Origin of the sequence: Flavobacterium polysaccharolyticum (assembly GCF_038739875.1) — a bacterium.
GTDB lineage: Bacteria > Bacteroidota > Bacteroidia > Flavobacteriales > Flavobacteriaceae > Flavobacterium > Flavobacterium polysaccharolyticum.
The window spans coordinates 1-57,671 of record NZ_JBCGDP010000017.1 but is presented as its reverse complement, the minus strand read 5'-3'; the positions used below and the strand labels follow the sequence as shown (position 1 = coordinate 57,671).

Below are 57,671 nucleotides of genomic sequence, written 5' to 3'. Positions count from 1 at the left end.
ATACCCCAAATTTTGATATTTGGATTTTTCTCTTTCAAATATTTTGCAACGCCAGAAATAGTTCCACCGGTTCCAACTCCAACCACAAAATGCGTAATTTTTCCATCGGTTTGTTCCCAAATTTCTGGACCAGTTTGCTCATAATGCGCTATAGCATTCGATGGGTTATCATATTGGTTTACATACCAAGAATTAGGCGTTTCTTCGGCCAAACGTTTGGAAACGGAATAATAAGAACGTGGATCTGTTGGTTCTACATCTGTAGGACACACGACCACTTTGGCACCAACGGCACGAAGAATATCCATCTTCTCTTTGGACTGTTTATCTGAAATTACACAGATTAGCTTGTAGCCTTTTACAATCGCTACTAAGGCTAATCCCATACCTGTATTTCCAGATGTCCCTTCAATGATTGTACCTCCAGGTTGCAAACGACCATCGGCTTCGGCATCTTCAATCATTTTTATAGCCATTCTGTCTTTAACAGAATTTCCAGGATTGAAAGTTTCCACTTTGGCCAAAACCAAAGCATCAACTCCGTTAACAATCTTGTTCAATTTCACTAATGGGGTATTACCAATAGTGCCTAATATGTTTTGTGAAAACTTCATTTGTAAAAAAATTAATTAAAGAAATTCCAAACCAAACCAAAACGAACCGTAAAATCTCTATATGGCGTATTGGGAGCTGAAAAATAATTATTTGAAGAAAAAAGGGCATTAAAATGCTCTGCTTTTAAATAGATACGAGTTCGTTGAATTTTGGCATTTACAAAAAAGTCAAACAACGGAAAGTTACCGATTTTCTTGTCGTTTTGTACAAAAAATTCCCCAACAACTGGATTGTAGTCATTAGCAAAATACGATGTAAAATAGTTCAACACAATTCCCGTTTGTAAATGCAACGCTTTGTTCTTAAAATAAGCATCTGAAAAATAAAAGGCACTTCTCAGCGTAAAATCGGGTACGTTCAAAATTGCGTCAGATTGAGTTACTTTTTGATATAAAAAGGTATTATCAAAACCAAATTTTCCAAAATTGAATTCTCGACTTGCTTTTACTGATAAATAATTAATTGTTTTATCATACTGATTAGGCGCAACAATCTGCTGTCTCTCTAATTTTTGAGCAGCAGTCGTTATATCTTCAAAAAATAAAAAATCTTTTAAGATGGTGTACTGAGCAGAAAAATTAACCCATTTGGTAGTAGCATTAGCTAAAATGCTATTTATTTTTTCATTTTTAAAATTGTTCGACCAATTGTAGTTCACAAAACTTGATTGATACAAATTATAGTTATTATTGGCTAATTTATTTTTGTTTTGGTATTCAAAAGAAAACTGATTATCCTCGTCTAAGTCAAAAACCATTTTAGCTTCAAGATTAGACAAGGATTGATTAGTAATAGAGCGGGAATACAAAAATTTACCGTTCCATTTGCCTTTGGTGTAATTGTATTGGGCACCAAAACTATTAATCTTTTCACTTATCAAACTTGGAATTACTTTTGAACCTAAAATTAAAATTTGATTATAATAATAGTTACTTCTAAAATCATCAATAAAAAAATTAAACTTACCAAGTGTAGTATTCTCATAAGCTACGCCAACTCGATTATACATTTTATTAAAATGAGTTTGGTCGTTGATATTGCTCGAAGAATAAGAATCACCAAATCTCAAAACAGAAGAATTTCCTACTGTAGATTCGACAGTGGCTTGATTGTATTCAAAGAACTTATTTTCGTAATTGAATTGATGGTTTACCAATAAATTATTGGCTCCCTTTTTTTTGTTGATTCTAAATTCGTGATCTAAAAACAAACGTCTTCCTTTCAAAAAAGATTTTGCATCGGTTAAAAAAACTTCTAAACGAGCTCGATTATCATAGTTTGGATCTTCACCTTCGAAATCAGAAACGGTTGTAATACCTCCATTTTCACCATTTAAAATATCTTGGTACGTAAAATGTCCGTTGGCTATATATCTAAAATCCTTAGTATGATAACTGGTAGTGAATCTGAAATTGCCTGAACTAGATAATTGGTTGATGTATCTTCCTAAAGATCGCAATCCACGATAAGCAATAGAGAAGTTAAGATTTTCATTCACATTAACGGCAAAATAAGAATCTAAAGATTGTCCTTGCTGAATAGTCGTCTTAAAGTAAATCTCTGTTATAGGAGTAGCCACAGAAGCATATCGAATTTGATTGGCCTCCATAAAATTGAAATGCTTGGCTTTGAACCCCATCTCTGGAAAAATATCATTTTTGACCAAACCATAATTAAGGGTATTATAAGTTTGCCCTTCATTTGGAAAGGCTAAAAGCCCAAAATTATCTTTTCTTAAATAATTATGCGAATACTCTTTTCTGATTGTCAAAGAGGTATCAATATAAGTAGTATCTCTATCCAAAGTAATGATACGATACAAATCGATTGGGGCTATTTTATTCTTCGTGGTGACAATGGGGGCTTTACTCTCATTCTCAGAAAGAGTTCTTCCTTGTTTTTGAGAATATAAGCACAGAGGAAATAAAACAATTAATATTAAGAATTTATTTTTCATTTATTATTCTATGTATCTATAAATTTTGAACAAAGGTAGATTAATAAACTATAAAAAAAAATAAACTCCAATTAGCAATAAAAAAACCGTCTCAATAGAGACGGTCTGTAAAAATAATAAATTTAATTACCAACCCGGATTTTGCTGTCCTTTTAAAGTTGGATTATTATTAGTTTCTTGCAGTGGAATAGGCCATAAAAATCTTCTATCAGTAGATGGAATTGGAGCTGTCAATGTTCCTGTAAATGGAGTACCTAAAGTATAAGAACCTAAGGCAGGAAAACCATTTCTAAATTTTGCAGGAATACCTGTAGTAGGTGCTATATCATCATTTAATAACCTATGAATATCGCCCCATCTTTTTCCTTCACAAATAAACTCAATTCTTCTTTCTTTTAATATAGCACGAACTAAATCAGCAGAAGTAGCAAAAGATGTACCAGTGTATGCTTGAGTCAAAGGATCTGCAAGAGCACGATTACGTACACTGTTTAATTGTGTTAAAGCAACTCCCGTGTTACCAAGTCTAGCATTTGCCTCTGCAGCAGCAAGAACCATTTCAGAATAACGAATTAAAGGAGAACCATCAGAATAATTTGTCACATCTTTATACTTTCTTGTAAACACAACGTTATCAACAACTTCAGTTTCCAACCTTCTTTTATCATCAACTAACCATTGAGGATCTCTCCATATAATAGGCGAGATAGCAATCAAGTTACGTCTGTTAAATTGAGAAGCAAGAGCTCCATTTACACCTGGATTAGTGTTAGCTGTATTATAAATAGAGAAAATTGATTCATTATTACCATAATTATTTGCAAATACAGCCATTGGATTTGCTTCTAATGTATACTGAGTAGGAAGTTTTGCAAACTCTGTAAGAACAGATGGCCACATTCTCATGTTTTGATACATCATCATCTTAACAGCAATTGCAGCTCCTTTAGTAACTTTTACAATTTTTTCAATACCAGCTCTCTGAGCCTTTGTCGGAGCATTTTGTTCTGCAAAATTCAAATCCTCAAGTGCTAAAGCATAACATTCAGCAACAGTATTTCTTCCTTTCGTAAGGTTAGCATCAACATCTTCTGGTGTAATTATAGCTTCGGTTCTATATGGAACACCTGGATGTGAAGCGTTAGCAGTGTGGAAATAAGGCATTGAAAAATGCTTTAACAATTCTAAATGAGTGTAAGCTCTCCAAAATCTAACCTCTGCACGATATCCATTTGCAACAGCTTCAGTGATTGTCCCTTTAGCTACAGCTCCATCAAGTCCTTTCAATACAACATTTGATTTATTGATTAGTTGATAAGCGTCTGACCAGTAAAAAACATTGTTAGCTGTTGTTGCATCATAATTTGCTTCATATGTAATTTGATAAAAAGCCTGAGTATTAACAACATCCTCGCCACGCGCCTCATTCTGTTGAAAATACGCTGCACCAAAAACATAACCCCTTGGGGCAGGAGCAGCTTCCGTACCATTAAATACCCCCATTTGAGCAGCGTTATAAACCCCATTTACAGCAGCGAGTACTAAAGTAGGACTTGAAAAAGCAGTCTCAGATTTAACAGTCCCAAACGGATCAATATTAACAATTTCTTCCGAACAAGAATTCAAAAAGAATCCTGAAAAAATTGCCAATGTTACTAAAAATTTATTTCTATTTTTCATTTTTTTTTAATTTATAGTCCAACATTTAATCCCACTGAAAATACTCTTGAACGAGGTACAACATTGTAATCTACACCACCAATCTCCATTTCAGGATCTTGACCTGAGTACTTAGTAATGATTATAGCATTTTGAGCTAGAACATACAATCTAAATGATTTAATATTTAATATATCTGTAAAACTTGAAGGAAAATTATAACCAATTGATATATTATCAAATTTAATAAAATCACCATTTTCAATAAATCTTGAGTTAGCAACTGTAGGTCCATTTACTATTGGATCTGAAGCAGATCGCAATCTAGGTGTCCATCCATCACCAGGATTGTCAACACTCTGCCATCTACCTAAAATTTCAGTTGAGTTGTTATTAAAATTCTGACTCAACATTTCTAATCTTGTAACGTTCATGATTTTATTACCACCACTAAAACGAACTAATGTACCAAAATCAAAATTATGATATCTTAACTTAAGGTCAAAGGCACCAAAATAAGTAGGTAAAGTATTTCCAAGTTCCATCAAGTCAGGAGTCCTAGCAACAGTAGCTATGTCTGAAGGATTTGATGGATTAAATACACGGTAATTGTTAGTTGCTAAATTTCCTTGAACTAAAGAACCATCATTTTGTACATAAACAGGATTTCCATTTGCAGGATTAACTCCCCAATACTTAACTCCATATAAAGCGTTTAATGAACTTCCTTGTCTTATAATGTTGTAAGTAGATATTTGGTCAATGCCTTTTGATAAAGAGATCACCTCATTTTTATTCAAAGAAAGGTTGGCATTGATATCTAAAGTTAAATCTTTTTTATTGATAACATTGTAATCTACACTAAATTCCCATCCAGAATTTCTAATATTTCCAACGTTTGCTGTGTACTGATTATTTGGTACCCCTAAAGACATAGGTGTTTGAAATCTTTCAACAAGTTTGTCAGCATCATTCACGTAATAGTCAACAACAAACTTAATTTTATTATTTAAAATTCCAAAATCAACACCAATATTACGTTTCTCAATTACTTCCCATGTCAAATTAAGATTTTCCATATTAGTAAAAGCTACTCCATTAAAATCACCATATTTTCTTGGTCTGTATGTTCCTAAATAAGGAAAATCTCCACCTAGAACACTAAAATTACCTGTTTTACCCCATGATGCACGAAATTTGAAATCATTAACATAATTATTAATAGTTTCAAAAAATTTCTCATTTGAAGCCGTCCAGCCTAGTGAAACTCCAGGGAAAATTTCAGATCTTAGCTCTGGAGCAAACTTTGACATAATATCTTTACGTAATGAAGCTTGTATGTAATATCTTTTGTCAAAATTATAACTTGCTCTTCCTAAGTAAGAAACAATAGCATTTGCAGATTTATATCCACTAGAAATAGGTGTTCCATAAGATCCTGTAATTACATTACTTTGAAAAAAAGAATCTGCCAAATCTGTACCTCCTGCAATATATCCATTAACATCTGTTTTCTGGTATTCATTTACAGCAGAAAGTCCAATACTATGTTTGTCAAAATCTTTATTAAATGACAACACATTTTGCCAGTTGTAAGATTGCGTGATATCAGTACTATTTTCTATTCTACCTTTTGTACTTACTCCATCACCATGAAATGGATCCCAATAACGCAAACCTGAAGCGTTTGATCTATCTACACTCGCTTGAGATCTTAAAGTAAGCCAAGGTTTAATAGCTATTTCACCATAAACATTAGCAAGGATTCTATTATTATCCGTGTTTTGAATATTCTTATCTAACACATATCTAATATTCGGTAAGTTATTCGCAATAAACTCTGTATTTTGACCACGCCCTACAATTGTATTTGCACCTACGATAGCTATGTTATATCCTTGTGGACCAGAAGGATCGAATACTGTAGTATTAGGTAATTGACGTATAACATTAAACATAGCACCAGAAAGTGAGTTTGAACCAGTGTTAAGACCATTAGTAAAAGTTTTAGATAAAGCTACATTAGAACCTACTTTAATAGTTTTTCCTATTTTTTGATCCACATTAAATTTAGCAGTAAAACGCTCTAAATCATTAGCTCTTATAATACCGTCTTGCTTTGCATATCCAACAGAAGCATAGTAAGAACCATTTCCCAAACCACCAGACATATTAAAGTTATGTTCTAATTGTAATGCATCACGCAAAACAGCATCTTGCCAGTCTGTATTAACACTATTACCGACTGCCCAAGGAGCTAGTCCTCTATTTGTCCTTTTTTCATTATTGATAGTAATAAAATCATCTGTTTTCAATAAATCTAACTTCTCGGCTACCTGAGATACACCAACGTAAGTACTGAATTCAAAAGTTGTTTTACCTTCTTTTCCTTTTTTTGTTGTAATTAATATAACACCATTTGAAGCTCTTGAACCGTATACAGCCGAGGCTGCACCATCTTTTAAAATTTCAAAAGATTGAATATCATTTGGATTAATATCTGCAAGAGCATTATTTGCAGCAAATCCACCTAAATCACCAGTTGAAATGGGAAGACCATCAACAACAATTAAAGGGTAAGTACTAGAATTGATAGAGTTAATACCTCTAATCCTGATTCTTGGCGCAGCACCTAAAACCCCAGAATTTTGAGTTATTTGAACTCCAGATGCTCTACCGGCCAATTGCTGATCAAAACTTTGAGTAACCAAACCTTTGATAGATTCACCTTTTATTTGCGAAATAGAACCAGTTAACTCTCTTTTCTTTTGAACACCATACCCAACAACAACAACTTCTTCTAATTTTTGTGCACTTGTGTTTTTCATCTTAACATCAATAACTGATGAAGCACCAACAGTCATTTTCATAGTATCCATCCCTAAAAAAGAGAACACAAGAACATCTCCTTGTTTAGCTTTGATGGAATACTTACCGTCAAAACCTGTTTGTGTACCATTTTTAGCACCATTAACTACTATGTTAACTCCTGGTACAGCTCCAGTCTCGTCGGTAACAATACCAGTAATAGTCTTCTGTTGTGCGAAGACAAATTGCATTGACAGCGCCAATAGCAAAGAAAAAATCCATTTGAATTTTGATCTCATATTATTATTGTTTTGAATTAGTTATGCAACAAAAATCACAATAAATTCTTAATATACCAAACAAATAAGAAAATAAATCCATTAAGAAATGTTTAGAAAACAATAGCTATATGTGAAAATTTTAAATAATTCTCAACAAAAAAGTCTATAAACGAAAAATAATAACGAATAAAATAATATTTTTGCCAAAAACAATTTAATGCTAAAACCTTTTTTTTTAACGCAAAATTTAGAATGTGGCTGTGATGAAGCCGGAAGAGGTTGTTTGGCTGGTCCAGTAACAGCTTCTTCTGTAATACTTCCTTTATATTTTAACAATTCTTTACTTAATGATAGCAAACAATTAACAGAGAAAACGCGAGAAAAACTTAGAATTGTTATAGAAAATGAAGCCATATCCTATAGCATTACTCATATAGAGCCTCTTGAAATTGATGAAATCAATATTCTAAATGCATCAATAAAAGCCATGCAAGAATGTGTGGTAAAATTGAATCCAAAACCATCCGCAGTAATAATAGATGGTAATGCTCCTTTTATACCTAAAAGAGGAATTATCAAAAAAGGGATTAAAATATTTACTAAAGAAGAAATTCGTTTTTTAAGCACACTTCCAAATGCAAGCATCATAAAAGGAGATGGAAAATACCTAAGTATAGCTGCTGCATCTGTTTTAGCTAAAACATACAGAGACGAATATATGAATCGTATTCATGAAGAGTTCCCTATGTATAATTGGAAAAAAAACAAAGGCTATCCAACTCAAGAACATCGCGAAGCCATAAAAAAATATGGCGTAACCAAATACCACAGAATGAGCTTCAGATTATTACCTGAACAACTCAGCTTGGATTTATAAACTTAGAATGATGCTTTTTTTAATACTGTTCCGAAAACTCACATTCGAATAATGCAGCAAAGTGCTTTAGGATTTTTGCTTTCACTTCATTCTCATCTATAACTTCTACACCAAGTTCTACATTCAAAGAAGTAACCGCTTTACCTCGAATGCCACATGGAATGATGTTATCAAAATAGCCTAAATCAACATTTACATTTAAAGCAAAACCATGCATAGTCACCCAACGGGAAGCACGAACACCCATGGCGCAAATTTTTCTTGCAAAAGGAGTACCAACACCCAGCCAAACACCGGTTTCACCCTCGCTTCTACCACATTCCAAACCATACTCTTGTAACGTAAGAATAATAGCTTCTTCGAGAAAACGCAAATATTTATGTATATCTGAAAAAAAGTTTTCTAAATCTAAAATAGGATATCCCACAATTTGCCCTGGGCCATGATACGTAATATCTCCCCCACGATTGATTTTGTAAAAAGTAGCACCCTTTGCTTCTAATTGTTCTTGATTTAAAAGCAAATTAGTCATATCACCACTTTTACCTAAAGTATAGACATGAGGATGTTCTACAAAAAGCAAATAATTAGGTGTAGAAAAATTTGTTTCCTCTCTCCTATTTTGAATTTTCAAATCAACAATTCCCTTAAACAATTCTTCTTGGTATTCCCAAGTTGTCTTATAATCTTTGCTGCCTAAATCTTGAAGTTGGATATTTTTATTCATTATCTATTTTCTAAAATTCTACTTCAATATTCATTTTTTCAGGAGCGTCCATATATTCTGAAAAGGGGTATTGAATGGTAATGGTTTTTCTGTCCTCGCTAAACATTGCAGCAGTATTAGAAACTTTCTTAACAGGTTTTGCAAAATGATATTTCACTATATAATTGGAAGAAGCAAAAATCATTTTATTCATTTCGGCAGTTTCCTCATTTGGTACTACTTTTTTCGAGGCATTCAAAGTAGCTGTTCGTTTAAATTTATTTCCTTTAAAACTATAAGATACAACTGCATTGTTATTCGCAAAACCATCCGCAGGAATACCCGAACTAAACTCATTAGTTTTATTGACTTTGTTTTGAAGTGAACTCATAGCGTTAATAGCTACCATTGCATCTTGTAATTCTGAGACGCTCTTGAAATTAGTTTGCAACGAAAACAAAAACTGCTTTTGCTCTTGATTCATTTGCATACGCATATTGAAATTTTCTAATTTTTTCAGTTGCTGTTGCTCCGAAATTGGCAATTTTGCAATACTGTCCTTATTATCCGCTAAAAGTTGTTTAAAGGTAAAAATCGAATCAATGCTCTTCTCGTTTTTCAAAGAATCTTTTGGCATCATAGCCATCAAACTTGAACCATCTAAATCAACATTGAATTTTCCTGAACCATCAGCTTCTACATAAATATTTTCTGTAACTGTACAACTCGTTAATAGCAACGTCACACCCAAGATTAAAAACATTATCGATTTCATATGTACTATTTTTATGTGAATTTGGTAAAAAGTATGCCACCTTAATATATATAGGCATGCATTTCCTACCAATCTTTTTATCTGTGCCAAAGATACTAAAACCCGAGTCATACTTTATAGAAGAAAAAATCTTTATTGATCCATCCTATTATTCTTCAAAAACAATTACAATTGATGTACTAATAGGATCAAATAAACTTTCGAGCAAACCAAAAGTTATTTCAACTGATTTCTTATCAGCACTGATTTTGGCATTAGGAATTGAAACTGATTTAATTTTTTTTGTAAAATGGTAACTAAGCGTTACTCTTTGATGTATTTTCTTGTCACCAAGCTGCTTCTTGTAGTTGTTGATTGTTTCTTGTTCCTTTTTTAACTGCTCTTCATCTATTATGGTTACAATTCTTTTGAACTCATTTGACGACAACTGAAAAGCAACTTTATAATAATGTTCTTCGGCACTTAGCGCGTAATTATGAACAATATCACTAACATATTCTTGTGTTTTATATAAATCGGCGATTTGATTTGCTTGAAGAAAATTTTGCGTAAAAGTGGTTCTAAATTCCTTTTCAAAAGAATTCTTCTTAATGTGCACTTTCACGCCTTTGTATGCATTAAAAACAGCTTTATCTTCAGGCGTTAGCTTAGAAAAAGTCTCTGAATGTTTTGAAATGTAATCATCAAAAACATAAGTGGTGTCTTCAAAAACTTCATTTTTATTATACTCCTCTCCTGCCAATTGCTGATAACTCTGCTCTATTCGCAGCATTTCGACGGCGATAGTTCCACTACCGTCTTCATTGAAATGAATGGTTTCGGTTACTTGGCAGCTAGTGCAAAAAAGCAATCCAAAAAAGCACAATAAAAAAAACTTAAATCGACTCATATTTCAAAAATAAGACTCAAATATAAAGAAAAATCTTATACTAAACATTCCCATTCATTTAAAATTATAATTCATTAACAAGTCCAATAAGGATAAAATTTATTAATTAAAAGCACTTCAGTTGGAAGAAATGATAAAAGAAAAAATAAATTTGTAAACCCTTAATATTAAACCTAACCTATGAATCCAATTTTAAAAAATGCAAAGTATTGCATCTCGCTAATGGCTGTTTTGTCATTATTTACGAATTGCGAAACCGAAGTAAACTACAAAAACTACCAGCCCAATTATTTATCAAGTATTGATGCTACCAATTTACCTGCTGGCAATAAACCTATGACACTTTTTGAAGACAACGAAGATCCAGCACTAATGTATAATAAAAAGGATCGTTGGTTTCGAGTTAACGAACCACTTCAAGTTATACTAAAAGGAAAGGATTCTGTTCAAGTTTCTCTGTATTCACCCGTGGCTTTGACAGACGTAAATGTCTATGCTAAACTCCCAAATTACGAAAACAAATTCGTCCTCTTTCACTTTAGCAAAATTCCTGCGTTTCATCGCTCAGTACATCAAATTCCTTTGGTAGTTGGCAAAAATGACTATTTGTTAGAAAATGGTAAAACGTTAACCATTGATAAAATAGAAGGATTTTCATCGGGATCCATTGAATTTTCTGTTACTTCAACAGATCCTTTATTTGCTAAATTCAAAAAAATAAAATCCAATCATTTAGTGCAATTTCACGATGGCTATCACATCAACGAATATGGTAAATATCTTCCAATGAATCCTGTTTTGGCCAAAGAAGCCATCACAATGATTATAAATTATTCCTATGCCTTAAGTCATCCTTTATACTATCAAACCTTTACCAATTTTGACAAATACAAACAAGAACAATCGACATTAGCAGGAACAGCAATAAATGGCGCTTTAAATTGGCACGGTAATACAGACGATTTAAACGGCGTTTATGATTATTACACCAAAGAAGAAATAGAAAAAATTTACTGGAATTACTTAGATTCTAGGACCGTTTACCTAGCAATGGTAGGAGGCGGAAGTGCTTGGGGAGGAGGACCTTTGGCTTCTCAATGGGAATCAGACTACATCACTGGACATTGGCTAGGTGAAATGTCTATTTGGTCTCACGAATATTCTCATCATATTGGATTTAGCCATAGTAGCAATTTAGCCAATAGTGGTGAAGGTGGAGGACAACAAGAAATGCTCACTCACTTTTATAAATATTTGATTTATCTAAACGACCTTCCGTTTATCGATCCTGAAATACTAAAAGGATGGACAAAAACAGCCTACTTAAACAAAAAAGACTACAAAAAACCCGTTTTCAAAATCAGCCCTAACAACCCTTTCTTGCTTAAATACAAAGGAGAAGGAAAATGGAATTAATACCACTTACCACTATGAGAAATTTTTTATTTATAGCCATATTATTTGTTTTTGCTTGTTGTAGTAAAGACTCTGACGCTGTTTACGAGCCAACCAATTATCAATATTATTACTTAAGTAACGAAACCACTATCAAAGCCAATCAAATTATTGGAGGAAAAGGTACTTTAGAAGCTAACGCCATCACTATCGCCAACAACAAATTATACATTTGCAATGGCGATGTTCTTGAAATATTTGACGCCACAACTTTATCTTATCTTTCAAGTCTCAAAAGCTATACAAAAGGAACTACCACAATTCCGTTCACAAAATTATCCTCGATTTCTATTGACAATGACCGCATTTACCTTGGCAGCATTGATTCTAGAGTTTTTGTTTTGGATGAAAAAACATTATCTGGCATCAACACGATTGGAAATGGACAATGGTGGCAAACTTTTGTTCACGTATTTGGACTAAAAGCAAAAGATGGTTTCCTTTTTGTTAAAGAAAAAGAAAATTCAATTAAGGTATTCCAAACAGCACAAATTACAGAAACTAGCAAATGGAACTTAGCTCCAATCGCTAAATTAAACACCCTAAAAGGCTACACAGAAATATATTCGATGGATATCGCCAATGGAAATTTAATCGTTGCTGGACAAAATGCCAACGGCTTTTTGCATTACAATCTAAAAGACATTGAAAAAAACGCAACCAACTCGTTGACTGTTCCAATTTTACCTAATACTAAAACACAAACTGATAACGTTCCATTATCTGTGGTTTTTAGCGATGAATGGGCTATAACAACTGAAAAAATAAAAGGGACCAACTATATTCGTTTGTATCCAAAAAACGTTTTTTTAGATCAAAATTACACGCCAACCATCAACAATTCTGATATTATGGGAGAAAATGCGTTTAACGCTATTACCAATTGTGCTTTGCTAAAAGATCGTTTGTTTGTAGCCGACAACACCAATCAAGTGATAAGAGTTTTAAAAGTAAACAAAGCAACTATTGCGGAACAAAAATAAAATGTCTTGATTTTTTCAATATGTTTTATTTATAAAAACCTTCGTTTTAAAATAACAGAAAGACAAATAGCTGTTCCAAAAAATCTAAAATCTAAAATCTGAAGTCTGCATTCTTTTCTTATCTTTGCGGACTTAAAATTCAGAACATAATGGCCTTATCAGAACAAGAAATAATCCGAAGAGAAAAACTACAAAGCCTACGTAATTTAGGAATTAACCCTTACCCTGCACAACTTTTTCCTGTAAATCATACCTCAAAGCAAGTAAAAGAAAGTTTTGAAGAAGGCAAGAAAGTTATTGTTGCAGGACGTTTAATGAGCGTTAGAGACCAAGGAAAAGCTTGTTTTGCTGAATTACAAGATAGTGAAGGACGTATACAATTGTACGTAAATCGCGATGTTTTATGTCCAGAAGAAGACAAAACATTATACAATCAAGTTTTTAAAAAATTAACCGATTTAGGTGATTTTATTGGTATTGAAGGAGAATTGTTTACAACCAAAGTGGGTGCACAATGTATCCGTGTGGATGAATTTACCTTTTTAAGCAAAACCTTGCGTCCTTTACCCTTACCAAAAATCGACGAAGACGGAAAAATTCACGATGCGTTCAACGACGCCGAGTTGCGTTACAGAATGCGTTATGTAGATTTGACCGTAAACCAACACGTAAAAGAAACCTTCATCAAGAGAACGAAATTGTTCACAGCGATGCGAACCTTCTTTAATGACGCTGGTTACTTAGAAGTTGAAACTCCTGTTTTGCAATCCATTCCTGGTGGTGCAGCAGCGAGACCATTTATAACGCATCACAACTCCTTAGACATTCCATTATATATGCGAATTGCCAATGAATTGTATTTGAAAAGACTAATCGTTGGTGGTTTTGATGGTGTGTACGAATTCTCAAAAAATTTCCGAAATGAAGGTATGGACAGAACCCATAATCCTGAATTTACCGCTATGGAAATTTATGTAGCCTACAAAGACTACAACTGGATGATGGAATTTACAGAGCAATTATTGGAATATTGTGCAACGGCTGTAAACGGAACTAGCGAAGTGACTTTTGGCGAGCACACTATCAATTTCAAAGCGCCTTATGCTCGTGTAACAATGACCGATGCTATTAAACACTTTACAGGTTTTGATATTTCTGGAAAAAGCGAAGCTGAATTGTTTGAAGCAGCCAAAGGAATGGGTATTGAAGTGGATGAAACTATGGGTAAAGGGAAATTGATTGATGAAATTTTTGGCGCAAAATGCGAAGGAAATTATATTCAGCCAACATTTATCACTGATTATCCAAAAGAAATGTCGCCATTGTGTAAAGAACATCGCGATAATCCAGAATTGACTGAACGTTTCGAATTGATGGTTTGCGGAAAAGAAATCGCCAATGCCTACTCAGAATTGAACGATCCAATTGACCAAAGAGAACGTTTTGAAGACCAAATGCGTTTGGCTGAAAAAGGAGATGATGAGGCAAACGGAACTATTGACGAAGATTTCTTGAGAGCATTAGAATACGGAATGCCACCAACCTCTGGATTAGGAATTGGAATGGACCGTTTGATGATGTTCTTGACCAATAACGCGTCTATTCAAGAAGTGCTTTTGTTCCCACAAATGCGACCAGAAAAGAAACAAACGATTGAATTGTCTGGAGAAAGAAAATTGATATGGGATTTATTACAATCTACTGGAGGAACATCAGAATTAAAAAAATTAAAAAACAACTCTGGATTGAGTGGAAAAAAATGGGATCTTGCAATAAAAGATTTAGTAAATCATGGGTTAGTAAAAATTAGTTTAGATACAGAAAGTGGAGATAAGTTTGTTACTTTAGATGGTGAGATTAAATTTTAAAAATATTAAATTAAAGAAAAAGGAGTTTCTATTTTGAAACTCCTTTTTCATGCTCTTTGATTTTCTAAAAACAACACTAATTCATCAACATTAGTATATGGGTTTAAATTAAAAATAGCAACACCATAATTATTTTCAATAACAGATAATCTAATATTTTCAGCATTTGATTTAGCAATGTGCAATTTATCTTTTAATATCGAATAATGTTTGAAATCATTCTTTTCATAATTTTCCATTCCTGTACATTTCTTCAACTCTTTTTCCAAAACTTCTTCTGAAGCAAATGCCTTAGTAGAGTTTTTATAATGGAACAAAAACCAAGATTCAAAACAAATACTTGAAAAAACTACTTTTATCTTTTTACCCAAAGCTAACTTAAAAGCCTCATCCCTTTTGGCTTGATTATCGTGATCGAAAACAACAAATATTTCTTGAAACCCTTCACGTTTGGCTTTCTTTATTGCTTCCTCTACAACTCCTTTACAATCTACTTTATTACTTTGAAAAACTTCTACACCAATAGTTTTAGGCAAACGAAAATCCTCCTTCATTGCATTGAAATAATTCTTCTCTGTCAAGCCTTCACATAGAATCAAAACTTTAGATTTAAAAACTCTAGATTTAAAGGTATTATTAGGTCTTTTAGCCATATTTATGAGTTTATAAAATCAATCAATTCCTGCCTAAAAGTTTCTCTGGCAATAGTTGGAACTGCTCCTAATCTTCCTTCCAAATACCATTTTTCATAATTTCCCTCTCGAATTCCTTTTATATCCGAAACTGCAAACATTTCTGTCTCACCTTTTTCATTTTTCTCAACCAAATTAATTTGGTCTCTTCTCATATTGTTTTCGGGACTTAATAAAGTAGTATCGTGGGTAGCAAATATAAACTGAGCACCTTTTGTATTTACTTCAGGATCATTAAAAAAACCTAAAATATATTGGGCAATTTCAGGATGTAAACTCCTTTCAAATTCATCAACGACTAATACTTCCCCATATTTTAAAGCCATCAGTACTAACGGAATAAATGAAATAATTCTTTGTGTTCCTGAAGACTCGTCTTCAAATTCAAATTCAATTTTATCATTTTTATCATTTAAATGAAATGTTTTAATTCCTCCTTCTGCCTGTTTGAAATCGACAATTTGAGTATCTAATTTTTGAATCAACGACTTTATTAATACAATTCCATTTTCATTAAACTGAAATGTCATATCACTAAAATGTTCATTAAAAGTGTTTCCGTGAAATACCTCGGTAGTAAAAATATTTATTTCCCTTATTTTATTGTAGACATTTTTAGCAAACACTACATTCTCAGTAGCCGATTTACTTAAAAACAATTGATTTTCTGTTGTTCTTTGTTTAATTGTCTCAAAAACACCTTCATAGCCGTTTCCTTTTTCAATTCTCTGACCTTTACGTTCAAAAATCTTAACTTTTATACCTTTTGGATAGAAAAAAAGTGATTCAGCAACAATTTCCTTTTGATTAACCTCAATCGAATATTCATATAAAATTTTTGATATCAACAAATCAATTGAAAAACTACATGGCTTTTTTAAATTAGCATTAATTAACTTGAAAGGATTGTATAGGTTTAAAATATCATTTGGTTTATTATTCGTTGAATTACTTACAAAATCTAAAAAATCATCTAAGGCTCTTATGATATTACTTTTCCCACTTGCATTTGGTCCATATATGGCAGCAGAAGTTAATCCGTAATAATCTTTATTTTTAGTAGCATTTGGATTTGTCTTTATAATTCTGTTGACTGGATTTTTCAAATCACTAGGAATCATAGACAATTCAACTGTTTCGTTGATTGACCTAAAATTTGTTATTCTGAAGTTTAACAACATCACTCAAGGGTTTTATTTGTAAATATATTACAAATATACACTTTAATTAAACCTTTAACACCTAAATGAGTTAAAATCGCATCTATAATATCTAGCCTAAGATCAAATCTAAAATAAGTGGTAAAAAATGGGACAAAGCAATGAAAAACCTTTCTGCTCTTGGAATGACCGAAGTTGTGGTTGATGGCGATGTAAAAGCTTGTCGATTGAAAGAGTAATCTTTTCTTAATCATAAAAACAAACCCGATAATATGACCTATTATCGAGTTTGTTGTTTCTATACAAATTACTTTTTTACTACTTCTTTAATATGCTTTGAGTGTAGCTTGTTGTCTTTTGCATATTTTGCCAATTGTGCTCCCGCTTCTTTACTTCTATCAGAGGATAAAACAGTAGCTCCGTTCGCAATTAATTGATAATACAAACCCTCACTATTTACAGCAGCGCTTTTGTCAATATTGCCCATAGTCCCTAAAATACAAGCGATTGAACGACTATGCAAATAGGAATATACTTCTGGTTTAGGGTCCGAAGTTCCTACAAAGGCGACCATTTTTTCTGCTTTTACGCCCAAAGCTTCCATACGTTCTACGTCGTCTTTTCCTCTTGCTGAAACAGAAATCATCAAATCGGGAGCCAAACGAGCTACTTCTGCTGCTTGATTGGCATTGTAGGTTATGATTACGGAATACGCTTCTGCCTTATTGCGACGCACCGCATCGATTACTTTTTGCATAGGAACTCCTCGTTTTACATCCAACGTGTAAATTACTTTTCCCTTCCCCCATTGCAATACTTCATCCAAGGTCTCTATTTTGTAAGGAGTTGGATTGCCTTGAGTATCTTCTAGATAAAAATCTTGCAATTCTTTGTACGTGTAATTGCCAATCAATCCTGTTCCTGTAGTGGTTCTATCTAATTTATCATCGTGCATCATCACTAAAACCGAATCTTTGGATAATGCAATATCGGTTTCGATTATTGCTGGATTATACTGAATGGTATTAGCAAATGTTGGGGTGCAGTTTTCTGGAAAACCAACTGTTGGCCCTCCTCTATGCGCGCTTACCAAAGGATAGGATTTTTTAGAATACGTCAAAAACTTTTGCAATTCTTTTCCACTTTTAAATTCCATTCGGTATTCCTTAGTTTGAGCAAAAACTCCATTTAAGGATAGCAAAAACAAAAAAACTAGTATAACATTCTTCTTCATTGTATAGATTTTGAATCAACAAAAATACCTATTCTTATTCGTTGCCGTGGCTCTTTTTTTTAAACTTAATGAAAGAATAACAAAGTAACTTATCAACAATCCACCTCAAAAAACAACTAAAAAGACAGCAAAACAAGACTTCAGGACGGTTAATAAAAGAGCATAAAAAAACTCCAAATATGATAAATATCAGGTCGGTATTTTGCATTAAGACGTAAAATAGTAGTACCAAACACAAATTCCACAACACACATAAACAGCTGATTTTAATTTGTTTATAGCAAAAAATAAAATTGGTTTACTATCTCAGAATTAAACTTCTGAAATCTAACTGTTTATTAAAACACTTATTCATTTATAACAACAAACGCAAACTTAAACTTTCAAAAACTATGGAAAAATATGTAATCAAACGAAACGGAGAATACCGACCTTTTGAGGAATTCAAAATCAAAGATGCCATTGAAAAGAGTTTTAAAAGTGTTCAATTGGCAATAGACGAGAAAGTAGTAAGTAGTGTTTTCGAACAACTTCAATCTAAAACTACTTGGGCCGTTGAAGAAATTCAGGATTGCATAGAAAAAACCCTTTTTGAAAAACAGTATTTTGATGTGATGCGTTCGTTTATGCTCTTTCGACATACCAGAAAGTTACAACGCGAACACATCAACGGACTTAACGAAGACACCACCTATGTAGACAGCACGCAAACTATTGAAGAATACATCGAACAAACCGATTGGAGAATCAATGCCAATGCCAACACCTCCTACTCCAATGCTGGTTTGGTAAACAACGTAGCTGGAAAAATAATTGCCAACTATTGGCTTGACAAAGTCTACAGCAAACAAGAAGGATACGCGCACCGAAATGGCGATATTCACATACACGATTTGGATTGCCTTACGGGTTATTGTGCTGGTTGGAGTTTGAGGGTCTTACTCAACGAAGGATTCAATGGCGTTCGCGGACGTGTAGAAAGCAGACCACCCTCGCATTTTAGAGAAGCTCTGGGACAAATGGCTAATTTTCTAGGCATTCTTCAAAGCGAATGGGCCGGCGCACAAGCCTTCAGCTCCTTCGATACCTATTTAGCGCCTTATGTGTTCAAAGACAATTTATCCTTTGATGATGTGCTGAAAGCCGTTCGCAGTTTTGTCTATAACTTAAACGTGCCAGCGCGTTGGGGACAATCGCCTTTTACCAATATTACCTTGGACTGGGTCGTTCCCGAAGATTTGAAAACTCAAATTCCAACCCGAAAAGACATTCATTTCTTTCAAAACATCAACAACGAAGAACTATTACTTCGTGCACAAGCGCGTGGAGTGAAAACGTTAACCGAGTTGCGCTATGAACATTTCCAACCCGAAATGAACCTCATCAATAAAGCGTATTATACCGTAATGACCGAGGGCGATGCCAACGGACAACCTTTCACTTTTCCAATTCCAACCGTAAACATCACCGAAGAATTTGATTGGAATGGAGAAAACACCGATTTACTATTCGAAAATACCGCCAAAATTGGGTCGTCCTATTTCCAAAATTTCATTGGAAGCCAATACATTCTTGACGAAAACGGCAACAAAGAAGAAAACCCCAATGCCTACAAACCCAACGCCGTTCGTAGTATGTGCTGTCGCCTCCAACTCGATTTACGCGAATTACTAAAACGCGGTAATGGCCTTTTTGGAAGTGCCGAAATGACCGGAAGCATTGGAGTTGTGACCATCAATATGGCGCGATTGGGCTATTTGTATCAAGGAAACAAAACCGCTTTACTAGAACAATTAGACCATCTTTTATACCTTTCCAAATCAACTTTAGAGAAAAAAAGAGTCTTTATTCAAGAAATGTACGACCGCGGTTTGTACCCTTATACCAAACGCTATTTGTCACATTTCAGAAATCATTTTTCTACCATTGGTGTCAACGGAATCAACGAAATGATTGTCAATTTCACTCAAAATCAAGACCAAATCACCTCTAGAACAGGAATCGAACTGGCAGCCGAAATTTTGGAACACATCCGAAACCGTATGAAAGAATTCCAAGAAAGCACCGGAAACCTTTACAATCTCGAAGCCACACCAGCCGAAGGAACCACCTATCGCTTTGCCAAAGAAGACAAAAAACGTTTTGCTAACATCTATCAGGCGGGCGAAGGAGACAATATTTATTACACCAACAGCTCACAAATTCCAGCCGATTTTACCGAAGACCCATTCGAAGCCCTTTGCCTGCAAGACGAATTGCAATGCAAATACACCGGTGGCACCGTATTACACCTTTATATGAGCGAAAAAATCAGCTCATCCAAAGCCTGCAAACAATTTGTCAAAAAAGTAATTTCAAATTTCAAATTGCCCTATGTCACCGTGACTCCCGTATTCAGCGTTTGCCCCGTACACGGCTACCTAAACGGCGAACACGAATACTGCCCAAAATGCGATGAAGCCCTAATTCTCGAAAAAGAATTAATGGTTTAAAGGTTTAAAGTTGTTTAACGTCCAAACAACTTTAAACAACTTTAAACAACTTTAAACAACTTTAAACAACTTTAAACAACTTTAAACAACTTTAAACAACTTTAAACAACTTTAAACAACTTTAAACAACTTTAAACAACTTTAAACAATCTAAAACCCTTAAATAATGAAAACACATCCCATTCTAGAACAACATCCAGAACGCAGAACCAAATGTTTAGTCTACACTCGTGTGATGGGCTATCATCGTCCCGTAGAAAGCTTCAACATTGGAAAAAAAGGAGAACACAAGCAACGCACCCATTTCAATGAATGTAAGTGCTAGCACGCCCATTTACAGCATAACGCCGTTTACTTTGCTTGATTATCCGCATCAGTCGGCCTGCATTCTTTGGTTTGCGGGCTGCAATATGCGGTGCTTGTATTGCTACAACCCAGAAATAGTTTTAGGAAAAGGAAAACTCACCTTCCAAGACGCCTTGGATTTTCTCCACACCCGAAAAAACCTCCTAGATGCGGTTGTTTTCAGTGGTGGCGAATGCTTATTGCATAAAAACTGCCTTGAATTCATTGCAACCGTCAAGAAAATGGGCTTTCTAGTAAAAATAGACACCAACGGTTCAAAACCCAAAGTACTTCAAACCCTACTCTATCAAAAAACAATCGATTATATTGCCTTAGATTTTAAATCCCTACCAAACACTTTCGAAAAAATCACCCAATCCAATCTGTTTGTTTCTTTTGAGCAATCCCTCGAATTATTGCTTTCCAATTCTGTCCCTTTTGAAGTGCGCACCACCATCCACTCCGACTTAATTTCCAAAGAAGACCTCACTGCAATGGTTCATTATTTGGAACAAAAAGGCTACCAAGGCCAATACTATATTCAGTATTTCGTAAATGAAGCTCCAACCCTAGAAAAAATGGGCTTTTCCCACCGCGAATTAGATTCGGAATTCCTTTCCACAGCCAACATCAAAATAGTAATTCGGAATTAAACTAACCGCTCTTTTTGAAACACTTCTAAACCTGACATTTATCATTGGCAGTCCAATAGGATTAAAATACTTTTACACGCCCTTTATAAAATGACATACTAAAAAAAGGTAAAATGGAAAATCTCAAAGCAAAAATTGTTGCCCTAAAGAAAGAAAAAAATGCAGTCATTTTGGCGCATTATTATCAAGAACCAGACATACAAGATATTGCTGATTATGTAGGCGATAGCTTGGGTTTGTCACAAGAAGCGACCAAAGTTGATGCACCTATTATTCTTTTTGCAGGGGTTCATTTTATGGCCGAAACAGCCAAAATTCTCAATCCTAATAAGAAAGTAATTCTGCCCGACCTCAAAGCAGGATGCTCCTTGGCCGACTCTTGTCCGCCAGACTTGTTTAGAGCATTCAAAGCCCAACATCCCAATCATATCGTGATTACTTATGTGAATTGTTCGGCAGAAATAAAGGCGTTGAGTGATATTGTATGTACTTCGGCTAATGCCTTAAAAATTGTTGCATCAGTTCCAAAAGAAACGCCGATTATATTTGCTCCAGACAAAAACTTAGGCAAATATATTAGTCAAAAAACAGGACGAGAACTATTGCTTTGGGACGGCTCCTGTGTGGTTCACGAAGCTTTTTCACTAGACAAGTTAGTTGAATTATACAAACAAAATCCAGATGCCGAAATCATTGCGCATCCAGAATCAGAAACGCATATCTTAAAAACAGCCCATTACATTGGCTCCACTGCAGGAATGATAACGTATGTAAAAAACAGTCCAAACAAGAAATTCATTGTTGCCACCGAAGCTGGTATTTTGCACAAAATGCAGCAAGAAGTACCGCATAAAATCTTGATTCCAGCTCCATCCGAAGAGGACAACACTTGTGCTTGCAGTGAATGTGGCTATATGAAAGTCAATACACTCCAGAAAGTGTACGATTGTTTGCTCCACGAAACCCCCGAAATTATCGTTCCTGAAGACATCAGAGAACGCGCTTTAGTACCTATAGAACGTATGCTTGAACTCTCCAACTAATGACACAAACCAACTATTTAATTATCGGTTCTGGTGTGGCAGGACTAACTTTTGCCCTAAAAATGGCCACGCGCTTTCCAGAAAAAAAAATCACAATCGTTACCAAAGCCAATGCTGAAGAATCGAATACAAAATATGCCCAAGGAGGCATTGCTATTGTAACCAACAAAATAGAAGATTCGTACGAAAAACACATTCAGGACACCCTAATTTGTGGCGATGGCTTGTGCGAAGAAGCCGTAGTTCGAAAAGTCATCACCGAAGGACCAAAACGCCTACAAGAATTAATCAATTGGGGCGCACAATTTGACAAAAATGCACAAGGCAATTTCGACTTAGGAAAAGAAGGAGGCCATTCACAAAGTCGAGTGGTACATCATAAAGACCAAACGGGTTTTGAAATTGAACGCGCTATCTTGCAACAAGTCTATTTAAAAGAAAACATCACCGTGCTAGACCATCATTTTGCTATCGATTTGATTGCAGAAGACAATTGTTGTTTGGGCGTTCAAGTTTTGAATCAAAAAGACAAAACTATTTTTCCTTGTTTTGCTGATTATACCTTGCTTGCCACTGGCGGCATAGGAAATGTATACGGACATACCACCAATCCTATTATTGCCACTGGTGACGGAATCGCTATGGCAAACCGTATTCACGCCACTATCACCGAAATGGAGTTTATTCAATTTCATCCCACCGCTTTATTTCATAATTCCAATGGAACTCAATTTTTGATTTCTGAAGCTGTACGTGGTTTTGGTGCCTATCTACGTACCAAAAGCGGCCGTCGTTTTATGGAAGATTATGACGAAAGAAAAGAATTGGCTTCGAGAGATATTATTTCGCAAAGCATCGATTTTGAATTGAAAAAATCAGGAGATGCTTGTGTCTACCTAGATTGCACCCATTTGGATTTGGAAGCGTTTATCGCTCATTTCCCAATGATTTATAAACATTGCAAAAGCATTGGTATCGACATCACAAAAGATTGGATTCCTGTCGTGCCTGCCCAACATTATCTTTGTGGCGGAATTGTAGTCGATGCTAATGGTAAGACTTCCGTAGGGCGTCTTTTTGCTTGCGGTGAATGCTCTAGAACGGGTTTGCACGGAGCCAATAGACTAGCTTCTAACTCCCTACTAGAGGCGTTGGTTTATTCCAATGCAATTTATGATTACCTTTCTGAAAACCCTGACCCAGAAGTAAGCAAAACACCCGTTTACTCCAAAATCTACAAAGACCGCTTGCCTTTGATTACCAATTCTATTTTGAGTCAAATAAAAAGTGAATTGCAACTTTTGATGCGAAGCCACGCAGGAATCGTGAGAAACAATCACGATTTGAAGAAAGCCAAAAAACAGTTAAAACATTGGCTAAAAGAACTCCTAGAACTCGAACAAAATTATCAAGGGAATACCGCTTTTTATGAATTAAAAAACGTGATTACCATAGGAATCCTCATTGTTCAGCATTCTATGTTACGAGAGGAAAATCGCGGTGGCTTTTTCAAAATCAAGTACTTAAGACGCTAATTTTTTGTTAACATTAAACCTTTTTATTTAAACATCATCTTATCAGTATAAATCAAAAAAACGAAAGTAAGATGAAAAAAGTAATTATGGCTGCCTTATTGGTAGTAAGTTTAAGCAGTGTGGCACAGCAAAAAAGAGAAAGACCCAATCGTGACGAAATGGAAAAAATGACTCCAGAACAGCGTCAGGAGAAACATTTAAACAAATTGACTACGGATTTGAACTTGAATGCTAAACAACAAGAAGAAGTAAAAAAATTGTTGGCAGAACAAAGCGCAAAAGCAGCCGATTTTAAAGCCAAAAGAGAGGCAAAAAAAGACGAGCAATTGCAAGCCTCTGCTAAAGAAAGAAAAGAAATGGCTAAAAAAATGAAAGCCGAAAAAGAAGCCACGGACGCGAAAATGAAATCGATTTTAACTCCTGAGCAATACACCAAATGGGAAAACGATAAAGACATACGAAAAGAAAAAATGCTCGAGAAAAGAGAAGAAAGAAAAAGAAATAAAGGTGACAAAGGTGATTATTAATAAAAAAAGGGAGTTTCTACAGCAAGAAACTCCCTTTTTTGTTGTACTTCTATTTCTTAAAAAGTCTTCGATACTTTATCAATAGCTTGAATGGTCACATCTAAATCTTCATAAGTTAATGCATCGGTAATAAACCAAGTTTCGTATGCCGATGGTGCAATGTAGATACCTTCTTGCAACAAACCGTGGAAGAATTTTTTAAAGGTTGCATTGTCTCCTTTAGCAGCCGATTGAAAATCAACTACGGGTTCGGCATCAAAATGCACCGAAATCATTGAGCCTACTCTATTGATGGTAAAAAATATACCATTTTCAGTAAGCACTTTACGAATTCCTACTTCTAAATAAGCGGTTTTCTCTTCCAATCGTTGAAATACTGCTCTGTCATTATTTAACGCTTCTAACATCGCCAATCCAGCCGCCATCGCTAACGGATTTCCTGATAATGTTCCAGCTTGATACACGGGACCTAGTGGCGCCAAGTAATTCATAATTTCTTCACGAGCAGCAAAAGCCCCTACTGGCAATCCGCCACCAATTACTTTTCCAAAACAAACGATATCCGCTTGAATTCCGTATAACTCCTGAACACCACCTGCTGCCAAACGAAAGCCAGTCATTACCTCATCAAAAATCAATAATATTCCGTTAGCCGAACACAACTCACGTAAACCTTCTAAGAATCCGTTGAGTGGTGGTACACAACCCATATTTCCCGCAACCGGCTCTACGATAATTGCAGCAATTTCATTGGGATTGGCTGCAATCAAAGCGCTAACATTTTCTAAATCATTGTAACGAGCTAGCAAAGTATCTTTTGCGGTTCCTTCTGTGACCCCTGGACTATTGGGTACTCCAAAAGTACTTAATCCACTACCAGCAGCAATCAAAAACGAATCGGAATGACCGTGATAACAACCTGCAAACTTGATGATTTTATCTCTTTTGGTAAAGCCACGCGCCAAACGAATGGCACTCATACAAGCTTCTGTCCCCGAATTCACAAAACGAATTTTATCGATATTCGGCACCATAGCAACTGCCAAAGCAGCAATTTTGGTTTCCAATTCTGTAGGCATTCCAAAAGAAGTTCCTAATTTGGCACGTTCCGTTAATGCCTCCACAACGGGTTCGTAAGCGTGACCCAAAATCATTGGTCCCCAAGAATTAATGTAATCAATCAATCGGTTGCCATCTTCATCATATAAATACGCGCCTTTCGCACTTTTTACAAAAATTGGAGTACCACCCACGGCTTTAAAAGCTCGTACTGGCGAATTTACGCCTCCTGGAATTACTTTTTCCGCTTCAGCAAAAAGCTGACTGCTTCTTTGGTATATCATATTTTTACTATTTATAAAGTATTTTAATTCTAAAATATCAACTTTAATCAACGCCTATTTTACTTAACAATCAATTTTTGTCCAATCGAAATCGCGTTGTCGGTTAAGTTGTTTTTGCGTTGTAAATCTTCGACCAAAACATTGAACTTTTTGGAAATGGAATATAACGTATCGCCTTTTTGGACTTCATACAACGTGCCATCACCGTTTACCACTTGGTTGTCTACTCGACTCGAAACGGGATAATTTACCCCACTTTTGCCCAAAACCTGACTATCGTACTGATGCAAATCATAGCGCTCAATGTAGGCAATCAATTTTTCAGGATACAGTGGGTCGGTGGCGTATCCAGCGGCTCGCAATCCCATAGCCCAAGCCACATAATCTCCTTTGGCCAACGAAAAAAGAGAGGCATATCGTTTTTTGGTTGTCAAAAATTTAGCGTGGTCTTTATAAGAACCCGCTGGGTCTTCGTACTTTCGGAAGCATTCTTTTTCTGAATCATCATCTTGGTGTACAAATTCTCCTTCCCAATCATTATGACATTTGATACCAAAGTGATTGTTGGAATTGACGGCCAAACTGCTTTTCCCAGCACCCGATTCTAAAATTCCTTGTGCCAATATTATACTCGCAGGAATGCCGAAATTTTTCATATTGCTCATCGCAATTCCTTTGTATTGTTCTATATATTGATTGACTACCTCTAATCTTTTAGTGGCAACACCATTAGCAGATGGCGTCTTAGTATAAACGACTGTTTTCTTAGCGGGAGTTGTGTTTCTTTTATGGGTTTGAGTAACCGGTTTAGTACTGTTACAGCTTACCAAAAACAGCAATACTATCAGGCAGAAAATTTGTTTTATCATAGTACTAAAATCGGTTTGTTTTGGTTTCTTAATTTGGCATTCATCCCCGCAATTCCTTGGAGTCCACCCGTGTGAATCATTAGAATTTTGGAATTTGGTGGAAAATAGTTGCGCTGGATTAAATCCATAACGCCAAAAACCATTTTTCCGGTATAAATTGGGTCTAACGGAATACCCGTTTGTGTATAAAACCAATTCATCCATTCGATAAATTCGGTAGTTACTTTGCCATAACCTCCAAAATGATAGTCGATTTGGAGCTCCCAATTTTTATTTTGGACAAAATTACGAATTTCATCTTGTAAAAAATCCCCTTTTAACGCTGGAAATCCCAAAACTTTTTGATGCGGCAAAGCACTGTTAATGAGTCCCGAAATGGTTCCTCCCGTTCCAACAGCACTACAAACAAAATCAAAATCGGCATCAAGTTTGGTTAGAATTTCTTCACAGCCTTTGACTGCCAAATCGTTGGTACCACCTTCGGGAACCAAATAAAAAGACCCAAATTGTGCTTGCAATTGTGCGATAAAAGCAGCGTCTGTTTTATGACGATAGGCTTCACGGGTGACAAATTCAAAACGCATTCCGCATTCTTGAGCAAAAGACAAGGTAGGGTTTTCTGAAATTTTATCACGTAATTCATCACCTCGAATCACACCAATGGTTTCAAAACCTTGTTCTTTTCCAGCATACGCCACAGCAGCAATATGATTGGAAAAAGCGCCTCCAAAAGTGAGTAAAACCGAATGATTTTCGGCTTTGGCTTGGAGTACATTGTATTTTAGTTTTCGGAATTTATTGCCTGAGACAAAAGGATGAAGTAAATCCTCTCTTTTTATCTCAAGAGTAATTCCATTGGGCAATTCGTATGTTATTTCTTGATTCAAAGTGTATAGATTTTATAAAATTAACCGCAAGGTTCGCAAAGATTTACGCAAAGTTCACTAAGCTTTGCGGTCATTGCGCTTTCTTTGCGAACCTTGCGGTTAAATAGGCTTTTAATTTCTTTTTGTGTGCAAATAGTTTAAAAAACTAAAATATTTCCTCGTTTCAAGGTAACTCAAATTGGATTCGTTCGCATAAGCTTCGCGTTCAAAACTCAGGTTCCGATACGCCAAATTTTTATCTTTGTATTGATACCATCTCAGCAAAAACTCTAGGCTGTACCAAATAAAAAAAGGGACAATCAGCAATTCGAGTTGTTGACGCAAATGTATTTTTTCGTGATTGATGAAAATGCGATTTTCTTTGTAGCCTTCTTTTTTAACTAGCACAAACGGAAAAGCAGCGAGGCCGCTATATCCTTTTGGAATTAAATATTTAGCAACAATAAGAATCATTTCGCTTTAAAATTTATAGATTTGCAACTGTTGCAGCCTTTTATTTAAGGAAAACACCATTCGTTCTAGTAGCACGAACATCTCCAAAAAACAAGTCGCTTATGTTAGAGCAAAGTAATGAAAATAAATTAATCGAGGGTGAAGATTTTTACTTTACTCCCGAAGGCTATAAATGTTTTACTGAAAAGCATCACCTAAAAAGAGGGTATTGCTGCAAAAGCGGTTGCCGTCATTGTCCGTATGGCTATGATAAGAAAACGGGAGAATTTAAGAAGACAGAGGTAGGGAAATAGAATATCGAGAATAGAAAATAGAAGGCAGATTGAAGAAGGCAGAAATTAGTGGTCAGTGCTCAGTTTTTAGTGTTCAGATTTAGGGCGGTAAAAGCAGAAAGCACAAAAAACAAAAGATTCGCGATTTCAATGCAGCTGCTACTCCCCTCTCGAAATCGAAGATTCAACGACTCCAAAAAAATAAAAAAGGGAGTTATAGGGGCTGGGGGTGTGTTTTTTGGTGATGAAAGTAGAGAGCAAATTATTTAGACTTACCAAAGTTCAATAGTCTCGATGAAATGATTGAACTCAAAATATAAAAAAACGCTAAGAAATGGATGTCCTTTCTTTACAATACAGAATCAAAATATACAAGTCCTACCACCGGTCGGATATTAGGTATCCTTAGTCGGTTTTTTCCAACTAGAGGGTGACGATATATACCTAAGTGGTTTTGGAAGCAAAAAAGTCCTTGGTCTACGGGTCGCGAGAGGGATAGGAACTAGCTACCGAAGTAGCGTGGATAGCCCGACCGCAATACCGCAAGTGGCCGTATCAAGACATCGCTGCATTGACCACTTGGGGTATTGGGGTCTCGCCCAAATCTTACTAAAAAGTATCGCTATTATTTTAATTTCGATTGTAAAAACAAAAAAAAGATGACATTTAAAGAACAAATCCAACAAGGAATTCCTGATATATTACCACAACCTAAGCCGTATGATGCGGCTATAAATCACGCGCCGAAACGTAAAGAGATTTTGACGGCTGAAGAGAAAAAGTTGGCGTTGCGCAATGCGTTGCGTTATTTTGACCCGAAACATCATTCGGAATTAGTACCTGAATTCTCGGAAGAATTAGAGCAATACGGGCGTATTTATATGTACCGTTTTCGCCCTGAATACAAAATGTACGCGCGTCCGATTGACGAATATCCAGGGAAAAGCGAGCAAGCGAAAGCCATTATGTTGATGATTCAAAACAACTTGGATTATGCCGTGGCACAGCATCCGCACGAGTTGATTACGTATGGCGGAAATGGTGCGGTATTTTCAAACTGGGCACAATACCTTTTGACGATGCAATACTTGTCGGAAATGACCGATGAGCAAACTTTGACGATGTATTCTGGGCACCCGATGGGATTGTTCCCTTCGCATAAAGAGGCGCCGAGAGTCGTGGTAACCAACGGGATGGTGATTCCGAATTATTCTGCACCAGACGATTGGGAAAAAATGAATGCCTTGGGCGTTTCGCAATACGGACAAATGACGGCTGGAAGTTATATGTACATTGGTCCACAAGGTATTGTTCACGGAACGACCATCACGGTTTTGAATGGTTTTAGAAAAATTAAAAAGAATCCAAAAGGCGGTTTATTTGTGACTTCTGGATTGGGCGGCATGAGCGGCGCGCAACCCAAAGCGGGAAATATTGCGGGTTGTATCACCGTTTGCGCCGAAGTGAATCCAAAAATTACCCACATTCGTCACAGCCAAGGTTGGATTAATGAAGTGATTGAAGATTTAGACGCTTTAGTACAACGTGTAGCCTTGGCAAAAACGAATAACGAAACCATTTCTATTGCGTATTTAGGCAATATCGTAGACGTTTGGGAGCGTTTTGACCAAGAAAATATGCATATTGATTTGGGTTCTGACCAAACCTCATTGCATAATCCGTGGGCTGGCGGGTATTATCCTGCGGGCATTTCGTTTGAAGAAGCCAATGAAATGATGGCGAACCAACCAGAACTTTTTAAAGAAAAAGTGCAAGAAACATTACGTCGTCACGCAGCGGCTATCAACAAACATACTGCAAAAGGCACGTATTTCTTTGATTACGGCAACGCCTTTCTGCTAGAGGCTTCAAGAGCGGGAGCCGATGTGATGGCTGAAAATCCAACGCTTGGCAGAGAATTCAAATACCCTTCGTACGTTCAAGATATTATGGGACCGATGTGTTTTGATTATGGTTTTGGTCCTTTCCGTTGGGTATGTACTTCCGGAAAACCAGAAGACTTGGCCAAAACAGATGCTATTGCTTGTGCCGTTTTAGAGAAAATGATTGAAACCTCCCCTATAGAAATTCAGCAACAAATGCAGGATAACATTCAGTGGATTAAAGGCGCTCAAGAAAATAAATTAGTGATAGGTTCACAAGCGAGAATTTTATATGCCGATGCCGAAGGTCGTACTAAAATCGCCGAAGCATTTAACCAAGCTATTGCCAAAGGCGAAATAGGTTATGTGGTTTTAGGTCGTGACCATCACGATGTTTCAGGAACAGATTCACCTTACCGAGAAACTTCAAATATCTATGACGGTTCTAGATTTACCGCTGATATGGCCATTCATAATGTGATTGGGGATAGTTTCCGTGGCGCTACTTGGGTTTCCATTCACAACGGCGGCGGTGTGGGCTGGGGAGAAGTTATCAATGGTGGCTTTGGTATGGTTCTTGATGGTTCCAAAGAAGCTTCTAAACGTTTGGCATCTATGTTGTTTTGGGATGTCAACAACGGAATTTCTCGCAGAAGCTGGGCGCGTAACGAAGGAGCAATTTTTGCGATTAAACGCGCTATGGAAGTAGAACCTTTACTAAAAGTGACGCTTCCGAATGCTGTTGAAGACCATTTGTTATAACACAGGATTTCCTTTGAAATCTTAATAACAAATCCGTTTTTTGAAAGGTACTGGTTGTTTTAATCTAAACATTTTGATAGTTATAATCTAATGTTAAAAAAACTATCTTGAACTGAAAATAGATTATTTTGCAGCATAAAGCGAGAATCATAATAGATAATAACTTAAACAATATCCATATGAAACCTATATCATTATTTGCCTTAGTGCTAGTTGTTTTTTTTAGTTCTTGTAGTTCCGTTAGAGTATATTCGGATTACGACAAAAATGTAGATTTTTCTCCTTACAAAACCTATGCGTATTATAAAGCGGGTATTGATAAAGTAGAGATTTCTGATTTGGACAAAAAACGTATTTTGAGAGCCATTGACCAACAAATGGCAGCCAAAGGATTTACTAAAAGCGAAACGCCTGATTTGTTAATTAATATTTTTACTAAATCGAGAGAGCAAGTCAATGTAAACCAATTCAACGCAGGTTGGGGTTACGGCTGGGGTTGGGGCTGGAATCCTTGGATGATGGGTATGGGCGGTAACCAAACCACCGTTTCAACGTCTACCGAAGGCACCTTGTTTATCGACCTCATCGATGCCAAAAAGAAAGAAATGATTTGGCAAGGTGAAGGTATTGGAACCTTAACTAAAAACACGGACAAAAAAGACGAAGTAGTTGCTGAATTTGTGGGGAAAATTTTGGCACAATATCCTCCTGTGAAAAAATAAGAACAATGCCTACTATTATAGTAGGCATTGTTTTTTTTATAATTATCTAGAATTTTAAACCACTATTAGAAATTTGTTTGTACGATTAAACTATTTCTATTAGTCACGGCAAAATCCATGATTATAACTCCAAACCTTCCTTTGGTATTTGTTTGGAAGAATGAAGTCAATTTTGGATTTATTGCGTTAGCCACTGTATTGATATTAGGGATACCAAAAAGTCCTGCTTTGTATCCACTACAGTAATTTAAGTAAAGTTTATTATTATTGCTAGCTGTGTTTTTGGCTTCTTCTGCCAACTCTTTAATCAAATTAAATTTAGTATCATTATTAGGTACTTTGTATTGATCTTGTACTTTAATTAACTGAACACCAGAGATGTCAAAAACAGTATTATCTCCCCAAGAAGATGCATCTACGCCTTTAGTATTATTAGTTGAAAAACGTCTTAGCAAAACAATTTTACCTTTTGCTTGACTCAAAGTAGGTATAGTTGAACCTAAATACCAAATGTTTGCATTTTGGTTTACATACGAATCAAAAGTTGCTTCGAAAGAGCGATTATTCCCAGAAGGATCATATTCTTCTTTCACAGACATAATAATAGTTTCCGAGGGATTTTGAGCCAAAAAGGCAGAACAGCTTTGCAATACATTGGTAAAATTCAAATTTTGATAGACCGATCCGTGATGTATTGTGAAATTGTTCTCAAAATGACGGCAGCGTATATCTAAATATCTAACACCTGATGCAAGTTGTTCATCGAGAGTTAAATTTTGACATTTCGCAGTTCCTGAAAAGGTTTCAAATCTAGCACCAGAATCATGAGTTCCGGGTATTGATATTGCTGTTAATTTCAAATTTTGATCTAGTGCACTCATCCAATTCGACATCGTGTAAGTTGCCGTTTTGGAAGTTAATTGCTTTACATCGTTTTTACTAGTACTTTTTACCGCTTCATTTGCCTGAAGGTCATCGGCTAGATTTGACTCACATGATACAAACAGGAATCCAAACGCAAATAATAAAATCGTTACTCTTTGAACATAATTTTTCATAAATTATTTATTAAGGTTAAACACTACTATTATGTCTTCAAAACAAGGTCTTAGTCCGTATCTAAGTCATTAATTAATAGTTAAATAATTGTTTGAAAAATTATTTTTTAAGCAAAACTTCAAGTATTTTAGAATAAATACTGGTGTTTTGATAAACTCCTGCAAAAGTATCTGCACCGGCTCCATAAGCAAATACAGGTACAGCAATAGCAGTATGATCATTGGTACTAAAACTACCCAACACATAACCTGTTTTTAAATTTCCATCGAGTAATGAAAGACCTCCTGTTTCATGATCAGCAGTTACAATAAGTAATGTTTCTTGGTTTTTATCAACAAATTCCATTGCCTTTCCTACTAATTGATCAAAATCCAAAAGTTCGCGAACTACATACTCTAAGTCATTTTGATGTCCACCGTAATCAATTTGAGCACCTTCCTCCATTATAAAAAAGGGATTTGATGTTTTTGAAAATACTGCACAAGTTTTTTCAAAAGATTTCACCAAAAAATCACCTCTACCTGCTTTTTTAGAGAGACCAGCAACCTGGTCTATGAGTACAATTTTGTTGTTTTTAATGGTATCAATACTATTTAAATTCGTTGAAAATGTGTACCCTTTTTCAATTAAGTTGGTGACCAAATTCTGACCATCTTTTCTTTTGATAAACTCATCAACACCTGCGCCCATTAAAATATCGGATGGATTAGATAAAAAATTACTTGCTATTGGTTCATTGAAACTTCTTTCAGATTGATGTGCGTAAAATGCAGCAGGAGTTGCATCGGTTATGTTGCCTGATGAAATTATTGCGGTTTTGAAATTTCTCTTTGCTAATTTCTGAGTAATTGACTCAATAGGTTTACCTTCTGGATCAACACTTACAAAACGGTTTTTAGTTTTAAAACCTGTAGCCATTGCTGTTCCCCCTGCCGCAGAATCAGTTATATAACTATCAGAAGCATAGGTGATCGAAAACCCTTGTGTTGGAATGTTAAACATATTTAATTGGCCTTTATTTGCAGTGTAACCTGCATAAATTTGAGCGAGTCCCATGCCATCACCAATCAATAAAATAATATTTTTAGTCCTTTTGTTATGTTGTTTAACCTTCGGGATATAAGCAGTATGAAAATTGGTGTTTTGAAAAGAATATTTTTTATAATCATTTATAAATTTGGAAAGTTCACTTGTTTTATCGGTGCCAATATAATCTACCTTGAGTCCCATAAGGGTAATCCATGTATTTACATTATCTTGGGTACTCCAAAAACGAATTTTTTTATTTTTTTGGTGTACTGAATTAATTACACCTTGAATTTTATCTAAATCGGCTTGAATAAGAACCCCTTTACCATTCCAAACTGTATAATTTTTAAGACTTTCACTAATCATAGTTATACGTTCCAATTGCGCTGGAGTATACTCTTCATTTATTCTTCCATCAAAAAAAATATAATTTGGATAGCTAGACCATTGAGTTGGATTTGGCCTATTGCCAGATATTACTATTCTAATAAATTGTCCATTTGTTATTTCTGGATATTTTTTTAATTGCTCTATCAAAACAGCTAAAGTACTTATGGCATCTGTTTTAATATCAATCATAAGATCAAGCTTATTTTCAACAGAGTAAGGAGGCATTTTTTGAAGTTTAATTTTTTCAGAGATTGGATCAAGATAGGCTTTTTTAAGCGTAAAACTAGGGGTTATTTCTTTTAAAGAATGTGCTAAAAACAATTCATTGTCTACTAAAAAGACATCAGCTTCTATGACACCAACTTTATTATTAAAGGCTTCAATGAACGGTACCTTGTTTTCGTAGTCATTGTGGGCATGTATATTAAAAGTCTTATAGTCTTGAGCATGCAACTGCATAAGAAAAAAAAAGAATTTAATTGATTTCATTTTGAATTTGATTTATAAAAATTTAAATGGGTAAAACAAATAGCCAGTTACTGTAAACAATAAATGGCTATTTTTAAATCATAGTAAAACCTCACAAGTTACATTGTATCGTAACTTGGAGATTTTAAAAAAATAAACAAACAACAAGTAATCTTACCAACCAGCATTTTGGATTAAACTTCCTTTGCTTACAGCAATTTCATCAGGAGGTATTGGCCAAACATGGTGTACTTTTGGATTAAAATTTCGTGAAGGATAAATAACCTTACCGTCATAATGATGTAAAGGAAGAGCATATACCGCTTGTGCATCACCCCAACGAACGAGATCAAAATGACGATCCGTCCATTCACCTGCTAATTCACAACGTCTTTCTCTCTTTAAATCTATCATTGTAGCACCAGTTATATTAGGCAATCCAGCACGGTTACGAATCATGTTGATTTCAACATCGGCATTTTGCCCTTTCATTAACTTTGATTCGGCTAGCATCAATATAACATCTGCATAACGCAATAAGGGTAAATTCAAAGCAGTTGAAGGCTTGTCTCCATTTGCATTAACATAACGAATATCTACACTATTGGTGGCTGTTTTTGGATAGGTAAATGGTTCCATATACTTCTTAAATTGGTACCCTGTTCTATTACTAGATCCTGCTACATATTTGCCCTCGTTGAATATTGCTTCTTGACCAAAATAAATGAATTTATCACCTTTTTGAAGTATTGTAGCACTTCTTCTTTTATCTCCAGATTGGTAAGAGTCAAATAATTCTTTTGTAGGATAGAAATTACCCCAACCATTATAGGCTCCCCATCCTTTATCTTCCAAACAAACTCCTGGAAAAATAGAACCCAAACTAGTATTTGAAGCGCTGGATGTTACTGACCAAATATACTCTGAAGACCAGTTATTTGCAATTTTAAACACATCCTCAAAGTTGTCTAACAGTTTATGCTTCCCACTGCTTATAATCAAATTTGCATATTTAATTGCATTGTCCCAATCTTTTGCATACAGATATGTTCTTACTAGATATCCCCAAGCAGCAGTTTTGTGAGCATGACCATAATTATCAGGTGTTAGTTCATTAAAATAAGGTAAAAGTTCAGCTGCCTTTATTAAATCATTTGCGATATAAGTGTAGTTTTCTGCTACATTTTTAGCACGAGGCACGTAAATATTCGTGGGATTTTCTCTATCTTGAATAGGAATTCCAGCACGTTCATCACCGTAACGGTATGCCAGTTCTAAATGCATTACAGCATGATTAAAATAAGCTTCTCCAATCATTTTTGATTTTACTGATTCATCCATTGCGATTTTGGGTACATTTCTCAATAGATCATTACAACGTTTCATAACTTCATAATGCAATGCCCAAATATTTTTAGTATCCGATTCCGAACCGTCTACTGTAAAATTTTTAATCCTTTCGGCATTAGCTCTAGATTTTGTTCCAATATCATCACTTGCGTTATTGAGCCAAAAAAAACCTCTACCATACATATCATCATTACTGTACAAACCATATATTGCATTCAAACCCGCTTTAGCATCAGCTGGAGTTTTCCAAAAACCAGCACTAGAAGGAGCTCCTTGTGGGTCTAAATCAAGCTCATTCTCACATCCCATAAATAAGAAAAACACGAGGGAACCAAAAAATAAAAGAATTGTTTTTTTCATTTTTTCTTTATTTTATAATTAAAAAGTTAAATTGACACCAGTTATAAATATTCTTGATAGAGGATATCTTCCTAAATCTGTTCCAAAATTATTTATACCTACTTCAGGATCCATACCTGAATATTTTGTAATTGTAAATAAGTTTTGTGCTGAAACAAAAATTCTAGCCTTCAATTTATGCTGTACCCAATTTTCATTCAAAGTATAACCAAAAGACACATTTCGTAATCTTAAAAAAGAGGCATCTTCAATGTAAAAATCTGAAATACGTCCGAAATTATTATTATTATCTTTTGCCGATAGAATCGGAATATTGGTATTAGTGTTTTGTGGAGACCATGCATTTTTTGTTTCAGCTAACAAGTTATACCCAGGAAAAGAAGCATTTAAACCTGTATATTTAACTGCATTAAATACACTAACATCAGCAACGCCTTGCAAGAAAACATTGAAATCAAATCTCTTGTAATTCATGTTTAAGTTTAGACTGTATGTCGTTGAAGGAAAAGAATTTCCTAAAATTGTTCTATCATTATTATTTATTGTTCCGTCTCCATTAAGATCTTTAAAACGTATATCTCCAGCTTTTGCATTGGGTTGATAAGCAACCCCATTACTATTCACATATGCTTTAGCTTCAGCATCTGATTGAAACAAACCTTGTGTAGAAAAACCATAAAAAGCTCCAATTGAACTACCTACTTGATATATATTAGCTAATGGTAAGCTTCTTACCCTTGGTGCGTTTATGGGCTCAAGATTTGTCAAGCCTTCCTTAATAGAAACGATTTCATTTTTTAGAAATGCTGCATTCGCTGTTATATCAAATTTGAAGTCTCCATTCGTTTTTTTGTATCCTAAACTCAATTCCAATCCTCTATTTTGAACATCGCCAGAATTAACAATTCTTCCAGAAGGTGTTCCCGCTACACCAGGTAATTGATCTCGAACCAACATATCTTTATTGGTTTTTTCAAATACATCAATAGAACCAATAAAACTATTCTTGAAGAATCCAAAATCTAAACCGATATTTTTTTGTTCTGAACTTTCCCATTTCAATTCAGGATTTGATAATTCTTTTTCCGAAAAGCCAAAATTCAATGTTGGTGACGCTCCAAATAATGAAGTAGTTTGTGTTAATGGCACACTAAATTGATAAGGACCTAAACTCCCCAAGTTCCCTAATTGTCCCCAACTAGCTCTTAGCTTCAAATTCGAAACAATATTTTTTGAACTTTCCATGAAGTTCTCCTTTGTCAATAGCCATCCTAAAGAAACTGATGGATACACTTCCCAACGATTCGCTTTAGTGAGTTTAGAAGTTCCATCCCTTCTAATAATTCCAGTAAACAAATATTTATCATTGTAGGAATAATTCAATCTCCCTAAATAAGAAAGCACCATCACTTTATCGTTACCTGCACCCTTTTGCTCAATAGTTTTTGCATTAAGCAAATAACGCTGAGATGGTGCTTCGCTATCAAATCCGGTACCTTCTACCCTATAATACTCTTGTTCTGAAGATTGATACGTATACCCTAACAAAGCCGAGAAATTATGCTTGTTTATGCTCTTATTGAAAGTAAGTGTTTGCTCACTTAATAAATCCGTAAATGTAGTTGAGGATTGTGTCAACCTATTAAAATCGAATATCTTACCTGGTTCCGTAATTTTAGTTTCAAAAATCTTACTATCGTTTTGAATTCGAGTTATCCCCCAGTTAGATTTAAAACTAAGTCCTTTGATTATTTCCCAATTTAAAAATGGATTGATCAAAATATTTGATACTGGATTTCTATTGTCTAATCTTTTCAAATAAGCTACTGGATTGATTACATCACCATACGAACCGACATATTTAGTAGGGACACCTCCAAATTCTCCGGAACCATCTTGTTTATAAATTGTTGCATTAGGGGGATAAAATATGGCAGATAAGATCGCTCCTGTATAACCACTATCTGTATTGGCTGATTGTCCATTGGTTAATGAATAATTAAAGTTTTCTCCAATGGTCACTTTTGGAGTGATTTTAAATGTTGCGTTTATCCTTGCTGTATATCGTTCAGAAAAAGTATTTAATAAGATTCCTTCATTTCTTCGGTATCCACCTGATACAAAAAAATTCATTTTTTCAGACCCGCCATCAATTGAAGCAGTCAAATCACTAACTTGTTCTACTCGAAAAATTTCATCCATCCATACTGTATTAGTGGTACGAGCGGATGGTTCATTTGCTACATTAAAAGCAGGTATTCTCGGCAATCCAGCATTATCAGTAGCTGTATTCATTGCGTCTGAATATTCTGCAGCATTCAAAGCAACCAGTTTTTTAGCTACACTTTGAGTACCCGATTGAAAATTCACATTAATATTCAGTCGTTCAGCATTTCCCTTTTTGGTAGTAATCAAGATAACACCTCCAGAGGCACGAGCTCCATAAATTGCAGCAGACGCTGCATCTTTCAAAACACTAATAGACTCAATATCATTAGGGTTAATAGTGTTTATTGATCCGCTGTAAATAATTCCATCTAAAATTAGAAGAGGACTCTCAGCATTGAGCGAACCAATACCTCTAATATTTATTGTAGGTGGTGCAGTAGGATCTCCACCATTATTTATTACCGTTACACCAGCAGCTGTACCTTGCAAAAGTTCTGCAGTAGAATTGTACGTTCTACTGGATATTTCTTTTAAAGAAACTGAAGAGACAGCCCCAACAACTTGTGATTTTTTGACACTACCATACCCCATTACAACCACTTCTTGTAATTGTTTTGCATCTTGAATTAATATTACATTCAAGTTGGTAACAGATGAATTAATTTCAATTTCTTGAGTAATGTATCCTAAATAGTTAAAAATTAACACTCCAGTATCATTACTAGTTGCAATTGTGAAACTACCATCAAAACTAGTGGTAGTAGCAAGATTCGTTCCTTTTAGTTTAACTATTACTCCAGGAATAGGCAGACCATCTTCTTTACTTACTACTTTTCCAGAAATTGTTAAGTTATTTTTAGTTCCTTTTTTTTGAACAGAAGCTTTTGTTACAATTATGTTTTTATCTATAATTTCAAATTTCAAGTTTAATGGCGTACAGATTTTATCTAATATGTTGGGTAAACTTTCATTATTAGCAACAAAACTTATTTTTTGCAAACTATTTACTTGTGAAGTTTCATAAAAAAAATGAACATCAAGTTGCTTCTCTATTTTTTTAAATACTAAATTTAATGACTCGTTTTCTACCTTCATGGTTAATTTTGAAGGGCTAAAGTCTTTAGAAGAAGATGAAGAATAAACATTGGTACTCCATAGCGCTACTATTAAAGCTAACATGGATTGTGCGATACAATTCCTTTTTAATTCATTCCATTTCGAATAGAACTTTCTTTTTAAATTCATGATTTTTACTGGTTTTTTAATTTCAATTTAAACTGATTTTATTTTTTTGTGGTATCTGGATTTTATAATATTTCGCTTTGATTTATAATTTGATTACATATCTATTTTCGTCTTTAGTAAAGGAACCGTTAATGGTTTTGGAAAGAATATTTATAATTTGGTCAGGGTCTAATTCAACAAAACGAGCACTTATTTGAATGTTTTTTGATGAATTGTTATTGAACTCAACTTCAATCCCATAGTTGATTTCGATATTTTCTATTAATTCATTTATAGGAGTATTTTCAAAAACCAAGATATTATTTCGCCATGCCCCAATGGTTATTTTATTAATGTCGTTATGCGTTTTTAGTGTATTGTCCTGATTGGATACCGTTATTTTTTGCCCTGGCAAAAGCGCTATTTTTTTATTATTATCAATTGAACTAACTGAAACTTTTCCTGTCAAAACCGAAACTTCTTGTATTCTATGATTTGGATATGCACGAATATTAAAACTGGTACCTATAACTTTAGTATCCATTTTTGAAGTATGAATAATAAAAGGATGTTTTTTATCTTTGGCAACTTCAAAAAAAGCTTCACCCTCTAGATATACTTCTCGAGTTGCTCCACTAAAGTTTTTTGGATATTTCAAAACACTTCCTGAATTTAAGTGGATTATTGATCCATCACTTAGGATTACTATTTCTTTTTGACCAAATCTTGTTTCTGTTTTTTTACAAAAAAAAGAAGACAAAAAAGTATTCGATTGATTTGTACTTATCCACCAAGTACCCATAGATAGGAATACTAATAATGTTGCTGCTATTTGTAATTGGATTGTATTTATAGAAAATAAATAGTTGTTTTTTCTTCTTTTAATAAATTTAATCTCCTTTTGTAAATTTGTTGGAGAGGTTATTATAAGGTCGTTTTGATCATTAGAATTTGAGTTTTGAAACCAGGAATTCCAAATTTTTTCTCCTTCTTCAGAAAAATTACCTTCTAAAAATGTTTTTACTGATTTATGTAAATTATCTGTCATTTAAAAAAACTTATGTCTATAATGATGTCTATGAATTATACTTATGAGTTGGTAGAGAAATATTAACTTTATGTTAAGTCTTAAATAAAGAGCTGCATGCTGTTACTTACCAAAATTTAATTTTAACTCAATTTCTAAGTTTACTAGAAACTTTTTGATGTAGTTAAAAATTAGCATCGAAAAAAAAGTAGAGCAATAAGAAAATAAAATTCCTTCAAATTTGTCCGCATTAATTTCAAAGCATAATTAATATGGTATTTCACAGTCTCTATAGAAATTTTCAACTCCTCAGATATTTCTTTATTAGTATAATTTTTATATCGACTTAACACAAATACCTCTTGTGCCTTGGTAGGCAAGAGTAGTGTTGCATTATTTAACGCTTCTTGTAATTCTTCAAAAAAAATATATTCTTCAATAGAATTTGTTTTCGGAGATTCCTCATATGAATTAACTACTTCATCAATAAAGTCATCTTTTATAGTATTAGATTTAAAATAATCTAAGGTTGCGTATCGCACTGAGGTATACATGTAAGAAGCAAATTTCTTTTGAATAACTAATACTTTTCTGCGCTCCCAAATAGTAATGAATACCTCTTGCACAATTTCTTCGGCAATAGAAACTGATTTAACACGCCTATAAACATAGTTCACTAACAAATCTCTATATCGAATATATAACTCATCAAAAGCTTTTGTACGTCCCTCTTGTAACATAACTACAAGCTCTTCATCAGAAAATTTAGTAAACATTGTAAAATGTATTTATGGATTTCAAAATTTTCACCCTAAAACGAAACAAAAGCATTGGATCGAAGTATTTTCTAATTACATCCCTATTTTGCAAAAACATAGTTTAAACTTTAAGTGGTTACTTTTAAGTCTGACAAAGGGAAACAATAGGTAGGTTGAAAAAGTTACGCTTGTATTAACATTTATTTTAACAAATAACAATTTAGTAAAGCAAGCATACGTTTATTTGCAAAAAAGAGCCAAGAGAATCATCATACATTGTGATTTTTTGGGTTATTTCAAATAAAAATTAATTACTTTTTCGTCTCAATTATGAAAAACAATAACACAATTATTAGCAGCATTTCATTTATCATTCGATGAGAATGTGAGGCGCTGTATATGATAATAAATAAAAAAACCTCCCAAATTGGGAGGTTTTTTTTAAACATCAAAACACTTCTAGTATAAAAACAACTATAATTCGTACCTATATGATCTCGAAAAGTTTAGGGGATTGACTTTATATTTATCTAGTTGATTATACACCTCTTGTAATTTCAGACGCTTCAGTGACAACTGGAATTGATACAATATTTAAGTCTTTAAGAAATGGTAATTGTGCTACTTCGGCAATCATTGCAGAGTTCATGAAATCATCCATAGCTTCCTTTGTTTCCCAAAGATAAAAACTTGAATATAAATCTTCGTGATTTGACATCCAAACTTTTGAGATAAGTCCCTTTACTTTTGCAATTGGTTCCGCATATGGTTTTACCCATTTTTCAATGTATTCTTCCTTTGAATTTAATTCAAGACGATAAGAGAAAATTTGTCCGTACTTCATTTTTGTAACATATTTTAAGATTAATGCAAAATTGCAGTACAAATATCCGACAGACTAAAAGGTAAAAAAATGAAGTTTCGCACTTTTATTCTGTGTGATTTGTCACATTTTTAGCCATTCTGCTCAACATTTCTCTTGAAACTCCAATGTAGGATGCTATATGGTATTTAGGTATTTTTTTTATAAAATTTGGGTACATCTTAAGAAAATATTCAAATCTTTCTATTACTGTTAAATTAAGCATTGTTATAATTCGTTCCTGAGCAGCCACATAACCCGCATTAGATTTTACTCGAAAGAAGTGTTCCATTTTATGAAATTCTTTTGCTAGTTTTTCCAAATCCTTTTTCGTTATGGATAATAATTCACAATCGGTTATGCTCTCCACATATATAGTGGCTTCAGTCTCATTAAAAAAAGCTTTATAATCCGTAATCCACCAATCTGGTTCCGCAAATTGTAAAATATGTTCCTTATCATTTTTGTCAATGTAGTAAGATTTTAAGACACCTTTGATTACAAAGAATTTGCTAACATTTTGTTGACCAACTTGTAGTAATAAAGATTTCTTTTTAACCCTTTTTATAGTAAAATGAGTTAATATGTATTCAAACTCCTGGTCAGTTAAACTTATAATACTTTCTAATTGGTTTCTTAATAGTAAACTCATTTGTCAATTATTTTGCCTGAATGAAAAGTTAGATTTATTCAATAAGAGGGACATAACTAGGATGTAAGCAAAAAAAAACTTCTTGTATAACCCCAAAAACAGATAGATAAACTAAGGTTTTCACTTATTTTTTGTCTCCCAAATATATACAACTTTTAGTGCACTATTTTATTTTAAAAGTGATTATTTCTTTGATTTTGGTAGTAGATCGTTAAATTCTTTTACCGCAGCAACCTTACTCGCTGCCGATTCTACTTGAACCAATTGCCATTGTTGATTCAGTCATCCTGTATAAGTCCAAATGTGGAGATTAGCACCAATTTATTGTTGAAACACTTTCTACATCTAATGCTTTTCCGTTATTCAAGTTGATAATTTTATAATAACCTGCACCAAGAGCCGAAACGGTCCATTAAAATTCATTTGAATTTGTCAAAACTCTTTTCCACAACTTTTACACCATCACTAGAACTCCAATTCTCTGGATCCAAATACCGTTGCGTCCATTTTACGACACTATAAAATTACCGCTACCATTGTTGCTATTTTTGCACCACCAACTGTTGTTGCTGTAATTATTGCAGTACCTGTAGCTATTGCTATCACTAATCCTGTTGCATTAACAGAAGGCACTTTGTTTATCGACCTCATCGATGCCAAAAAGAAAGAAATGATTTGGCAAGGAGAAGGTATTGAAACCTTAACTAAAAACACGGACAAAAAAGACGAAGTGGTTGCTGAATTTGTGGGGAAAATTTTAGCACAATATCCTCCTGTGAAAAAATAAATTGTGGTGCATACCTTATTTCTTTATATTTGCGGTATCCCATTTTTATATGAAAAACAATAACACAATTATTAGCAGCATTTCAATTATCATTCAATGAGAATGTGAGGCGCTGTATAGTATTAACAATAACAATATAGAACCTCCCAATTGGGAGGTTTTTTTTTAGATATGACACAAAACACTAGTATTATTATTATTAACATCATTATTATTCGTCTTTATTGACGAGTTAGGATGTTATGCATAAGTATGAAACCTTTCTCGTCACTTGAGAAAGGTTTTTTTTTGAATAAAAATGAACCACAATAACAATGAAAGAAAAAATAACCCTCACGCTGTTTTGCGAAAAAGAAGAATCCCTAATCAGTAAAATTGTCTTGATATTCACTCGGAAAAAGCTACAAATCGACCATTTTTGGGTAGAATATTGTGAGGACACTTTTGTATATAAAATCAGGGTTGGTTATTGGGATCACGATTCCAACAGCAAAACTATGCTTGCCCTTTTGGAGCGGATTATCGAAGTTTTTTGCTGTTACACCCAAAATCAAAAGGAACTAGAAACCCATCAAATCATACTTTTCAAAATTCCAATCCCTCACAAAGATCAAATCACACATTTTCCTATCTCTTATCTATTTCAAGAAAAGGAGCATTGGATTTGTTGTGGTAAAATAACCAATGAGTACTTTTACGCGTTACAAAACACCCTTACACAAGCAATATTACAATTCAATTAAAAAAACAAAATGAACTTATTTCAATCCATACAACAAGCGCAACAAGAATTATCCAACGTAGTTCCCGCTACTCCTTTAACAGAAAACCTCAATCTTTCAGAAGAGTTTGACGCGACCATTTTACTTAAAAGAGAAGACCTCCAAGTGGTGCGTTCTTATAAAATCAGAGGTGCATACAACAAAATAAAATCCTTAACCGAAAGCGAAAAAACAAACGGCATTGTGTGCGCCAGCGCTGGCAATCATGCACAAGGCGTGGCGTACTCTTGTCATCTTTTACAAATACAAGGCAAAATCTATATGCCCAAAACCACGCCCAATCAAAAAGTAAAGCAAGTACAACTCTTTGGCAAAAAATGGGTAGAAATTGTTTTAACTGGTGACACCTTCGACGATGCCTATGCCAAAGCTGTTGCCGACGCCAAGGACAACCAAAAAGCGTTCATCCACCCCTTTGATGATGAAAAAGTCATTGCGGGACAAGGTACCGTAGGACTCGAAATTGTCGAACAATACCAACAAACCATCGATTATGTTTTTGTTCCCATTGGCGGTGGCGGTTTAGCGTCTGGCCTATCCACCGTTTTCAAACACCTTAGCCCAAATACCAAAATTATTGGCGTTGAACCACAAGGTGCTCCATCAATGAAAACATCCATTGCTAATAAAGTCAACACACCCCTAGACACCATCGATAAATTTGTAGACGGAGCTGCCGTAAAACAAGTCGGCAACCAAACATTTGCCATTTGTCAAAAGAATCTAGACGATATCATCTTGGTTCCCGAAGGAAAAGTGTGCACCACTATCTTGCGTTTGTACAACGAAGAGGCGATGGTTGTAGAACCCGCAGGTGCTTTGACCATCGCGGCCTTGGATTTTTACAAAGACCAAATCAAAGGAAAAACTGTGGTTTGTGTGGTAAGCGGCAGCAACAACGACATTGAACGCACCGCCGAAATCAAGGAGCGTTCTTTACTATATGAAGGATTGATGCATTATTTTATGATACAATTTCCGCAACGTCCCGGAGCGCTTAAAGAATTTGTCAACACCATTTTAGGACCAGACGATGATATCACTTATTTCCAATTTGCCAAAAAGAACAGTCGAGAAGTTGGCTCTGTGGTAGTAGGTTTAGAAGTGAAAAATCCAAACGACATTTTGGCTATCAAAGAAAATATGAAAAAAATGGGATTTGCGTACCAATACCTCAACGAAAAACAAGATTTATTCACACAACTCATTGGTTAAAAAAAGGCTGCCAAATGAATGGCAGCCTTAAAACTTTTTTAAACAAAATGGAGTTGCTATTTTAGAATTTTCTTAGAGAAAATACCATTCCCATCATTTATTTTAACCACATACACACCTTTTGGTAATCTTGAAACATCAATTTCAACTTCACTTCCTTTACTAAAATCAACATCTTTAACCAAAACTAGTTCTCCTGACATGGAATACAATTTTACTTCACCAAATCCTGAATTTACAGTAGTAATATTCAATAAATCTTTGGTTGAATTGAAATAAACCACTATGTTATTTTCTAGTGGTGCCTTCAATTGTTTTACCTCAGCAACCTTATTAGCAGTCGATTCTACTTGCACCAATTGCCATTGTTGATTTAGTCCGCCTGTGTAAGTCCAAACCTGAATAGAGGCGCCATTTAGTGTTGAAACATTTTCTACGTCTAATGCTTTTCCGCTATTCACGTTTATAATTTTATAATAACCTGCACCGAGAGACGAAACGGTCCATTTCAATTCATTGGAATTTGTGAATGCTCTTTGCACAACTTTTACGCCATCACCAGTGCTGCTATTCTCGGTAGCCAAATACAGTTGCGTCGATTTTACGATAATATAAAAATTACCACTACCATCAGGGACTAATTTCCAACGTTGATTATTTCCACCTCCATTGGCAATGTCATATTGTTGAATTCTCGCACCGCTCGTCGTGGCATTATCTGCTACATCCAATCCTTTGTTACTATTTCTTGAAATAATATTATAATATCCTGGAAAAGGCGTTATAACAGTAATAGTACTTGTAGCTGTTTTTGCACCATCAACCGTTGTTGCTGTAATTATTGCAGTACCTGTTGCTATTGCTGTCACTAATCCTGTTGCATTAACAGAAGCCACTGCTGTATTACTTGAACTCCAAGTAACGTTTTTATTCGTTGCATTATTTGGCGCAACAGTCGCTACCAACTGTAAGGTTCCAGCAACTATAATCGATGAAGAAGTTGGATTGATGGCAATAGAGGAAACGGGAATCGATGTCACATTTTTGACTTCAATTTTATCAATATTAAATTCCCCACCAATAATTTCTAAGCGTAAAATTTTGTTATTCCCCCCTGAAAATGGAATATTAGGAATTGCAACCGTCTGATAAACATCCCAAGAACCTGTATTGGGCACATCCAAAGTCCCTAATACAACGCCATCTAACAGCACACGTAATTGCTTACCAGAATATATAGACGCTAGAGTTGCTTCTATAGTATAGGTTCCCGATGTTACATTCGAGGTATATTCTGTCCACTCACCAGTAGCAGTCCATCCGGTAGCAAAACCAGTTGTTCCAGCAATAGTAGTAATATCAACACCTTCGTTGGTTCGGTATGCGCCACCTTGATTTGTAGATTCGTTATCAAAATAGGCATTATTTTGACCTCCTTGATCATAATTCTCTGCCTGAATTACTCCTGGCAAAGTCGCTGGAATGCCTCCATAAGGCAATTGTCCTTGAACTGTGACAGAACAAGTAGCCACTTTGTTACCATTAACTGTGGTAGCCGTTACTACTGCTGAACCCTGAGCAATTCCTGTAACCAAACCACTTGAATTAACTGAAGCTACAGCACTATTACTAGAACTCCATATTACATTTTTATTACTTGCATTAGCGGGAGAAACTGTGGCTGTAAGCTGAGTACTTGCATTTACAAACAGACTTACATTCGTTGGACTCACACTTACACCAGTAACAGGTACCGCATCTACAGGCATCCAATTAAAAGTTACTGCGGATGCTGCTGGAACTGCATAATTAAAAGCTGCTGATCCAGAAACAATTCTGATCGTATTTTCAGCCCCACCAGCATTGTACACTAAAAGTGAAAGTGAACCGTCTGTATTTTTAAATCCTGCAGAAGTTATAGAACCATTGGTACTGCTGGTGCCCACTCTCAATGCTCCAGCCTTCACAAACTTTGATATTTGGCCAATAATGTAATAAGCAACATTTTTAGTATAACTTGTACTATTGGTTATGGTTACAGCCCCTAAACAAGTAGTACATCCACCTGGCGTATGTGGACCTAAACTTGAGTTGTTGGCTACATTCCATTCCAAAACAGTCTTTGACCAGTTATTCGTAGTCCCAATAACTACATTTTGCATATGCCAACCGAAATCACCACTAAAACTTCCATTAGGACCTGTATATTGCTCTGTAAAATAGACGTTTTTATTTGTTGCATCGTGAACTACAGACATCGCCGAAGCATTTCCAGCATACATATGAAAAGCAGCCCCCTCAGCATAGCTGCTATTGTTTAACACATCAATAGGATAAGCGGTATTATCACAATTATGATCAAAAGCTATAATTTTGACATTACCATAACCAGCGGCTGCCATTTGTGGACCAAGCTGACTATTAATAAAATTCTTTTGTTCCGTTGAATTCATCAACATACTGGGCTCATTATAAGGATTTTCCGGTTCATTTTGAGGCGTAATTCCCCAGACAGAAATACCTTGCGCTTTCATAGCATCTAAATACTTTACAAAATACTTAGCATAAGCTGCATAATATTGTGTTTGCAAACTTCCACCAATCCATGAATTATTGGTTTTCATCCATCGAGGAGCCGTCCAAGGAGTGGCTAATATTTTAATATTCGGATTGATTAACAGTATCTTTTTAATCATCGGAATCAAATAAGTCGCATCAGGACCATTCAAGCTAAAATTATTCATATTCACATCTCCCGAAGTTTCATTATAACTATAAGAAGAGCTACTCAAATCCGAAGCACCAATACTAATACGAACAATATTCACGTTCAAACCCGTTGTTGGGTGGTATAAATCATTGAGCAACTGATTTTGTTGCGTTGCAGCCATAGCGCTAATCACTTCACAACTACCCTCTGTAAGGGTGTAACCAAAACCATCCATAGTTTGATAAGTAGTTGCGGGAGTAATGGTGACAGTAGAAGGATTATTTCCAGAAATAGAACCGAAACTAACATTCGCTTGCTGTTGCAACAACTTTGTCTGATTCCCTGTCGTCATCCAAGGCGTAACAGTTTGAGCTTCTGCCTTTACAAAAAAAGCAAACAGAATAATTATAAAGAGAATTAATGGCTCTCCCCCATTTCTATTTTTTTTGGTTTTTTTATTCATAATATTTGGTTTTAATAGTTCCTTGGTTTAATGGTATTATATCATCAGTTAATTAATAACTCGTTTAAATTGCGGAGGGTAATATTATATCAATTTCAATGAAAAACAATCATTTTTAATCACTACAAAAACACATCAAACAAGCTAAGGCCAGAAACTGCGGGATTTCATCTTGCGAAACACAACAGTATATCCAACATTAAATCTTATTTTTGCATTACTTTTTACACACAAAAAATTATGATTCCAAACGACATACAAGACCTAAACGACATCAAAAAAATGGTCGATACGTTTTATACCAATGTGCGTCAAGACGAGGCAATAGGTCCCGTTTTCAACGAAAAAATAGGCGAACGCTGGCCAGAACATCTCGAAAAAATGTACCGCTTTTGGCAAACCATTTTGCTCGATACGCACACCTACTCCGGAAGCCCATTTCCGCCACACAAACAATTGCCCGTAGACAAAACCCATTTCGACCGCTGGATGGCAATTTTCACCACCACAATCGATAGTTTGTTTGCCGGCCCACTAGCCGAAGAAGCCAAGCTAAGAGCCAAAAATATGGCCGAAATGTTCAACTATAAGATTGAGTATTTTAGACAAGCCGAAAGAGAACAATTGAAATAGTCCTGACCCCAGACAATAGCAAATAAAATCAGGTAATTGTTCCGTTTTCTTTGAACATTAATTGCCTCCAACTTTAGTTGGAGGAACAAAATTTAAGTGTTTTAAAGGCTTTAGCCAAAATCAGCTGCTTTTATTTGGCTAAAGCCAACACAAATCCATCACCCATTACTCCAGCTAAAGCTGGAGCCAATTGAAAGCAAAACAAGCTGAATAGTTACAAAATCAGCTAAAGCTGGAGCCAATTGAAAGCAAAACGAGCTGAATAGTTACAAAATCAGTTTTTTCATCTGTGAAAATCTGTGTCATTTGTGTCTAAGAAAAATAGCCTTACAGTCAGGAGCGAAACAAAAGGCAGTATCAGCCAGTATGGGTTCCCGCCATCCGCTCTAATCTTTGGTACCGAACCCCGGCACCAAAGGATTTCCACTACTGACGGGGCTAAAGAGGTTTCATTGGGGCTGTTTTGGAAAAGTAAACCATTGTTAAAATCCCTAACAAAAACCTGCAAATAATCTTTCAGTATAAATTTTAATATTTAGGACAGATCCTAACTACCAAATCATTAAAAGCCGTAACTCATTTAGTTAGGGCTTTTTTGTTGATAACTTACAAGTAATCTTTTTCTTTAATTTAATTATCTTAGCAAAAAGCAATTAAAAATCATTTGATTTCTTATATAACAACTAGTTATGAGCAGAATTCCCTCAAAGAAAAATAAGTTAACAATTTTCGAAAAAATCAAATTTAAAAAAAATGAGTTTTTCAGATTCTATATTACAAGAATACTAAAACATTTGTCCAACTATTTAAAAAAAACAACCACAATAAATGGATTTGAAAATCCTGACAATTTCGAAGATTTTGGTCCAATTGTTTTAAGCGATGAAGAAGACAGACATAGCAAAAAGATAAAATATGCTATAGATAATCCTAATATATTAAATCTTGCGTTAACTGGACCGCTTGGAAGTGGCAAGAGTACAATTTTAAAAACATTTAAACACAATTACATAGAATACAATTACTTAGATATCTCTCTGGCTACTTTTGATAAAAAAACATTAGACACTGAAAAAATTGAACATAATATCTTGAAGCAACTTTTTTATAGTGTAGAACATAAACAAATTCCTGAATCAAGATTTAAAAGAATTGAAAATCTTAAAGGAATAAAATTAAAAACTTTTCTTTTTATACTTTGGTTGTGTTCATTATCTTATTTCCTAAAATTTGAGTTTTTTAATGAATTAATAAAAACACTACACCTTAATTACCAATTTGCATTCTTAAGTTTTATTTATGGGCTATATTTCATTGCTTATTCAGCTGTATTAGTCTACAAACTTATGACGTTTATTTTAAATTTTAAACTGACTAAATTTAAAATTAAAGATGTTGATTTTGACAACGATCAGGATAAAAAAACAATAAACTTCGAAAACGAAATCGATGAAATCTTATATTTCTTTGAAAGAAACCCAATTGAAATTGTTTTTTTTCAAGATTTAGATAGATTCAACGAGAGTGAAATATTTATAAAATTGAGAGAAATAAATAACTTGATTAATAATTATGAACCTATTAAGAAGAAAAGAAAAGTAACATTTATTTATGCTGTCTCTGATGACATATTCAAAGAAAATGAAAGAGCAAAATTTTTTGACTTTATTATTCCTGTAATTCCTGTTATAAATTACACAAGTTCGAGTTCTAAATTGTTAGCAAAATTAAATCCAGACATAAGAAATAAAAAATTATCAAAAGATTTTATTGACGACGTTAGTCTTTTCCTAAATGATTACCGTACAATTAAATCAATATACAATGAATACCAAATTTACAAAAACATCATTGGTAAACAATTAGACAGCTATAACAACTTGTTGGCTATGATGATATATAAAAATATTGAGCCTACAGATTTTGATAAATTAAATTCTAATAATGGCTATGTCTATAATGTAATACAAAATTCTAAAGAACTAATTGAAAAAAGAATTCAATTTTTTGATGACAAAATCATCGAATTAAGCAAAAAAACAGAAGACGCTAAAAATGAGACGCTTAAAAACGCAGAAGAATTAAGAAGACTTTATGTATCAAAGTTTTGCGAGTTAGTAATAACAAAACACAATTATCCATTTCATGCTTTTAATATAAATAATAATAGGCAATCTTTAGAAACAACTATTTCAGATGATGTTTTTGATTTATTTAGAAAAGAAACAGATATCAAATTCTATACTAGCCAATATAGTTCTCTCTCTCATAGTGGCATTTCATTTAAACAAATTGAAGAAGCTATTGACAAAGCGAATTATTCCGAGAGATTAGAAATAATTTTAAATAACCAAAAAGACAAACTGAATAAAATTAAAGTTGAGTTAAATAATTTTAAAAAGGAGAAGCAAGATTTAAAATCAAAAAAATTATATGAAATTTTAGACGATAGTAATTCAATAGCTTTTTTTAAAAAATATAGCGATGAAAATAAAGGACTAAATAATTTAAAATTAATTAATTATTTATTAATTGAAGGATATATCAATGAAGATTATAATCATTATATATCCTATTTTCACCCCGGCAGTATTACAAAAGAAGACAATGATTTTTTAATGAGTCTTTTGCCAAGTGAGAAACCGCTTCCGCCTAATCACAAGTTGAAAGAGGTAAACAGCTTAATTAAACGAATAAAACCTGAAAACTATAATAGAGAAGCAATTTTAAATTTTACTCTAATTGACTATTTAATTGAAAACAAAATAACGAGTAAATTTAATTCTATTATAAATTTAATAAGTAAAGAAAATGAAAAATCAATTAGTTTTATAGATGATTATTTAGAGTACGCAAATGAAAATAATAAATCTATATTTTTCAAAACCATATTGAACAATTGGAGTGAATTTTGGAATTCTATTATAACTAAATCGAATTTTATTCCAGAAAAAATCGAATTGTATCTAACATACATTTTTAAGTATCTTGATTTAACTACAATTAATAATATTGACAAACAACATAAACTTTCAAATTACATCTCTGAATTAGATAATCTACGCTGTTTTGAAAATGATGTCAATATTGAAACACTTCAAAAATTTCTTAAAGACTCACCCACTGAATTTAAAAATCTTAACTATGAAGAAAAGCATAGAAGTCTTTTTGAATTTATTTACAATAATAATATTTATGAAATAAACGAGAAAATGATTGAATTATTTATTTCACATTTCAATCAAAACAATATCAATATTAACAATCTCAAAACCTCAAATTATACAACAATTAAAGAATCAGGAATGTCTAAACTTATCGAATATATTGATAAGGACCTTGATATTTATTTAGAAGATGTTTTCATAAAATTAGAAAATAACACAAATGAATCTCAAGAAAGTATTACATCAATACTTAATAATGCCCGTCCTGAAACATCCATCGAAATAATAGAAAAAACTAAATTTTCAGTAACGGATTTATCAAAAATTGAGACTATAAAAATGCAGTCCAAATTAATCACATCTAATAAAATAACTACTGATTGGAAAAATTTGATAACCTATTATAAGAAGTCTAAAGAAATTGATGATACTATAATTGAATATTTAAATATTGAGCACAATTACAATATTCTTTCAAAAATTCGCATTGACGATTCAGATGCTAGTATAAAAACAAGTTTTTCAAAAGATTTGATTATGAGTGATATTTCAGATGAAAGCTACTCAAGATTAACAAAAAGTCTTCCCTTTTATTATAAAAACGGAAATGAATTCATCGGAATTAGTAACTCAAAAATGAAATTATTAATCGACTCAAAAACTATTTCTTTATCTTCTCATAATTTCACTATGATTGATGATCAATTTAATGATTTGTTAATTTTCCTCATAGAAAAAAATGTAGTTAATTTTATGGAATCAATTGAAAAATACACTTTAGATAGTTCAATTATTTTAAAAATTTTAAAATCACAAGCTTTTAATGCCTCTCAAAAATTATTAATTATTGAAAATACAACCGATGATGTTTTAATCAATAATAAAAATTTACTTGTAGAATTGAGTAAATTTTTACTAGAAAACAAAAAAAGTAAAATAAGTTCTGCCCTATTAATTGCATTAATTTCAAATTCAACAACACATAAAGACAAAGTTGAATTAACTAATAACTATTTCAATTTTATTGAAAACTTTAATTTAAGTGTGGTTATTGAAAAAATTGAAGAATTTTCAAAATTACTTATTGGTAAACATCCAAAAGTAGATAACATAAAACACAACCAACAACTAATAAAAAATCTTGAAGGTAAACTCATAAGTAATAAGAAAGTATCAAAGGATAGTAAAAAAATTGAATTATTCCCATACTTAAAAAGTAGAATTTAAATACAACTCATATTAGTCAATATTAAACCCCTTCATTCAGGTGAAAAATTTTGAGCTGTTTTTAAAAAACAAAAGTAAACCATTGTTAAAATCCTATAAAAACACTTGGTTTACTAAAAATACCCAATAAAAACCTGTAAATAATCATTCGAAATTGTATTTTTACAAAAAACTATACCGATTTCGATATGAATGCAAAAATAGAAAGTAATCCCCTAATCGAGCGATTACCGAAACATTTGAAACAGTTTATCAAACCACAAGATTACGAAGATTACACGCCCATCAACCAAGCCGTTTGGCGCTACGTGATGCGCAAAAACGTGGACTACCTATCCAAGGTTGCGCACAGTTCGTACCTCGAAGGTTTACAAAAAACAGGTATCGAAATCGACTCCATTCCGAGTATGTACGGTATGAATCGCATATTATCCGAAATTGGATGGGCTGCCGTTGCCGTAGATGGATTTATTCCACCCAACGCTTTTATGGAATTCCAAGCCTATAATGTGTTGGTAATCGCCTCAGATATTCGCCAATTAGAACACATCGAATACACGCCAGCTCCAGATATCATTCACGAAGGTGCGGGACACGCTCCTATTATTGCCAATCCAGAATATGCGGAATACTTGCGTCGCTTTGGCGAAATTGGTTGCAAAGCCATTTCTTCGCATAAAGATTACGAAATGTATGAAGCCATTCGTTTACTTTCGATTTTAAAAGAAGCCGAGGGAACACCACAAAGCGAAATTGAAGCCGCTGAAAAAGCAGTAGAAGATTTGCAAAACAATATGGGAGAACTCTCCGAAATGGCTCAAATCCGAAACTTACATTGGTGGACCGTGGAGTACGGTTTAATTGGCACATTAGAAAATCCAAAAATATACGGCGCTGGTTTGCTTTCCTCAATTGGAGAAAGTGCTTGGTGCATGACCAACAACGTCAAAAAACTACCGTATACTTTTAGTGCAGCACAACAAAGTTTTGACATTACCAAAGTGCAACCTCAACTCTATGTAACTCCTGATTTTGCATATTTGAGCTTAATCCTAGAAGAATTTGCCAATACGATGGCTTTGAGAACAGGTGGTTTATCTGGCATCAAAAAACTCATCGATTCCAAAGCTTTGGGAACCGTAGAATTGAGTACTGGTTTACAGATTTCAGGTGTTTTTACCAACGTAATCGAACATGAAGGCAAACCCATTTACCTACAAACGACTGGAAAAACAGCCTTGGCGAACCGAGAAAAAGAATTAGTAGGACACGGAACTGCAGCTCACCAAGAAGGTTTTGGTAGCCCCATCGGGAAACTCAAAGGCATCAACCTCGCTATTGAAGATATGAGTCCACGTGACTTAAAAGCATACGACATTTACGAAGGCGAAACTGCCACTTTGGAGTTTGAAGGCAACATCAAAGTAGTGGGTGAAATCATCACTGGCAAGCGAAATCTACACGGCGAAATCATCTTGATTTCTTTTAAAAACTGTACAGTTACGCACGGGGAAACGGTTCTGTTTCAACCAGAATGGGGAACTTATGATATGGCGGTGGGTAAGAAATTAGTTTCGGCTTTTTCTGGCCCTGCGGATGTGAATAGTTTTGATTTGATTGCTCACGTACCAAGTAGCAAAACCATCAAAGCTTCAACCTCAGCAGAAAGAGATGCTTTAGAAGTTCTCTACCATACCGTTCGTAATATCCGTGAGACTAGAGATACGACAACATCATTGGCTCCCATTTTTGAAAAATTAAAAGAAGAACACGCTACCGATTGGTTACTTTGTGTAGAATTAGTAGAACTTTTAAAAGCAAGAAACGAAACGCTATTACTTAACGAAATTCTTTCTCATCTAGAAAATCTTAAAAAGCAACGCCCTGAAGTTGCCCAATTAATTTCGAATGGTTTAGAATTGATTTTTGAAAAAGAGGAAACTGTTCACTAAAATTTACAAACACAGATTGATTGTGCAGATTCGCGTTTAACTGCTACTTATCAATCAAATAGAAAAAAAACAACCGCAAATTCGCAAATTTTAATATTAAATAAAAATTTGTGGATTTGCGGTTTAATTTTTAAACTATACCTTTCGATGTAAACTTTTTTATGGAATTTGGAATTTATTTTTTGGAATTTATCTTTCTTTTACAACTTCAAATCCTGTTTTAGCTGGCTTTCGGTTTCGATGACTTCACCATTGTATTGTAGTTTCCAGCCTAGAGAATTGGTTAAGATGAGCATTTTGGAAATTTCGCTTACCAAACGATTTTTAGCATTGGTTTTCAAAGTTGACTTCTCTACTTTTTGAGCCATTCTTGTTTTTACGTTTTTGTTGATTTTGTTATAATCAGCACCTGTAAATTCATTGAGTTTGCTTTGCTCCACATCATAATATTGGATGTCAGGATAAATCGAAATCTCTTCTTTTGGAATGGAAAGAATCGTTATGGTTTTGTTCTTTTCATCGATATCGTATTTCATTTGATGCAAATCGTAAGCCACAGTTACTTTGGCATTCACAATCACAATCGCCTTCTTTTCAAAAGAAATCATATCCAAAAAGTACTTATTCGAATTCTTATACGTGATGACTTCCGAAAAATGCCCTTCGGTTACCACCAATTTCCCTACATTTAGGATTTGTTGCTGAATGAGATTCGTATTGTAATCGAACTCGTCTTCTTTTTCTTTTTTAAAATCGCAGTATTTAAACAACAACAAGCCAATAACTACTACTCCAACTCCAATTAAAATGCGTTTCAACATAACTAAAATTTCATAAATGTAAATTATATTTTTTTATCGGTCATATATGGTATGCTTCGCCAATTCGCTTCGCTCGGGTCACCTTTTATTTTTGGTGTTTGTTTGCAACAAACCAGTAGTTAGTGGTGATTTCATAAATGAATACTGTGCCTCTAATGTAGCTATTTTTTCTTTCAGATTCGCCTCAAACTTTTGATGGCTTTCAGAATTTGGATTAAAGGGTCGATGCGCCAAACCTTTTTGTATGGTTTGAACCAATTCCATTGTAGCTATTGCACTAGCGTCAATTTGAGTGGCAGCAAATCGTCCCCAGATATAATCAATCGCCAATGAACTAGGATGTATCATATCGTCTGCATAAAACCGATAATCCCTAAGCTCGTCCATCATAATTTCGTAGCTGGGAAAAAGCCCCCTAGCCCCCGAAGGGGGAACTACTTCCGATTCTTGTAAAAAGCTATAAATAGCTGTTATTAAATGCGCTTTACTTACTTGATTTTCTACAAAACCGTCTTTGAGATGGCGAACGGGCGAAACAGTAAAAATGAAATTACATTTTGGATTTATGGTTTCAATTAAAGAGACTGTATTTTGAATCGATTTTTGGATGCTATCAATCGACAACAACTCTTTGCTAAATTGCTTTTGTGGCACTTTATGGCAGTTCGCTACAATAGCATTGGTTTCAATATACTGTATCGTCCTAAAAAAAGTTTACAGTTTTTAATTAATACCTAGAATAGGTTTACATTTTTTTTTAATACTAGAATTAGTTTACAATGATAGTGTTTTTTCGATAATAGTTCTTCCATAGTTTTTCT

The 57,671-nt window shown here is 34.3% G+C and carries 43 protein-coding genes and 1 pseudogene (1 of these 44 running past the window's edge); 19 read left to right on the top strand and 25 right to left on the bottom strand.

Going from position 1 to position 57,671, the window contains the following annotated elements; genetic code table 11:
• From WFZ86_RS15620 to WFZ86_RS15605, 4 genes are all read right to left on the bottom strand, one after another.
• Positions 1–614: the start of a pyridoxal-phosphate dependent enzyme gene (locus WFZ86_RS15620; RefSeq protein ID WP_342692795.1), read on the bottom strand. 748 nt of this gene lie to the left of the window's left edge; 614 of the gene's 1,362 nt are visible here — the first part of the coding sequence; the start codon lies at positions 612–614; the stop codon falls past the left edge of the window.
• 11 nt (positions 615–625) lie between these two features.
• Positions 626–2,572: a putative porin gene (locus WFZ86_RS15615; protein WP_342692794.1), complete on the bottom strand. Its 1,947-nt coding sequence runs from the start codon at positions 2,570–2,572 to the stop codon at positions 626–628.
• Positions 2,573–2,698: 126 nt separating this feature from the next.
• A complete protein-coding gene (locus tag WFZ86_RS15610; RefSeq protein WP_342692793.1) occupies positions 2,699–4,252 on the bottom strand; it encodes a RagB/SusD family nutrient uptake outer membrane protein in 1,554 nt (517 codons plus the stop codon).
• An 11-nt stretch (positions 4,253–4,263) separates the two neighbouring features.
• Positions 4,264–7,338, bottom strand: coding sequence for a SusC/RagA family TonB-linked outer membrane protein (locus WFZ86_RS15605; RefSeq protein WP_342692792.1), 3,075 nt, complete (start codon positions 7,336–7,338; stop codon positions 4,264–4,266).
• Between the two features lie 199 nt (positions 7,339–7,537).
• On the opposite strand from WFZ86_RS15605, the gene WFZ86_RS15600 reads away from it, so the two are divergent.
• The gene (locus WFZ86_RS15600; protein ID WP_342692791.1) at positions 7,538–8,197 is read left to right on the top strand and encodes a ribonuclease HII; all 660 of its coding nucleotides are present in this window, start codon (positions 7,538–7,540) and stop codon (positions 8,195–8,197) included.
• Between the two features lie 19 nt (positions 8,198–8,216).
• Here the strand turns inward: WFZ86_RS15600 and lipB are convergent, their stop codons facing one another.
• The 3 genes from lipB to WFZ86_RS15585 form a co-directional block, all read right to left on the bottom strand.
• The gene (gene lipB, locus WFZ86_RS15595; protein WP_342692790.1) at positions 8,217–8,924 is read right to left on the bottom strand and encodes a lipoyl(octanoyl) transferase LipB; all 708 of its coding nucleotides are present in this window, start codon (positions 8,922–8,924) and stop codon (positions 8,217–8,219) included.
• A 10-nt stretch (positions 8,925–8,934) separates the two neighbouring features.
• Positions 8,935–9,678: a hypothetical protein gene (locus WFZ86_RS15590; protein ID WP_342692789.1), complete on the bottom strand. Its 744-nt coding sequence runs from the start codon at positions 9,676–9,678 to the stop codon at positions 8,935–8,937.
• Positions 9,679–9,826: 148 nt separating this feature from the next.
• Positions 9,827–10,567 (bottom strand): hypothetical protein, encoded by a 741-nt coding sequence (locus tag WFZ86_RS15585; RefSeq protein WP_342692788.1) that lies wholly within the window; start codon positions 10,565–10,567, stop codon positions 9,827–9,829.
• 180 nt (positions 10,568–10,747) lie between these two features.
• Here WFZ86_RS15585 and WFZ86_RS15580 point away from each other — a divergent pair, with 180 nt between their 5' ends.
• From WFZ86_RS15580 to lysS, 3 genes are all read left to right on the top strand, one after another.
• Complete coding sequence (locus tag WFZ86_RS15580) at positions 10,748–11,983, top strand: hypothetical protein (RefSeq protein WP_342692787.1); 1,236 nt, start codon at positions 10,748–10,750, stop codon at positions 11,981–11,983.
• Positions 11,984–11,997: 14 nt separating this feature from the next.
• The gene (locus WFZ86_RS15575) at positions 11,998–13,005 is read left to right on the top strand and encodes a hypothetical protein (RefSeq protein ID WP_342692786.1); all 1,008 of its coding nucleotides are present in this window, start codon (positions 11,998–12,000) and stop codon (positions 13,003–13,005) included.
• A gap of 149 nt (positions 13,006–13,154) precedes the next feature.
• Entirely contained in the window at positions 13,155–14,873 is a 1,719-nt protein-coding gene (lysS, locus tag WFZ86_RS15570) for a lysine--tRNA ligase (RefSeq protein WP_342692785.1), read from the top strand.
• 47 nt (positions 14,874–14,920) lie between these two features.
• Here lysS and WFZ86_RS15565 read toward each other — a convergent pair whose 3' ends face one another.
• From WFZ86_RS15565 to WFZ86_RS15555, 3 genes are all read right to left on the bottom strand, one after another.
• Complete coding sequence (locus WFZ86_RS15565; protein ID WP_342692784.1) at positions 14,921–15,526, bottom strand: RloB family protein; 606 nt, start codon at positions 15,524–15,526, stop codon at positions 14,921–14,923.
• Between the two features lie 2 nt (positions 15,527–15,528).
• A complete protein-coding gene (locus WFZ86_RS15560; RefSeq protein ID WP_342692783.1) occupies positions 15,529–16,746 on the bottom strand; it encodes an AAA family ATPase in 1,218 nt (405 codons plus the stop codon).
• Between the two features lie 286 nt (positions 16,747–17,032).
• Positions 17,033–17,959: a glycerophosphodiester phosphodiesterase family protein gene (locus tag WFZ86_RS15555; protein WP_342692782.1), complete on the bottom strand. Its 927-nt coding sequence runs from the start codon at positions 17,957–17,959 to the stop codon at positions 17,033–17,035.
• Between the two features lie 392 nt (positions 17,960–18,351).
• Here WFZ86_RS15555 and WFZ86_RS15550 point away from each other — a divergent pair, with 392 nt between their 5' ends.
• From WFZ86_RS15550 to WFZ86_RS15525, 6 genes are all read left to right on the top strand, one after another.
• The gene (locus WFZ86_RS15550; protein WP_342692781.1) at positions 18,352–20,451 is read left to right on the top strand and encodes a ribonucleoside triphosphate reductase; all 2,100 of its coding nucleotides are present in this window, start codon (positions 18,352–18,354) and stop codon (positions 20,449–20,451) included.
• A gap of 166 nt (positions 20,452–20,617) precedes the next feature.
• Positions 20,618–20,776 carry an anaerobic ribonucleoside-triphosphate reductase gene (gene nrdD, locus WFZ86_RS15545; protein WP_157490620.1) on the top strand — a complete coding sequence of 53 codons (159 nt, stop codon included), beginning with the start codon at positions 20,618–20,620 and terminating at the stop codon, positions 20,774–20,776.
• Complete coding sequence (locus tag WFZ86_RS15540) at positions 20,760–21,449, top strand: anaerobic ribonucleoside-triphosphate reductase activating protein (RefSeq protein ID WP_342692780.1); 690 nt, start codon at positions 20,760–20,762, stop codon at positions 21,447–21,449. The genes nrdD and WFZ86_RS15540 overlap by 17 nt, the downstream gene beginning before the upstream one ends.
• Positions 21,450–21,562: 113 nt before the next feature.
• The gene (nadA, locus tag WFZ86_RS15535; protein WP_342692779.1) at positions 21,563–22,492 is read left to right on the top strand and encodes a quinolinate synthase NadA; all 930 of its coding nucleotides are present in this window, start codon (positions 21,563–21,565) and stop codon (positions 22,490–22,492) included.
• Positions 22,492–24,027 carry an L-aspartate oxidase gene (gene nadB, locus WFZ86_RS15530; protein ID WP_342692778.1) on the top strand — a complete coding sequence of 512 codons (1,536 nt, stop codon included), beginning with the start codon at positions 22,492–22,494 and terminating at the stop codon, positions 24,025–24,027. Before nadA ends, nadB begins: the two co-directional genes overlap by 1 nt.
• 71 nt (positions 24,028–24,098) lie before the next feature.
• Positions 24,099–24,554, top strand: a complete 456-nt coding sequence (locus tag WFZ86_RS15525) for a hypothetical protein (RefSeq protein WP_342692777.1) — start codon at positions 24,099–24,101, stop codon at positions 24,552–24,554.
• Between the two features lie 56 nt (positions 24,555–24,610).
• Here the strand turns inward: WFZ86_RS15525 and hemL are convergent, their stop codons facing one another.
• The 4 genes from hemL to WFZ86_RS15505 form a co-directional block, all read right to left on the bottom strand.
• Complete coding sequence (hemL, locus tag WFZ86_RS15520; protein WP_342692776.1) at positions 24,611–25,897, bottom strand: glutamate-1-semialdehyde 2,1-aminomutase; 1,287 nt, start codon at positions 25,895–25,897, stop codon at positions 24,611–24,613.
• A gap of 59 nt (positions 25,898–25,956) precedes the next feature.
• Positions 25,957–26,766: a glucosaminidase domain-containing protein gene (locus tag WFZ86_RS15515; protein ID WP_342692775.1), complete on the bottom strand. Its 810-nt coding sequence runs from the start codon at positions 26,764–26,766 to the stop codon at positions 25,957–25,959.
• Positions 26,763–27,653, bottom strand: a complete 891-nt coding sequence (locus WFZ86_RS15510; RefSeq protein WP_342692774.1) for a 1-aminocyclopropane-1-carboxylate deaminase/D-cysteine desulfhydrase — start codon at positions 27,651–27,653, stop codon at positions 26,763–26,765. The genes WFZ86_RS15515 and WFZ86_RS15510 overlap by 4 nt, the downstream gene beginning before the upstream one ends.
• Before the next feature lie 111 nt (positions 27,654–27,764).
• On the bottom strand, positions 27,765–28,106 hold the full coding sequence (locus WFZ86_RS15505) for a hypothetical protein (RefSeq protein WP_159682243.1): 342 nt from the start codon (positions 28,104–28,106) through the stop codon (positions 27,765–27,767).
• Positions 28,107–28,207: 101 nt separating this feature from the next.
• Between WFZ86_RS15505 and WFZ86_RS15500 the strand changes: the two genes are divergently transcribed.
• The 3 genes from WFZ86_RS15500 to WFZ86_RS15490 all read left to right on the top strand — a co-directional run bounded on the left by WFZ86_RS15500 (position 28,208) and on the right by WFZ86_RS15490 (position 31,745).
• On the top strand, positions 28,208–28,399 hold the full coding sequence (locus WFZ86_RS15500; RefSeq protein WP_159682240.1) for a C1orf53 family protein: 192 nt from the start codon (positions 28,208–28,210) through the stop codon (positions 28,397–28,399).
• A 638-nt stretch (positions 28,400–29,037) separates the two neighbouring features.
• A complete protein-coding gene (locus WFZ86_RS15495; protein WP_342692773.1) occupies positions 29,038–31,023 on the top strand; it encodes a urocanate hydratase in 1,986 nt (661 codons plus the stop codon).
• A gap of 179 nt (positions 31,024–31,202) precedes the next feature.
• Positions 31,203–31,745 (top strand): DUF4136 domain-containing protein, encoded by a 543-nt coding sequence (locus WFZ86_RS15490; RefSeq protein ID WP_342692772.1) that lies wholly within the window; start codon positions 31,203–31,205, stop codon positions 31,743–31,745.
• 65 nt (positions 31,746–31,810) lie between these two features.
• Here WFZ86_RS15490 and WFZ86_RS15485 read toward each other — a convergent pair whose 3' ends face one another.
• The 8 genes from WFZ86_RS15485 to WFZ86_RS15450 form a co-directional block, all read right to left on the bottom strand.
• Entirely contained in the window at positions 31,811–32,803 is a 993-nt protein-coding gene (locus WFZ86_RS15485; RefSeq protein ID WP_342692771.1) for a phosphatidylinositol-specific phospholipase C, read from the bottom strand.
• A gap of 100 nt (positions 32,804–32,903) precedes the next feature.
• On the bottom strand, positions 32,904–34,712 hold the full coding sequence (locus WFZ86_RS15480) for an alkaline phosphatase (RefSeq protein WP_342692770.1): 1,809 nt from the start codon (positions 34,710–34,712) through the stop codon (positions 32,904–32,906).
• 153 nt (positions 34,713–34,865) lie between these two features.
• Complete coding sequence (locus tag WFZ86_RS15475) at positions 34,866–36,401, bottom strand: RagB/SusD family nutrient uptake outer membrane protein (RefSeq protein ID WP_342692769.1); 1,536 nt, start codon at positions 36,399–36,401, stop codon at positions 34,866–34,868.
• An 18-nt stretch (positions 36,402–36,419) separates the two neighbouring features.
• Complete coding sequence (locus tag WFZ86_RS15470; RefSeq protein ID WP_342692768.1) at positions 36,420–39,815, bottom strand: SusC/RagA family TonB-linked outer membrane protein; 3,396 nt, start codon at positions 39,813–39,815, stop codon at positions 36,420–36,422.
• An 82-nt stretch (positions 39,816–39,897) separates the two neighbouring features.
• Positions 39,898–40,842 carry a FecR family protein gene (locus WFZ86_RS15465; protein WP_342692767.1) on the bottom strand — a complete coding sequence of 315 codons (945 nt, stop codon included), beginning with the start codon at positions 40,840–40,842 and terminating at the stop codon, positions 39,898–39,900.
• A 170-nt stretch (positions 40,843–41,012) separates the two neighbouring features.
• Complete coding sequence (locus WFZ86_RS15460) at positions 41,013–41,597, bottom strand: RNA polymerase sigma-70 factor (protein ID WP_342692766.1); 585 nt, start codon at positions 41,595–41,597, stop codon at positions 41,013–41,015.
• A gap of 520 nt (positions 41,598–42,117) precedes the next feature.
• Complete coding sequence (locus WFZ86_RS15455) at positions 42,118–42,423, bottom strand: YdhR family protein (RefSeq protein ID WP_315174127.1); 306 nt, start codon at positions 42,421–42,423, stop codon at positions 42,118–42,120.
• Positions 42,424–42,508: 85 nt separating this feature from the next.
• Positions 42,509–43,093: a Crp/Fnr family transcriptional regulator gene (locus WFZ86_RS15450; protein WP_315174126.1), complete on the bottom strand. Its 585-nt coding sequence runs from the start codon at positions 43,091–43,093 to the stop codon at positions 42,509–42,511.
• 622 nt (positions 43,094–43,715) lie between these two features.
• Between WFZ86_RS15450 and WFZ86_RS15445 the strand changes: the two are divergent.
• The 3 genes and pseudogenes from WFZ86_RS15445 to ilvA all read left to right on the top strand — a co-directional run.
• Positions 43,716–43,880 (top strand): annotated as a pseudogene (locus WFZ86_RS15445) (DUF4136 domain-containing protein); the annotation flags it as partial.
• Positions 43,881–44,194: 314 nt separating this feature from the next.
• Entirely contained in the window at positions 44,195–44,623 is a 429-nt protein-coding gene (locus WFZ86_RS15440; protein ID WP_342692765.1) for a hypothetical protein, read from the top strand.
• A gap of 9 nt (positions 44,624–44,632) precedes the next feature.
• Positions 44,633–45,877 (top strand): threonine ammonia-lyase IlvA, encoded by a 1,245-nt coding sequence (ilvA, locus tag WFZ86_RS15435; protein WP_342692764.1) that lies wholly within the window; start codon positions 44,633–44,635, stop codon positions 45,875–45,877.
• 56 nt (positions 45,878–45,933) lie between these two features.
• Here the strand turns inward: ilvA and WFZ86_RS15430 are convergent, their stop codons facing one another.
• Entirely contained in the window at positions 45,934–49,050 is a 3,117-nt protein-coding gene (locus tag WFZ86_RS15430) for an Ig-like domain-containing protein (protein ID WP_342692763.1), read from the bottom strand.
• 240 nt (positions 49,051–49,290) lie between these two features.
• On the opposite strand from WFZ86_RS15430, the gene WFZ86_RS15425 reads away from it, so the two are divergent.
• The 3 genes from WFZ86_RS15425 to WFZ86_RS15415 all read left to right on the top strand — a co-directional run bounded on the left by WFZ86_RS15425 (position 49,291) and on the right by WFZ86_RS15415 (position 56,029).
• Entirely contained in the window at positions 49,291–49,683 is a 393-nt protein-coding gene (locus WFZ86_RS15425; protein ID WP_342692762.1) for a group III truncated hemoglobin, read from the top strand.
• A 689-nt stretch (positions 49,684–50,372) separates the two neighbouring features.
• A complete protein-coding gene (locus tag WFZ86_RS15420; protein ID WP_342692761.1) occupies positions 50,373–54,077 on the top strand; it encodes a YobI family P-loop NTPase in 3,705 nt (1,234 codons plus the stop codon).
• Positions 54,078–54,265: 188 nt separating this feature from the next.
• The gene (locus WFZ86_RS15415; protein ID WP_342692760.1) at positions 54,266–56,029 is read left to right on the top strand and encodes an aromatic amino acid hydroxylase; all 1,764 of its coding nucleotides are present in this window, start codon (positions 54,266–54,268) and stop codon (positions 56,027–56,029) included.
• Between the two features lie 200 nt (positions 56,030–56,229).
• Here WFZ86_RS15415 and WFZ86_RS15410 read toward each other — a convergent pair whose 3' ends face one another.
• The gene (locus tag WFZ86_RS15410) at positions 56,230–56,850 is read right to left on the bottom strand and encodes a DUF4230 domain-containing protein (protein WP_342692759.1); all 621 of its coding nucleotides are present in this window, start codon (positions 56,848–56,850) and stop codon (positions 56,230–56,232) included.
• Between the two features lie 78 nt (positions 56,851–56,928).
• Positions 56,929–57,540 (bottom strand): GSCFA domain-containing protein, encoded by a 612-nt coding sequence (locus tag WFZ86_RS15405; RefSeq protein ID WP_342692823.1) that lies wholly within the window; start codon positions 57,538–57,540, stop codon positions 56,929–56,931.
• Positions 57,541–57,671: the final 131 nt, after the last annotated feature.

Excerpts from the sequence above, each read along its gene's own strand:
- WFZ86_RS15605 (WP_342692792.1), bottom strand. The coding sequence starts at position 7,338 with ATGAGATCAAAATTCAAATGGATTTTTTCTTTGCTATTGGCGCTGTCA.
- WFZ86_RS15565 (WP_342692784.1), bottom strand. The coding sequence starts at position 15,526 with ATGGCTAAAAGACCTAATAATACCTTTAAATCTAGAGTTTTTAAATCT.
- WFZ86_RS15410 (WP_342692759.1), bottom strand. The coding sequence starts at position 56,850 with ATGTTGAAACGCATTTTAATTGGAGTTGGAGTAGTAGTTATTGGCTTG.
- WFZ86_RS15475 (WP_342692769.1), bottom strand. The coding sequence starts at position 36,401 with ATGAAAAAAACAATTCTTTTATTTTTTGGTTCCCTCGTGTTTTTCTTA.
- WFZ86_RS15575 (WP_342692786.1), top strand. The coding sequence starts at position 11,998 with ATGAGAAATTTTTTATTTATAGCCATATTATTTGTTTTTGCTTGTTGT.
- WFZ86_RS15485 (WP_342692771.1), bottom strand. The coding sequence starts at position 32,803 with ATGAAAAATTATGTTCAAAGAGTAACGATTTTATTATTTGCGTTTGGA.
- hemL (WP_342692776.1), bottom strand. The coding sequence starts at position 25,897 with ATGATATACCAAAGAAGCAGTCAGCTTTTTGCTGAAGCGGAAAAAGTA.
- WFZ86_RS15540 (WP_342692780.1), top strand. The coding sequence starts at position 20,760 with ATGAATGTAAGTGCTAGCACGCCCATTTACAGCATAACGCCGTTTACT.
- WFZ86_RS15615 (WP_342692794.1), bottom strand. The coding sequence starts at position 2,572 with ATGAAAAATAAATTCTTAATATTAATTGTTTTATTTCCTCTGTGCTTA.
- WFZ86_RS15555 (WP_342692782.1), bottom strand. The coding sequence starts at position 17,959 with ATGAAGAAGAATGTTATACTAGTTTTTTTGTTTTTGCTATCCTTAAAT.
- WFZ86_RS15590 (WP_342692789.1), bottom strand. The coding sequence starts at position 9,678 with ATGAAATCGATAATGTTTTTAATCTTGGGTGTGACGTTGCTATTAACG.
- WFZ86_RS15460 (WP_342692766.1), bottom strand. The coding sequence starts at position 41,597 with ATGTTTACTAAATTTTCTGATGAAGAGCTTGTAGTTATGTTACAAGAG.
- WFZ86_RS15500 (WP_159682240.1), top strand. The coding sequence starts at position 28,208 with ATGTTAGAGCAAAGTAATGAAAATAAATTAATCGAGGGTGAAGATTTT.
- WFZ86_RS15425 (WP_342692762.1), top strand. The coding sequence starts at position 49,291 with ATGATTCCAAACGACATACAAGACCTAAACGACATCAAAAAAATGGTC.
- nadA (WP_342692779.1), top strand. The coding sequence starts at position 21,563 with ATGGAAAATCTCAAAGCAAAAATTGTTGCCCTAAAGAAAGAAAAAAAT.
- lysS (WP_342692785.1), top strand. The coding sequence starts at position 13,155 with ATGGCCTTATCAGAACAAGAAATAATCCGAAGAGAAAAACTACAAAGC.
- WFZ86_RS15465 (WP_342692767.1), bottom strand. The coding sequence starts at position 40,842 with ATGACAGATAATTTACATAAATCAGTAAAAACATTTTTAGAAGGTAAT.
- WFZ86_RS15495 (WP_342692773.1), top strand. The coding sequence starts at position 29,038 with ATGACATTTAAAGAACAAATCCAACAAGGAATTCCTGATATATTACCA.
- WFZ86_RS15560 (WP_342692783.1), bottom strand. The coding sequence starts at position 16,746 with ATGTTGTTAAACTTCAGAATAACAAATTTTAGGTCAATCAACGAAACA.
- WFZ86_RS15470 (WP_342692768.1), bottom strand. The coding sequence starts at position 39,815 with ATGAATTTAAAAAGAAAGTTCTATTCGAAATGGAATGAATTAAAAAGG.
- WFZ86_RS15420 (WP_342692761.1), top strand. The coding sequence starts at position 50,373 with ATGAGCAGAATTCCCTCAAAGAAAAATAAGTTAACAATTTTCGAAAAA.
- WFZ86_RS15580 (WP_342692787.1), top strand. The coding sequence starts at position 10,748 with ATGAATCCAATTTTAAAAAATGCAAAGTATTGCATCTCGCTAATGGCT.
- WFZ86_RS15450 (WP_315174126.1), bottom strand. The coding sequence starts at position 43,093 with ATGAGTTTACTATTAAGAAACCAATTAGAAAGTATTATAAGTTTAACT.
- lipB (WP_342692790.1), bottom strand. The coding sequence starts at position 8,924 with ATGAATAAAAATATCCAACTTCAAGATTTAGGCAGCAAAGATTATAAG.
- WFZ86_RS15430 (WP_342692763.1), bottom strand. The coding sequence starts at position 49,050 with ATGAATAAAAAAACCAAAAAAAATAGAAATGGGGGAGAGCCATTAATT.
- WFZ86_RS15415 (WP_342692760.1), top strand. The coding sequence starts at position 54,266 with ATGAATGCAAAAATAGAAAGTAATCCCCTAATCGAGCGATTACCGAAA.
- WFZ86_RS15525 (WP_342692777.1), top strand. The coding sequence starts at position 24,099 with ATGAAAAAAGTAATTATGGCTGCCTTATTGGTAGTAAGTTTAAGCAGT.
- WFZ86_RS15480 (WP_342692770.1), bottom strand. The coding sequence starts at position 34,712 with ATGAAATCAATTAAATTCTTTTTTTTTCTTATGCAGTTGCATGCTCAA.
- nadB (WP_342692778.1), top strand. The coding sequence starts at position 22,492 with ATGACACAAACCAACTATTTAATTATCGGTTCTGGTGTGGCAGGACTA.
- nrdD (WP_157490620.1), top strand. The coding sequence starts at position 20,618 with ATGAAAACACATCCCATTCTAGAACAACATCCAGAACGCAGAACCAAA.
- WFZ86_RS15455 (WP_315174127.1), bottom strand. The coding sequence starts at position 42,423 with ATGAAGTACGGACAAATTTTCTCTTATCGTCTTGAATTAAATTCAAAG.
- WFZ86_RS15515 (WP_342692775.1), bottom strand. The coding sequence starts at position 26,766 with ATGATAAAACAAATTTTCTGCCTGATAGTATTGCTGTTTTTGGTAAGC.
- WFZ86_RS15550 (WP_342692781.1), top strand. The coding sequence starts at position 18,352 with ATGGAAAAATATGTAATCAAACGAAACGGAGAATACCGACCTTTTGAG.
- WFZ86_RS15490 (WP_342692772.1), top strand. The coding sequence starts at position 31,203 with ATGAAACCTATATCATTATTTGCCTTAGTGCTAGTTGTTTTTTTTAGT.
- WFZ86_RS15440 (WP_342692765.1), top strand. The coding sequence starts at position 44,195 with ATGAAAGAAAAAATAACCCTCACGCTGTTTTGCGAAAAAGAAGAATCC.
- WFZ86_RS15505 (WP_159682243.1), bottom strand. The coding sequence starts at position 28,106 with ATGATTCTTATTGTTGCTAAATATTTAATTCCAAAAGGATATAGCGGC.
- WFZ86_RS15585 (WP_342692788.1), bottom strand. The coding sequence starts at position 10,567 with ATGAGTCGATTTAAGTTTTTTTTATTGTGCTTTTTTGGATTGCTTTTT.
- ilvA (WP_342692764.1), top strand. The coding sequence starts at position 44,633 with ATGAACTTATTTCAATCCATACAACAAGCGCAACAAGAATTATCCAAC.
- WFZ86_RS15600 (WP_342692791.1), top strand. The coding sequence starts at position 7,538 with ATGCTAAAACCTTTTTTTTTAACGCAAAATTTAGAATGTGGCTGTGAT.
- WFZ86_RS15610 (WP_342692793.1), bottom strand. The coding sequence starts at position 4,252 with ATGAAAAATAGAAATAAATTTTTAGTAACATTGGCAATTTTTTCAGGA.